The 57,671-nt window shown below is 40.5% G+C and carries 49 protein-coding genes and 2 pseudogenes; 13 read left to right on the forward strand and 38 right to left on the reverse strand.

Going from position 1 to position 57,671, the window contains the following annotated elements; translation table 11 throughout:
* Positions 1 to 77: 77 nt before the first annotated feature.
* Positions 78 to 1,433, reverse strand: a complete 1,356-nt coding sequence (locus F0342_RS00005) for an IS1182 family transposase (RefSeq protein WP_149154029.1) — start codon at positions 1,431 to 1,433, stop codon at positions 78 to 80.
* Positions 1,434 to 1,527: 94 nt separating this feature from the next.
* Positions 1,528 to 1,710 (reverse strand): annotated as a pseudogene (locus F0342_RS00010) (transposase); the annotation flags it as partial.
* A 191-nt stretch (positions 1,711 to 1,901) separates the two neighbouring features.
* Here F0342_RS00010 and F0342_RS00015 point away from each other — a divergent pair.
* Entirely contained in the window at positions 1,902 to 2,417 is a 516-nt protein-coding gene (locus F0342_RS00015) for a DUF3231 family protein (RefSeq protein ID WP_149154030.1), read from the forward strand.
* 62 nt (positions 2,418 to 2,479) lie between these two features.
* On the opposite strand, the gene F0342_RS00020 is transcribed toward F0342_RS00015, so the two are convergent.
* The 3 genes from F0342_RS00020 to F0342_RS00030 all read right to left on the reverse strand — a co-directional run bounded on the left by F0342_RS00020 (position 2,480) and on the right by F0342_RS00030 (position 5,221).
* On the reverse strand, positions 2,480 to 3,319 hold the full coding sequence (locus F0342_RS00020) for a manganese catalase (RefSeq protein ID WP_148967770.1): 840 nt from the start codon (positions 3,317 to 3,319) through the stop codon (positions 2,480 to 2,482).
* A 112-nt stretch (positions 3,320 to 3,431) separates the two neighbouring features.
* On the reverse strand, positions 3,432 to 4,565 hold the full coding sequence (locus F0342_RS00025; protein ID WP_149154031.1) for a zinc-dependent alcohol dehydrogenase: 1,134 nt from the start codon (positions 4,563 to 4,565) through the stop codon (positions 3,432 to 3,434).
* A gap of 32 nt (positions 4,566 to 4,597) precedes the next feature.
* Entirely contained in the window at positions 4,598 to 5,221 is a 624-nt protein-coding gene (locus tag F0342_RS00030) for a DUF421 domain-containing protein (protein ID WP_149154032.1), read from the reverse strand.
* A gap of 328 nt (positions 5,222 to 5,549) precedes the next feature.
* Here F0342_RS00030 and F0342_RS00035 point away from each other — a divergent pair, with 328 nt between their 5' ends.
* The gene (locus F0342_RS00035; protein WP_149154033.1) at positions 5,550 to 6,203 is read left to right on the forward strand and encodes a lysozyme inhibitor LprI family protein; all 654 of its coding nucleotides are present in this window, start codon (positions 5,550 to 5,552) and stop codon (positions 6,201 to 6,203) included.
* A 188-nt stretch (positions 6,204 to 6,391) separates the two neighbouring features.
* Here F0342_RS00035 and F0342_RS00040 read toward each other — a convergent pair whose 3' ends face one another.
* From F0342_RS00040 to F0342_RS00055, 4 genes and pseudogenes are all read right to left on the reverse strand, one after another.
* Entirely contained in the window at positions 6,392 to 7,168 is a 777-nt protein-coding gene (locus F0342_RS00040) for an AraC family transcriptional regulator (RefSeq protein ID WP_149154034.1), read from the reverse strand.
* Between the two features lie 21 nt (positions 7,169 to 7,189).
* On the reverse strand, positions 7,190 to 7,765 hold the full coding sequence (locus F0342_RS00045; RefSeq protein ID WP_149154035.1) for a LysE family translocator: 576 nt from the start codon (positions 7,763 to 7,765) through the stop codon (positions 7,190 to 7,192).
* 155 nt (positions 7,766 to 7,920) lie between these two features.
* Positions 7,921 to 8,448: a P-loop nucleotide/nucleoside kinase family protein gene (locus F0342_RS00050; RefSeq protein ID WP_149154036.1), complete on the reverse strand. Its 528-nt coding sequence runs from the start codon at positions 8,446 to 8,448 to the stop codon at positions 7,921 to 7,923.
* A 42-nt stretch (positions 8,449 to 8,490) separates the two neighbouring features.
* Positions 8,491 to 9,194 (reverse strand): annotated as a pseudogene (locus F0342_RS00055) (lysostaphin resistance A-like protein).
* Between the two features lie 105 nt (positions 9,195 to 9,299).
* Between F0342_RS00055 and F0342_RS00060 the strand changes: the two are divergent.
* Complete coding sequence (locus F0342_RS00060; protein WP_149154037.1) at positions 9,300 to 9,629, forward strand: hypothetical protein; 330 nt, start codon at positions 9,300 to 9,302, stop codon at positions 9,627 to 9,629.
* Positions 9,630 to 10,228: 599 nt separating this feature from the next.
* Here the strand turns inward: F0342_RS00060 and F0342_RS25655 are convergent.
* A complete protein-coding gene (locus F0342_RS25655; RefSeq protein ID WP_188048336.1) occupies positions 10,229 to 10,588 on the reverse strand; it encodes a DUF4306 domain-containing protein in 360 nt (119 codons plus the stop codon).
* A gap of 173 nt (positions 10,589 to 10,761) precedes the next feature.
* Positions 10,762 to 11,187: a DUF5412 family protein gene (locus F0342_RS00080; protein ID WP_149154040.1), complete on the reverse strand. Its 426-nt coding sequence runs from the start codon at positions 11,185 to 11,187 to the stop codon at positions 10,762 to 10,764.
* Positions 11,188 to 11,465: 278 nt separating this feature from the next.
* On the opposite strand from F0342_RS00080, the gene F0342_RS00085 reads away from it, so the two are divergent.
* Complete coding sequence (locus tag F0342_RS00085) at positions 11,466 to 12,575, forward strand: hypothetical protein (protein WP_262481574.1); 1,110 nt, start codon at positions 11,466 to 11,468, stop codon at positions 12,573 to 12,575.
* A 322-nt stretch (positions 12,576 to 12,897) separates the two neighbouring features.
* Here F0342_RS00085 and F0342_RS00090 read toward each other — a convergent pair whose 3' ends face one another.
* The 13 genes from F0342_RS00090 to F0342_RS00150 all read right to left on the reverse strand — a co-directional run bounded on the left by F0342_RS00090 (position 12,898) and on the right by F0342_RS00150 (position 29,754).
* Entirely contained in the window at positions 12,898 to 14,244 is a 1,347-nt protein-coding gene (locus F0342_RS00090) for a collagen-like domain-containing protein (RefSeq protein WP_149154041.1), read from the reverse strand.
* A 526-nt stretch (positions 14,245 to 14,770) separates the two neighbouring features.
* A complete protein-coding gene (locus F0342_RS00095) occupies positions 14,771 to 15,619 on the reverse strand; it encodes an SDR family oxidoreductase (RefSeq protein WP_149154042.1) in 849 nt (282 codons plus the stop codon).
* Positions 15,619 to 16,689 (reverse strand): mannonate dehydratase, encoded by a 1,071-nt coding sequence (uxuA, locus tag F0342_RS00100; protein ID WP_149154043.1) that lies wholly within the window; start codon positions 16,687 to 16,689, stop codon positions 15,619 to 15,621. Before uxuA ends, F0342_RS00095 begins: the two co-directional genes overlap by 1 nt.
* An 18-nt stretch (positions 16,690 to 16,707) precedes the next feature.
* Complete coding sequence (locus tag F0342_RS00105) at positions 16,708 to 17,367, reverse strand: bifunctional 4-hydroxy-2-oxoglutarate aldolase/2-dehydro-3-deoxy-phosphogluconate aldolase (RefSeq protein WP_149154044.1); 660 nt, start codon at positions 17,365 to 17,367, stop codon at positions 16,708 to 16,710.
* Between the two features lie 35 nt (positions 17,368 to 17,402).
* A complete protein-coding gene (locus F0342_RS00110) occupies positions 17,403 to 18,422 on the reverse strand; it encodes a zinc-binding alcohol dehydrogenase family protein (RefSeq protein WP_149154045.1) in 1,020 nt (339 codons plus the stop codon).
* A 30-nt stretch (positions 18,423 to 18,452) separates the two neighbouring features.
* Positions 18,453 to 19,727 carry a TRAP transporter large permease gene (locus F0342_RS00115; protein ID WP_149154046.1) on the reverse strand — a complete coding sequence of 425 codons (1,275 nt, stop codon included), beginning with the start codon at positions 19,725 to 19,727 and terminating at the stop codon, positions 18,453 to 18,455.
* A complete protein-coding gene (locus tag F0342_RS00120; protein WP_149154047.1) occupies positions 19,727 to 20,203 on the reverse strand; it encodes a TRAP transporter small permease in 477 nt (158 codons plus the stop codon). Before F0342_RS00120 ends, F0342_RS00115 begins: the two co-directional genes overlap by 1 nt.
* A gap of 56 nt (positions 20,204 to 20,259) precedes the next feature.
* Positions 20,260 to 21,252 carry a TRAP transporter substrate-binding protein gene (locus tag F0342_RS00125; protein WP_149154048.1) on the reverse strand — a complete coding sequence of 331 codons (993 nt, stop codon included), beginning with the start codon at positions 21,250 to 21,252 and terminating at the stop codon, positions 20,260 to 20,262.
* 110 nt (positions 21,253 to 21,362) lie between these two features.
* The gene (gene allD / locus F0342_RS00130) at positions 21,363 to 22,379 is read right to left on the reverse strand and encodes an ureidoglycolate dehydrogenase (protein ID WP_149154049.1); all 1,017 of its coding nucleotides are present in this window, start codon (positions 22,377 to 22,379) and stop codon (positions 21,363 to 21,365) included.
* A 29-nt stretch (positions 22,380 to 22,408) separates the two neighbouring features.
* A complete protein-coding gene (gene hxlB / locus F0342_RS00135; RefSeq protein WP_262481575.1) occupies positions 22,409 to 22,942 on the reverse strand; it encodes a 6-phospho-3-hexuloisomerase in 534 nt (177 codons plus the stop codon).
* A 57-nt stretch (positions 22,943 to 22,999) separates the two neighbouring features.
* Entirely contained in the window at positions 23,000 to 23,950 is a 951-nt protein-coding gene (locus F0342_RS00140) for a sugar kinase (RefSeq protein WP_149154575.1), read from the reverse strand.
* A 35-nt stretch (positions 23,951 to 23,985) separates the two neighbouring features.
* A complete protein-coding gene (locus F0342_RS00145) occupies positions 23,986 to 24,990 on the reverse strand; it encodes a LacI family DNA-binding transcriptional regulator (protein ID WP_149154050.1) in 1,005 nt (334 codons plus the stop codon).
* 408 nt (positions 24,991 to 25,398) lie between these two features.
* Positions 25,399 to 29,754 (reverse strand): S8 family peptidase, encoded by a 4,356-nt coding sequence (locus tag F0342_RS00150; RefSeq protein WP_149154051.1) that lies wholly within the window; start codon positions 29,752 to 29,754, stop codon positions 25,399 to 25,401.
* A 672-nt stretch (positions 29,755 to 30,426) separates the two neighbouring features.
* On the opposite strand from F0342_RS00150, the gene F0342_RS00155 reads away from it, so the two are divergent.
* From F0342_RS00155 to F0342_RS00165, 3 genes are read left to right on the forward strand one after another with little or no spacing between them, the layout of a single operon-like run.
* Complete coding sequence (locus F0342_RS00155; RefSeq protein ID WP_149154052.1) at positions 30,427 to 31,743, forward strand: spore germination protein; 1,317 nt, start codon at positions 30,427 to 30,429, stop codon at positions 31,741 to 31,743.
* Positions 31,740 to 32,819, forward strand: coding sequence for a GerAB/ArcD/ProY family transporter (locus tag F0342_RS00160; protein ID WP_149154053.1), 1,080 nt, complete (start codon positions 31,740 to 31,742; stop codon positions 32,817 to 32,819). Before F0342_RS00155 ends, F0342_RS00160 begins: the two co-directional genes overlap by 4 nt.
* Positions 32,809 to 33,861 carry a Ger(x)C family spore germination protein gene (locus F0342_RS00165; protein WP_149154054.1) on the forward strand — a complete coding sequence of 351 codons (1,053 nt, stop codon included), beginning with the start codon at positions 32,809 to 32,811 and terminating at the stop codon, positions 33,859 to 33,861. Before F0342_RS00160 ends, F0342_RS00165 begins: the two co-directional genes overlap by 11 nt.
* Positions 33,862 to 33,936: 75 nt before the next feature.
* Here the strand turns inward: F0342_RS00165 and F0342_RS00170 are convergent, their stop codons facing one another.
* The 7 genes from F0342_RS00170 to F0342_RS00200 form a co-directional block, all read right to left on the reverse strand.
* Positions 33,937 to 34,986 carry a hypothetical protein gene (locus F0342_RS00170; protein WP_149154055.1) on the reverse strand — a complete coding sequence of 350 codons (1,050 nt, stop codon included), beginning with the start codon at positions 34,984 to 34,986 and terminating at the stop codon, positions 33,937 to 33,939.
* A 428-nt stretch (positions 34,987 to 35,414) separates the two neighbouring features.
* Positions 35,415 to 35,879, reverse strand: a complete 465-nt coding sequence (locus F0342_RS00175) for a hypothetical protein (RefSeq protein ID WP_149154056.1) — start codon at positions 35,877 to 35,879, stop codon at positions 35,415 to 35,417.
* A gap of 24 nt (positions 35,880 to 35,903) precedes the next feature.
* On the reverse strand, positions 35,904 to 36,305 hold the full coding sequence (locus F0342_RS00180; RefSeq protein WP_316252563.1) for a CBO0543 family protein: 402 nt from the start codon (positions 36,303 to 36,305) through the stop codon (positions 35,904 to 35,906).
* Positions 36,306 to 36,628: 323 nt separating this feature from the next.
* Positions 36,629 to 36,823, reverse strand: coding sequence for a hypothetical protein (locus tag F0342_RS00185; RefSeq protein WP_149154058.1), 195 nt, complete (start codon positions 36,821 to 36,823; stop codon positions 36,629 to 36,631).
* A 908-nt stretch (positions 36,824 to 37,731) separates the two neighbouring features.
* Entirely contained in the window at positions 37,732 to 38,088 is a 357-nt protein-coding gene (locus F0342_RS00190; protein ID WP_316252564.1) for a CBO0543 family protein, read from the reverse strand.
* Between the two features lie 22 nt (positions 38,089 to 38,110).
* The gene (locus F0342_RS00195) at positions 38,111 to 39,244 is read right to left on the reverse strand and encodes a DUF2515 family protein (RefSeq protein ID WP_149154059.1); all 1,134 of its coding nucleotides are present in this window, start codon (positions 39,242 to 39,244) and stop codon (positions 38,111 to 38,113) included.
* A gap of 351 nt (positions 39,245 to 39,595) precedes the next feature.
* Positions 39,596 to 41,140: a fatty acid--CoA ligase family protein gene (locus F0342_RS00200; RefSeq protein ID WP_149154060.1), complete on the reverse strand. Its 1,545-nt coding sequence runs from the start codon at positions 41,138 to 41,140 to the stop codon at positions 39,596 to 39,598.
* Positions 41,141 to 41,399: 259 nt separating this feature from the next.
* Between F0342_RS00200 and F0342_RS00205 the strand changes: the two genes are divergently transcribed.
* The 5 genes from F0342_RS00205 (at position 41,400) to F0342_RS00225 (ending at position 49,883) form a co-directional block, all read left to right on the forward strand.
* Positions 41,400 to 43,517: an arylsulfatase gene (locus tag F0342_RS00205; RefSeq protein ID WP_188048337.1), complete on the forward strand. Its 2,118-nt coding sequence runs from the start codon at positions 41,400 to 41,402 to the stop codon at positions 43,515 to 43,517.
* 144 nt (positions 43,518 to 43,661) lie between these two features.
* Complete coding sequence (locus F0342_RS00210) at positions 43,662 to 44,924, forward strand: MFS transporter (RefSeq protein WP_149154062.1); 1,263 nt, start codon at positions 43,662 to 43,664, stop codon at positions 44,922 to 44,924.
* A 335-nt stretch (positions 44,925 to 45,259) separates the two neighbouring features.
* Entirely contained in the window at positions 45,260 to 48,118 is a 2,859-nt protein-coding gene (locus tag F0342_RS00215) for an AfsR/SARP family transcriptional regulator (RefSeq protein ID WP_149154063.1), read from the forward strand.
* Positions 48,119 to 48,605: 487 nt separating this feature from the next.
* Entirely contained in the window at positions 48,606 to 49,082 is a 477-nt protein-coding gene (locus tag F0342_RS00220; RefSeq protein ID WP_149154064.1) for a 2,4'-dihydroxyacetophenone dioxygenase family protein, read from the forward strand.
* Between the two features lie 36 nt (positions 49,083 to 49,118).
* Positions 49,119 to 49,883, forward strand: a complete 765-nt coding sequence (locus F0342_RS00225) for an SDR family NAD(P)-dependent oxidoreductase (RefSeq protein WP_149154065.1) — start codon at positions 49,119 to 49,121, stop codon at positions 49,881 to 49,883.
* A gap of 493 nt (positions 49,884 to 50,376) precedes the next feature.
* Here F0342_RS00225 and F0342_RS00230 read toward each other — a convergent pair whose 3' ends face one another.
* The 4 genes from F0342_RS00230 to F0342_RS00250 form a co-directional block, all read right to left on the reverse strand.
* Positions 50,377 to 50,595, reverse strand: coding sequence for a nucleoside/nucleotide kinase family protein (locus F0342_RS00230; RefSeq protein WP_188048338.1), 219 nt, complete (start codon positions 50,593 to 50,595; stop codon positions 50,377 to 50,379).
* Positions 50,596 to 50,622: 27 nt separating this feature from the next.
* Positions 50,623 to 51,228 (reverse strand): GNAT family N-acetyltransferase, encoded by a 606-nt coding sequence (locus F0342_RS00235; RefSeq protein ID WP_149154066.1) that lies wholly within the window; start codon positions 51,226 to 51,228, stop codon positions 50,623 to 50,625.
* A gap of 284 nt (positions 51,229 to 51,512) precedes the next feature.
* Positions 51,513 to 52,430 carry a VOC family protein gene (locus F0342_RS00240; protein ID WP_149154067.1) on the reverse strand — a complete coding sequence of 306 codons (918 nt, stop codon included), beginning with the start codon at positions 52,428 to 52,430 and terminating at the stop codon, positions 51,513 to 51,515.
* A 271-nt stretch (positions 52,431 to 52,701) separates the two neighbouring features.
* On the reverse strand, positions 52,702 to 53,694 hold the full coding sequence (locus F0342_RS00250) for a zinc-dependent alcohol dehydrogenase family protein (protein ID WP_149154068.1): 993 nt from the start codon (positions 53,692 to 53,694) through the stop codon (positions 52,702 to 52,704).
* 614 nt (positions 53,695 to 54,308) lie between these two features.
* Here F0342_RS00250 and mleCBF point away from each other — a divergent pair.
* A complete protein-coding gene (gene mleCBF, locus F0342_RS00255; protein ID WP_149154069.1) occupies positions 54,309 to 55,151 on the forward strand; it encodes a CBF family alpha/beta fold macrolide esterase in 843 nt (280 codons plus the stop codon).
* A gap of 206 nt (positions 55,152 to 55,357) precedes the next feature.
* On the opposite strand, the gene F0342_RS00260 is transcribed toward mleCBF, so the two are convergent.
* The 3 genes from F0342_RS00260 to F0342_RS00270 all read right to left on the reverse strand — a co-directional run bounded on the left by F0342_RS00260 (position 55,358) and on the right by F0342_RS00270 (position 56,651).
* Positions 55,358 to 55,966 carry a DUF2269 family protein gene (locus tag F0342_RS00260; protein WP_223145687.1) on the reverse strand — a complete coding sequence of 203 codons (609 nt, stop codon included), beginning with the start codon at positions 55,964 to 55,966 and terminating at the stop codon, positions 55,358 to 55,360.
* A gap of 71 nt (positions 55,967 to 56,037) precedes the next feature.
* The gene (locus tag F0342_RS00265) at positions 56,038 to 56,295 is read right to left on the reverse strand and encodes a hypothetical protein (protein ID WP_149154070.1); all 258 of its coding nucleotides are present in this window, start codon (positions 56,293 to 56,295) and stop codon (positions 56,038 to 56,040) included.
* Positions 56,292 to 56,651 carry an ArsR/SmtB family transcription factor gene (locus F0342_RS00270; RefSeq protein ID WP_149154071.1) on the reverse strand — a complete coding sequence of 120 codons (360 nt, stop codon included), beginning with the start codon at positions 56,649 to 56,651 and terminating at the stop codon, positions 56,292 to 56,294. Before F0342_RS00270 ends, F0342_RS00265 begins: the two co-directional genes overlap by 4 nt.
* Positions 56,652 to 57,671: the final 1,020 nt, after the last annotated feature.

Below are 57,671 nucleotides of genomic sequence, written 5' to 3' on the forward strand. Positions count from 1 at the left end.
CAGACCGTAGACAAACCCCACCTTTGCATTTAAGCGAAGATGGGGTTTTCTGTTATTTTAAAAGATTTTTCTTTTTTTTAGGCTGGACATGGTCCTCGCCATGTCCAGTTTGCCAATTTCTTAAGATTCATGGCAGCAAACGTAAGCATCGCCTGCATTGAAACTTTTTTAAGACCCCTTAAGGTCGTCCAACGCATGCCATGCTTTTCTTTTGCGTCCGCAAAGACTCGTTCGATCGTTTCTTTGCGTTTCGCATATAGAGTTTTATTAAGTTCTGTATGTCTCAAATGATCTACTTCATCTATGTAATCCTGCCATACATGTCTATGAATCATTTTGGTGTGATTCTTACTTTGCGTACAACGTTCTAACAGAGGACAGTCTTTACATTCCAAAGGATTTGAAGCGTATTGTTTGTACCCGTCTCTTGTCGTCGTGCGGTAAGGTAGAATTTGTCCTTCGGGACATAGATAGGAGTCAAAATATTCATCATAAACATATTCGTATTTTCTAAGATATCCGTCTTTCGTTCTCGGGCGTGTATAAGGCATAACAGGTCTGATGTCTTGGTCCATGAGGAATTTAGCGATGTGTGGTGTTTTATATCCCGCATCAACAGCGATAGAACTGGGCTTAACGACTTTATCTGTGACTTGAGTGACGAGCTTGTCCAACATCCGACTATCGTGAACATTTCCTCCCGTGACGAGGGAACCTAAGATAAAACCCCGGGAGTCGCTTGCCGTATGAAAAGAATACGCAAACAGCTTTTCGCGCTCATCTTTTACGTAATAACCACTTTCAGGATCTGTCGTGCTGACTTTTATTTCTTTTAACTCTTCTTTATTCTGTGGGGGGAAGGGCTTTTTTCCGTGTTCCTCACGGTCGATATTGATCTCTTCATCTAACTGAGCCTGATACGTTCTGGTTTCGACTCGCGCTATTTTCTTTTCAAATTTCTTCTTATTAGCATTCGCTTTTACATGAGTAGAATCAATAAACGCAACGGATGGATCCACCAATCCCTTGGTCATCGCTTCTTTCAGAATGCGATAGAAAATTTGTTCAAATAGATCTGTATCGTGGAAGCGTCGAGCGTAGTTTTTACCGAAGGTTGAAAAATGAGGAATCTTCTCGGTGAACGCATAACCAATAAACCATCGATAAGCCACGTTGGTTTCGATTTCCTTTATGGTTTGACGCATTGAGCGTATGCCGAAAAGGTATTGTATGAAGACCATTTTAATAAGAACGACGGGATCAATACTCGGTCGACCATTATCTAAACAATACTTATCTTTTACCAGGTCATAAATAAATTCAAAGTCAATCGCTTGTTCAACCTTCCTAACCAGATGATCCTCTGGAACAAGTTGGTCCAACGCAACCATTTCAATTTGATTTCTTCCATCCTCAACGTGTTTTGATAACATTTTATATCCCCCACAAAAATATCGATTCCATTCCATTATACAAAAAAAGCTTGTAGACTTGGTCTAATTTTTAGACTTTGTCTACAAGCTGNAGAACGACGGGATCAATACTCGGTCGACCATTATCTAAACAATACTTATCTTTTACCAGGTCATAAATAAATTCAAAGTCAATCGCTTGTTCAACCTTCCTAACCAGATGATCCTCTGGAACAAGTTGGTCCAACGCAACCATTTCAATTTGATTTCTTCCATCCTCAACGTGTTTTGATAACATTTTATATCCCCCACAAAAATATCGATTCCATTCCATTATACAAAAAAAGCTTGTAGACTTGGTCTAATTTTTAGACTTTGTCTACAAGCTGAAATCACATACATACTTGTATGTGATTAGTGAGAAAATACTCTTTGTGCTCAAACATTCACTTTGAAAGGCGGCACAATATGACAATCAGGAGGATGATTATGGGTATTTTAAGCGGGAATCCACAGGAAGAACCATTGCATTATGGTGAAGTATTTGGATCGTGGAACTATTTGTTGACGGCTAAAGCCACTGTTGCAGGATATCAGATGCAGCTTAACCATGCCGGAGATGATGATCTGAAAAAGTTACTGAAGGACAGCATCGAGGGTGGACAGGAAGAAATCAAGCAAGTAGAAAAACTTCTGAAGGAAAATGGGATTGGATTGCCTCCAACACCTCCGGAGCCTCCACATGCCTGCCTTGATGATATTCCGACAGGTGCCCGCATGCCGGATCCTGCCGTTGCAGCAGGGTTATCCGCTAATATCGCTTCAGGCTTAGTTGCATGCAGCACAATCATGGGACAAAGCATCCGTGAAGATGTGGCGATGATGTTCGGCCAATTTCATATGCAAAAAGCCCAGATGGGTGCTAAAGTACTTAAGTTAAACAAAGAAAAGGGATGGTTGATCCCTCCACCCATTCACAAAAACAAAAATGAACATTGTGAGTAATCACTGAATTGGAAAGATTCTCATGCTGCTGTGACATTCCAGTATCTTGAGAATCTTTTTAGTTATTTCATCATTGGGGGCATCGGAACGGTATCATGTACATATTTAGGAGCCGGGGCTAGTTTAGGTTTCGATCCGAATGGACCAGGCTCACTGATATATTGGAAATTCGCTTTCCCGTCCATGCTCGGGCCGCTCGCCCATCGTCCTTCGGCACTCGCTTCCCCTCTAGATAGATTATAAAGATCGTAAGAAACCGCTTGCTTCTCAAGCTCCCTCGGGAACGTCGTCGGTACGACAATATCCCCTTCACGCTCCTCAAGTTCCGCGATGGCTGCAGCCCATTGATTCTGATGAGCCGTGTCACGGGCGATCAAGAAGGACAGCGTATCACGGACACCCGGGTCATCACTCAGTTCATACAGTCTCACTGCCTGCAACCTGCCCATTGATTCTGCCGTTAAGTTGGCACGGAAATCGGCCAGGAGGTTCCCGCTTGCACCGATATATGACGCTGTCCAGCGATTTCCCACACTATCCACCGGCATCGCACCCAACCCGCTCACAATCACATGCTGTGGATTCATTCCCCCCATCGCTGCCGCGAGAACCGGATTACTCTTATACATCGCTTCCTGTTCAGATACGGGGGCACCATCCAGCAGGCGGGCAATGAGGGTGGCCAGTAATTCCACATGGGCGATTTCCTCCGTCCCGATGTCCAGGCACAAATCACGGAATTTTTTGTCCGCACGTCCGTTGAATCCCTGGAATAAATATTGCATCATAACTGAAATTTCCCCGTATTGTCCACCAAGAATTTCTTGCAGCTGGTTCGCATAAGCCGGGTTTGGCTTGCATGGTTTTGCCTCATACTGAAGCTCTTTAATATGGTAAAACACAGTCTCATCCCCTCTGTCAATCTCTCTTTCACAACACTCTTCCACTTTATGTAAGCTCATAGTGTCCCGTGAACAAAAAAAAGGAGGGACACTAAATCCCTCCTTCTTACCGTTAAGGCTTCAATATGACTTTGATGCAGTCGTCTTCTTTCTGGTTAAATAGTTGATACCCTTTTGCCCCTTCCTCAAGCTTAAGTATATGTGTGATGATAGAAGTGGAGTCTATTTCCCCTTTGACGATTTGTTTATATAGAGGGGCCATATAGGCTCTCGCAGGTGCCTGTCCCATTTTCAACGTAACATTACGGGCAAAGAATGCACCAAGAGGGAACATGTTATAAAGCCCGCCATATACTCCGGTCAGTTGAACCGTTCCGCACTTCCTGACTGCTTTGGTGGCGATCTGGATCGGTCCGATCGTTCCTCCCTGCAACTTCAATTTCTGCTCCACGTATTCAAGAGGAGACTTCTTCCCATCCATCCCGACACAATCGATCACAACATCTGCTCCGCCCCTGGTCAACTCCTTCAATGTTTCTCCCATGTCATCGTATTGGGTGAAATCAAAGGTCTCCGTATGGTTCATCTTCTTCGAGTGACGTAAGCGATAATCGAAATAATCGACGGCTATGACTCTCTCAGCACCTTTTTTCCAGGCAAACTGCTGGGCCATCAATCCGACTGGTCCGCATCCGAGAACAATGACCGTGTCCCCTTTTTTCACACCGGCATTCTCTACACTCCAGTAAGCTGTCGGCAAAACATCGGATAATAAGAGAAGCTGCTCATCCTCCAGTTCACAATCCTCCGGTACTAAAAAAGGGGTGTAGTTCCCGTATGGAACCCGGAGATATTCCGCTTGTCCCCCGGGATAATTACCGAACTTCTCAGAGTATCCGAACAGTCCTCCAGAGTCATAATGGGGGTTCGAATGATCACATTGACTTTCCAAGTGATGCTCACAATAGTGACATGTCCCGCACGCCACAGTGAAAGGGACGATGACACGGTCTCCCTTTTTCACTTTGGTCACATCTTTTCCGACTTCCTCCACGATCCCCATCGGCTCATGTCCAATGACGTACCCGATCGGAAGTGGGAAATTCCCTTGGTAAAGATGCAAATCGGATCCACAGATGGCAGTGGATGTAATGTTGACAATGACGTCTTGTGAATCTTGTATCCGCGGGTCGTCTACTTTCTTTACTGCTACAGAATTCTTTCCTTGATACGTGACTGCTTTCATGAGCTTCCTCCATTCGAAGATTCTTACTTTTACTACTCAAGATGTTTTGGTGGAGGATTAACGGAAGACTTCTGCTTGATCTCTTTAAATATATCTTCCCCTCCCACCTCCTGACTGACTGGCCTCTTTGTTGTGGGTGGGACATCGAGCATATTGATCAGTCTCTGCACTTCGGCCTGGAGTTGTTCGAAATCTTTCTTCGTCACCGGCTTCGCCTGGGGCATCAATTCCACCCCGACTTGTCCATTCGGCTCTAGCGTCGCCCATTTCACATCCGAAAGTTTACTGACTCCCTGCTGCCTTAATTTCATTTCAAGTTGATCAACCGTCATTCGTAACTTCTTAAAGTTCTTTTCAATCAATATGCCATTTTCCATGAGAAGCTTTGATTTTCCTGTGATCATTTGTTCTACACGATCTGATTTCACCTGCAAATATTCCATGACCATCAGCGTTAAGACAAGAACAAGCCCGACACCTATCGTGGTCCAGATATTCTTTCCAGCTACCGGTTGAATTAATAATGACCCGATTCCGATCATAATGACCGTCTGTGCAAGCGTCATCTGGGAAATCGACTTCCTCCCGGCGACTCGTAACAATAAAGTTCCCGCCACAACAATAAGAATCGCTTTCCAAATCCAATCCAAATCCATTACACATTCCATCCTTTCGACCTTTTCATCGCCAAAAACCCTCTTCTCAGGCTGAAGAGGGAAAAGGTGTGTTCTGGATTAGCTTTTCCTACAAGGATGGAGTTATTCGAAGAACCACAGGGACAGGTACCATGGTCCATTCCACATCTATTGATTTTTATTGTTATAAACCATTTCATAAATAAACTTTCATATTTATGGAGAAAACATCATAAGAACCGTCCCCGCGGAGCAGAACAATCGAATCCAAACAGGTTAGAAGGATTTTTCCGGATATGTTAAAATAAACCAAATAGTACATTTTAAACATGGAATTGGAGCTGTAAAAATGAAGAAATCGAAAATGTTTATTGTGGTATCCTTTTTAACTATGTTATTCGTCTTCATGTCTGCATGTAGCCATTCACCTGAAGAGGATGCATCTAATCAATCTGAGTCTGATACGATTCCAGCAAGTAAAGATGATTCTTCTCAATCCAATGATGCATCTACAGAAAGCACAGTAGAATCCAATAACAACGAGGAGAATCAATCGAAAGAATCATCAATGGAAGATAGCAACGTCCAGGTAGACAGTAGTCAGGAGGAATATCCGACTCCCATATCAAAAGTAGAAGGAAGAAAAGACTATCTGAACAAACTGGACAACATCCAAAAAGAAATGGATGCCATGCCGTATAAGAAGGATTCAGATAAAGGTGTCACAAACGCGATGAAAAACTATTATGGAGTATCTTACGACAAATATGACAATGCATTAAATGAGATTTATACACTCTTGAAAAAAGAACTCTCTCCAGAGGTCATGAAGGAGTTAAAAGCGGAACAATTAAAATGGATCGAACAGAAAGAAGAAAAAGCCGAGAAAGAAAGGCTGAAGTATGAAGGTGGTACGTTTGAAAATGTGGCTTTACTCATCTCTTTATATGAGTCGACGAAGAATCGGTGTTATGAGTTGGTGAATGAGTATATGACGGATTAGATGATGGAGAAAAGAGAGGAAGTTATCAGGACTTCCTCTCCTTTCGCCTTTGAACCACAGGGACAGGTACCTTGGTCCACCGGTTTCTGCGGTTTTTTCACAAAGAAAACCCAGTCATCTCAACTGAGTCATTGCGTAATCCTTTAGCAAGGCAAGGTGCCAAAAGGAATTTCTCTTGAGTTCCTCCCTCAATTTAGATAGGAACTATATTCAAATGCCGTTGTACCATATACATTTTTAAAGTGTTTGTTTAAATGCGTTAAATCTACAAATCCGCATTCAGCTACTGCTGAATAAATATCTCCACTTTTCTCTATCATTTGCTTAGCATGTTCTATTTTGACGTTAAGATAGTACTGATACGGGGAAATTCCTGTATGAGCCTTGAATAGTCTGATGAACTGATATTTCGATAAGCCGAGCTCTTTAGATATATCATCCAGTTTAAGCCCACTTGCCAAATGGGCATGAAGGATATCTTTCGCTTTTTTTATTAAGGTGTTATCTTTCTTCATTTCTGTAGAAAGATCGGTTCGAATGAGACTATCGGTTAGAGATAAAAATAGTTCACTACAAAACGCATCGTCATTATCGGCTAATATCCCATGAGCCAGATTTAAAATGCTCTGCTTCAGTCTATCATCATATACAATCGGAGAAGGAAAACGTACCATGTCCTTCTTCTCAAGGGCTTCTAAAAGCAATTGCGGCTTAATATATAACATAACGTAATCAAGTCCCGACTCATCATGGGCCATTCCGTCATGTGCCTGTTCCGGGTTAAAAAGCATCACCCCGTTCTGATAGGACAGTTGCAAACTGCCATCCAAGTTGTAACGCTGGATGCCGCGAATTGTTACACCTATGGCATACTCTTCATGCGCGTGCTTTTTATATGAAAATTCATTAATACTTGCTGACAATGCGGTAATGTCTGCCCTTTTTTTATAAATGAATTTCTCCAATTCTTTCACCTCTTTACTCGCCTATATCCATAGCATGAAGGCAGAATAGGCTAACAATAACGCCATGATTACATTAGCAGACTTATTGTACCTCAGTAAAATTTTTTTGAAAATGGTACCGAAGAGCACCCAAGTCGTAAAGGCCATAAATCCAATAACCGTTATCACGATAACCCCTGCTGTCACCGCAGGTTTTGAGATATAGAATGGCAAAATGAAACTCGGAATGACCGTCATGGTAAACAGTACTACCTTTGGATTTAAAAATTGCATAAGGAAGCCGGACATAAAAGTACCCGATTGATGTACAGCAGGTTTTGATGTGTCCATCTTGTATATTCGGTAAGCCAAATAGAACATATAACAACTTCCAAGTATCTTCATCACAATGAGGATTTTAGGGAGAATCGTCAGAAGGACAGTATTCAATATAGCTGAAATAATCAGCAGCAGCCCGAACGCAATCGTAGCTCCATACGTAAATTGCATGGCCTTTTTCGTCCCTAAATTATGTACGGTGGATAATATAACAATATTTGTAGGGCCGGGAGTAAAAGTAATAATAAAGCAGTAAATTAAAAAAGATGTAAAATTCATAGAGAAACCCCTTTCCAAGTGTTCTCATGTAATCATACATCTGTCTTTGATTTTTCTTATAGTATATTATTGCAGGAGCCTCTTCCCTTATTTTCCTTGGTCATTGAATAACGATATTCCAACATATTGAACACTGTCTGTTTAATTAGAAAAGTCTAATTCTCAACAACCATTTCTCCTTCACCTTTAGGAATTTCAAAACCATTAAGATAGGAGGCTAACAATTCTTCTGTAATCGGGAACGCATTGGCATCAAAGCGCTTGTTCCTTGTTTTAAGGCGTTCACGCAATTCATCAGGAGAAACTTTTATATAAATCAGTTTCCATTTGCCACCGGACTTTTCGATGAGTTGTTTATACCGATCTCTTCTTGCACGGTCCCAAAAACTGAAGTCGATGACCACCTGTTGTTTATCGTGAATGAGCTTCAATAAGTCATTTCGCAATTTACTTTCTGCCTCTTCCTTGTATTTCTCCATCCTTTCCATAGGGAAATCAATCCCGTAACGACCATGAGTCGCCCATATTTCTTCATCAATGGAAAGACGCACAAAGCCGTTTTTTTCTAATTGTTGTGAGAATGTCGTTTTCCCGGAACCGGCCACACCACACATCATGACGACTAGTGGTGTGGAAACATTCCGTTCACGATAAATCGTTTCAAAATTAAAATCGTTGAACATGTGGTCACTCTCCTCTTTATATAAGTTGGCGTTTCTTTGTAGTTACCCCAAACTTGCCAGCAAAACCATTATCCCATTCGTCAAACCGTGGATCAAAACCGATGGCCAGATGGAATTGGTACGTTCATACGCTAGAGCAAAAAGGATCCAGCTAAAGAAATTTACCGGCATAACGTTGTATGTCGGGATGTGAATGATGGTAAAGATGAGCGAGCTAAGTAAGAGAGCTCCAGTAAATCCAATACGTGTGCGTAACCAGCGATATAAGAAACCCCGATAAAAAATCTCTTCGTATAACGGTGAGATAATCGCAGCAGAGATAAAGGCGATCAGTATCGTAAAGAACGTTGCATTTTGCTGCATGGCCTCTGTTTTACTATTCTCCCACGAATTGCCTATAAAACTGGTCAAAACGACGATGATGACGGCACCAACAAATAAGATTACAGAATAGATGATTATGATTTTCCAATCTTTCACAGTGAATGGTTTGCCCCCTACTTCCCTCCAGGAAAGCTGTTTTGGACGGAGTGCAATCAGATAAACACCTGAAAGGAGAATAATGGCTATGGTTAACCCCATTAACGTTCCGGCATACAGTTCATGGTCAAGCCACCCAGAATATAGGGGCTTAACAACGAACTTAATACATACGACACCAGTCCAAATTCAAGTAACATTAATAATATGAATTCTTTCCATCCCCACGGGTCCTGTTCTTTCCACTTCATTTGACTCTTTGCCATTCATCTCCACTCTTCCTATATATGGTATAATTCAACTTTAGGAGATTACCCTGGGAACGCGTCTCCAAACTGGTCCGCCGTTCACAACACAGCTCAAAGAAGTGGATGGATTATTTCCAGGAAGATGAACAGGTCCTCTTACAAAAGTCCGTTCCAAACCTCAGTAACCATGACGAGACAACCCAGCAATATATTTCATTAATCCGGCGAATGGAATCGTGTATCAAACACAATGTGAAGGCGGATTCAGAAGAAGGCTTTCAAATCGGGACCAGGTTACTGGAACTGTCAAATGATATGTTCCAAGGAGATAAAGAATTGATGGATAAATTCTGGAAGGTACGAAAACAGCCTGTAGAGGATACAGGCCTATACCCGATTTCGGATGATGTATTGGAGTTTGCGGAACGTTGTATGGAGTATGTAATGAGTTAAGGTCATTGAGATCAGTCCCCGATAAAATAACTTCTACTATACTATTGTTTTGCAATTGTGCAAGCAGTTCTTTGCTTATGCTGTTGGATAAATAATTCAAGAAAAAAGGAGAATCGAGACTGGACCTATTTCTTTGGATGAGTGTTAGTTTCTTCATAATCGGATTTGCAGTACTCGCTTTTAATAAAAGAAAGCTAGAAGGTAAGAATAAATCAACTATCCAATCGGTCATTTGGTTGGTCGCGGGAACGACAGCTTGGGGAGTAACTAGTATCATTCTGATAGTTTGGTCGTTTAATAGGATTTGGTAAAGTTCTTAAACAAAGATTATCGACAAGGTGGGAATACAGTGAAATATATAATCAGCATGTATGTTGTGATGGCGCTAATGGTATTTGTAAATTTGATAAGTGAGTATCTTTTGAACGGGAAATATTCAGCTATTGCAAGTTGGATGGTCACTGCTCTATTTTTCTTTGGCACTTTGTTTTTCATTAATGCAAGATACGTATTATCTAATACTAAGGATGGGCGGTAATCACCTTCTTAGTATTAGATAATACCTCCCCCTTTCTTCCATCATTAGCAAGGCCACCATCTTATTTCCTGTTCTTTAAGTTTGTAAAAATGATATATGCCAAAAAACTGACGATGTAAATCCCAGATAATATACATATATATGAAATCGGGTTTGTCTGTAAGGCTATTAAAAAGACATCAATTGCATAAATATCACTGCAATATTGAACATCTTGTGGTGTGAAAATGAATTCAGGCTTACATTCTGATTGCGGTAAATAAGCGATTTTACTTGAGATAAAAAAAGAATAAACATATGAGATAAAAAATATCGGTAAACTAATAATGAATAAAATCCAACGCTTTTTAATTTGACTCCCCCCTCTGTTGCAGCTACAAAACCAGCAACCCTTTCCATTAAAAGATGAAAGAAATACCAAGAAATAGATTTCCAGATCAAATCGGTTTATTAATAGCTTATTAGTTTTGTTTGAATTCTATCTCCTCAATTTTTATATGACTTCCCTTTATTCAGTACCAATTATTTCAAATTAAAAAGTCTTACTCAAGATAAATTTTCAAAAAATAGCTTACCTGTGGTGGATAAGCTTCTTTACAAAAGGTGCCATGGGACCTGTCCCCGAAGCTCCTTAAGGATGACGATAATCATACTTTCCATCAGGAACGTTAATTTTTGACCATTTATTTTAACGGTGTCTTCATTTATCCAGTTAATCATTCCAGTTGGCTCTTCATATTGCCAATAAATATTTTTGGGGTCGTTATTTTTATTGGAGTATAATACACCAAGAATAGCATAATCCACAGTAGCTCCACCGTTATTCAAGTAAGTTTTTACAGTGTAAGCACCGTTTGGTGATGTCTTTTCAGAGATTAGTTCCCCTGGTTCAATTCTTTCTATGTTGTAAAATGCCCAATGAAATATGTAACCAAATACACAAAAAACAATAATGAATACACAAGACAAAGATATTATTACAGGATGTCTCATAAACAATGATGAAAAACGCCTAAACAAAAAGAACCCTCCTTAAATAGCAATCTTACAGAAATTGTATCACAAATGTATGGGATCCATGGGGACAGGTCCCTAGGCCGCTTTAAGAACCATCCCCCCTCGTGTACTCCGTAATCAACATCCCATTTCCTCCCCTTTAAACGTAATTGCTGGGACAAGCGACCTTCCCCACTGTCCCAGCATTAACGTTTAGATTAAGAATTTCTATCAATTTCTTTACATAGGTTTCATCTACAGGAAAATGTGTTAAAGTCCTCCATATTCTTCTATATAAAAAGGTGTGTGAGGCAATGAAAAAGTTATCTTTGCTGCTTGCAGCTGGATTACTTATTTTGGGAGGTTGTGCTGATCCTTCGACCACAGAGGAGAGCAAGGAGAAAGCACCGTCTTCCAATCAGAACGAATCCAAAAAGAAAAAAACGGAAAACGAAGAATCAGAAAAAGACGAACAACCCTTCAAGCCGCTGGAACCGTCTGAAGATGCTGTTTCCTTGGATAAAACCCTAACAGAAAAGGAACAGCAGAACATCCCTGAAATACAGGCCGCGCTGGTCGGAAATCCCGAGCGTACGGTTCCTGCGGGTGAGACGCTTGCCGACGGAATGAAAGACCTATCCGACGGACCATTGAAGGATCATCGGTTAGTCGCCTATTACGGAACGCCAGATTCTGAAAATATGGGGATTCTGGGTGAGTTGGAGCCTGAGGAGTACATGAAGAAGCTGAAGGAACAGACGCAGGCTTACTCCGACGCTGATCCCGACCGGCCGGCGGTCCCGACGATCGAGTTGATCACGACAATGGCCCAGAGTGAGCCAGGTCCTGATGGCGACTATGTGCGCATGACGTCAGAGGAAAATATTGAAAAGTATGTGGAGCTTGCGGAGAAGCATGATGCATTGGTACTGCTTGATATTCAGCTCGGAACGGACACAGTCATGGAGCAGGTGGAAATGGTCAAGAAGTGGCTTAAGCATCCTCATGTTCACCTGGCTATCGATACGGAATTCCACGTAGCCGAGGGGGAGAAACCCGGAGAGGATCTCGGACAAGTGGATGGTAAGGAAATCCAGAAGGCTGTCGAGTATGTCTCAGAGCTCACAGAAAAGAATGACCTTCCGGATAAATTCGTCCTCGTACACCAGTTCACCGGTGCCGTACTGACGAATAAAGATTCGATCCAACCGACAGACAACGTCGAAGTCGCCATAAACTTTGACGGCTGGGGAACATCCGCGGACAAGCAGGCCCTGTACGGGAAGTACATACGTGATGAACCGAATCAGTACGGCGCATTCAAGATCTTTTATGATAAAGATGAGCCAGTGATGAATCCCGAGGATGTGTTGAAAATGGATCCGAGCCCTGCCATTATCAACTATCAATAATGGAGGAAAAAGTGCACGGGGGCGGTTCTCTTGCTTTGGAAGCATGAGATCCGCCGTGTACTCCCATACAATGATACTTCCATACAGAAATTTATGATAAAGATAATCAAATAAAAGTTGGTGATGTACATGGAACCACCGGGACAGGTCCACTGGCTCCGAAATCTGGATATGATCCCAGCACGTTAAAGTATTACTGGGCGGGGAGCAGGTCCCAAAATTCGCTCTCCATATTTATGTATAAAGTAACGTGAGAACTATCCCGCGCTACCCTGATAAATGCCTGGAAGACTAAAAGATTATAAGCTTTATTTCATGAATTTTATGACTCAGCAATTTTATGAACCGACCAGACCATTCCTCCTGTTCCTCCCCCTATGTTCAAAGAAATGTTCAATCCATTCGCCTCATAAAACAAACCTATTTCGTCACCTGCATTTAATTCCACATCTCCTGCCAATGTAACCGTTCCACTTCCCAGTACTGCCCGTAATGTCAAAACAAGAACGACATTGACATTTAGGATCGGGAATAATCCTGAGACCAGATCTGTATTATCATTGATCCTCCGGATGATAAAAGCAGGATTAACGTTCGAGCCCAGGCTGATTGAGAGTGCTGCGGTTGTTTGATAATTGAGCGTGGCATATATTGCATACCTTCCAGATGAAGGGACCGTATAAATCCCCTGTGGTGCGTCGAAGTTAACATTGCTGTAGTAGGGAGAGTTGACTGACCATTGTGAAATTTGTTGGGTGGAAGATACCCCCAGAGCACTGGACGTTGCAGAAAACCCTTCTTGGGCAAATGCAGGGCCTGGTTCTCCCTGGATCCCCTGTTCCCCTTGTGGGCCTGCAGGACCGGGATCTCCCTGGGGGCCGGTCGGACCTGGTTCTCCCTGGATCCCCTGTTCTCCTTGTGGGCCTGCAGGACCGGGATCTCCCTGAGGACCAGCTGGACCGATTTCACCTTGTGGACCTTGGAGACCCTGCTCTCCCTGGGGGCCGGTCGGACCTGGTTCTCCCTGGATCCCCTGTTCTCCTTGTGGGCCTGCAGGACCGGGATCTCCCTGAGGACCAGCTGGACCGATTTCACCCTGCGGACCTTGGAGACCCTGCTCTCCCTGCGGACCGGTCGGACCTGGTTCTCCCTGGAGACCCTGTTCCCCTTGTGGACCCGCAGGACCGGGATCTCCCTGAGGACCAGCTGGACCGATTTCACCTTGCGGACCTTGGAGACCCTGCTCTCCCTGCGGACCGGTCGGACCTGGTTCTCCCTGGATCCCCTGTTCCCCTTGTGGGCCCGCAGGACCGGGATCTCCCTGGGGGCCAGCTGGACCGATTTCACCTTGCGGACCTTGGAGACCCTGCTCTCCCTGGGGGCCGGTCGGACCTGGTTCTCCCTGGATCCCCTGTTCTCCTTGCTGGCCCACTGGACCGGGATCTCCCTGAGGACCGGCTGGACCGATTTCACCCTGCGGGCCGGCTGGGCCACGAAATCCGCGTGGACCTCTTGGCCCTGGTGGTCCCTCACAATTGAATTTTTTTAATGGATATAAATTTTGACAAGAAGCAGGAGCAAACAAATGATCCACTTCAATGGGGACAGGATTAAAATATGATTTCTTTCTTCTTAGTTTTAAATATCGATTATTCGAAAACTCTCTCATGCGCTTCACATCCTTTTCAATACGACATCTATATTATTATATTTACAAAAATTCCAATTCGATTGGACAATCAAAGAAACACAATTGGCAAGCCAGAAGGCAGTCAGGTATGTATCGGAGCTTACAGAAAAGAACAACCTCCCGGATAGTCCTCGCCCTCCAATTCCCCGGTGCCGTTCTTACAAATAAAATAAACTTTGACGGATGTGGAGCATCTGTGACCAAGCAGGGCCAGTACCGGAAGTACTTACGCAATGAATCGAAACGATACAGAATGGGGCATACAAATCTTTTATGATAAAGATGAGCAGGTCATAAAGCCCGAGGATGTGTTGAAAATGGACCGGATCCCTGCCATCATCAACTACCACTAATGCGAACAAAGTATAAGAGGCGGTTCTCTTGCTTTGGAAGCATAGAACCGCCCTTGCCAATGTTCAAACAATAAGGAAAGCCGGTAATCGCTATGATTACCGGCTTTCCTTATTGAAACATCAGTACACATTACCTTTGGTATCCAACCCCACTAAACCCCCGAATAAGACATAAATCCACCATCAACAGGTACCGTAATACCTGTTATAAACCCTGCCGTATCCTCATCTACAAGCCATAGTAACGTACCCAGTAAGTCCTCGGGAGTACCGAATCTGCGCATAGGGGTTTGAGAAAGGATCTTGGTTGATCTCTCTGTTAAACTGCCGTCTTCATGGGTTAATAATGCCTTGTTTTGCTCGGTCAAAAAGAAGCCGGGAGCGATGGCGTTGATGCGAATTCCAGAGTCCGCCATGTGAACCGCGAGCCATTTGGTAAAGTTATCGATCGCTGCTTTCGCTGCACTATAGGCAGGTACTTTCGTCATGGGAGACGGTGAGCTCATGGAGGACATGTTGATAATGACGGCACCTTTCCGATTCACCATATTTTTCGCGAAAACCTGGGTCGGAATCAGTGTACCGAGGATGTTAAGGTCAAATACAAATCCAAATCCTTCTGGAGAAAGGTCAAAGAACGTTTTGATCCCTTCTGTGTCCAAGTCTTCCACGTTTAATGTCTCGTTAGAAGTGGTACCACGAGGGTCATTACCGCCTGCTCCATTGATTAAGATATCACAAATGCCCAATTCTTCGATGATAACCTTTTCCGCTTCCTTCACATTTTCAGCATCAAGTACATTACATGAGATGGCTATGGCTTCACCGCCTGACTCTCTGATTTCCTTGGCCACTGCTTCTCCTTTCTCTGCTGTCCGATTAAGGATCGCGACCTTCACTCCCTGCCTGGCGAGTTCAAGAGCCATCGAGCGGCAGAGTACCCCGCTGCCTCCCGTAACTGCTGCCACTTTTCCTTTCAAGCTTTCATGTTGAGGTAGCATTATGCTTTCCTCCCCGCACGTTCTAGTGAATCCCATATTCCCCATAAGTACATGATGCCAAGCCCTCGATCATAAAGGCCATATCCAGGTCTGCACTCTTCTCCCCAAATATGTCTGCCATGGTCGGGTCTTGCATATCCTGTAAAGCCTTTTTCATGGTAGGCTGTCATGATTTCAAGGATATCGACAGTCCCATCCTTCGATCTGTGGGAAGTCTCTATGAAATCTCCATTTTCATATACCTTTACATTACGGATATGAGCAAATGGAATTCGATCGGAGAACTCTCTTACCATTTCCGCTACATCATTATCAGGGTTCGCACCGAGGGATCCGCTGCATAGGGTCACTCCATTGGAAGGACTGTCCACAAGGGAAAGGACTCTCTTGATATTTTGCTTATTTGTTATAATCCTTGGCAATCCAAATATGGAGAAAGGTGGATCATCTGGGTGGATTCCCATTTTGATATTGTTTTCCTCGGCAACCGGTATGATTTCTTTTAGAAAATATTCGAGGTGATTAAATAAGTCTTCTTCTGTGACCTGTTTATAGGCTTCAAATAATTCCTTCAGTTTCGACAATCTTTCTGGCTCCCATCCAGGCATGGTGAAGGCTGAGTTACTGGAGATCTTATCGACCAATTCGAATGGATCCATATCTTCCACTTTTGCTTTTTCGAAGAATAGGGCCGTTGAACCATCTTCCATTTCCTTAAATAATTCGGTTCTTGTCCAGTCAAAGACCGGCATGAAATTATAGCAGATTACCTTTACACCGGCAGCGGCCAATTTCTCGATCGTTCGTTTATAGTTTTCAATGTATTGGTCGCGGGAAGGCAAGCCAAGCTTTATATCTTCATGAACGTTTACACTTTCCACAACATCAATGTTCAAACCGAATTGTTCAGCCTGTTTCTTGACTTCCTCTATTTTGTCTAAGGGCCACTCTTCCCCGGCAGGGACATCATGGAGCGCCCAGACGATCCCTTCCACACCAGGAATCTGTTTGATTTGCTGGAGGGAAATACTATCATTTCCTTCTCCATACCATCTGAATGTCATCTTCATCGATAGAACCTCCTCTTCTTATGTATACATTTTTGCCGCTCTTGCTTCTCTCACAATCTCACAATATTGTGTTGCCAGTTGTGTCACTTCATCATAGTTTCCAAGGGACGCAGGCTTGGTCAAGTCACTTCCTATTCCTATGGCAACCGCCCCGCTTTTGATCCACTCTGCCGCATTTTGGAGGTTGACCCCTCCTGTAGGCATCACAGAGATTTGAGGAATCGGCCCCCTAATGGATGAAATGATGGAAGGAGCGAACGTATTCCCCGGGAACAACTTCACGACATCGGCACCATATTCCATAGCGGTCTTCATTTCTGTAATCGTCATGCAGCCCGGCATGTACGGAATCCCATACCGATTGCACAGCTTTGCCGTTTCTTTATCAAAGCAGGGACTGACAATATATTCTGCTCCCGCCAATAGGGCAATTCTTGCTGTCTCACTATCGAGGACACTTCCAGCCCCCAGGATGAGTTCTTCTGTTCTGAACGTGCTTTTCAGAGAGCGGATCACCTCTTCAGCCCCCGGGACTGTGAAGGTGACTTCGATGGCCTTGATCCCGCCCTGAATGCAGGCATCCGATATCCGTTCAGCGTCTCTCTTATTTTCTGCACGCACCACTGCCACTACTCCGGACTCCATCATTCGATTCAGTATGTCGATTTTTTTGATCATAGCGCATCTTTCCTTCCTTCTTTAGAGTCTTTGCATCACCCGAATGAAATGACCACCTTCCGTACGTCTTCTGGTGATGTCTCGATTAGGCGGATCGCTTCTTCAATTCGGTCTACCGGGAATTCCTGCGTCACCATTCCCCTCGTATCGATTGTCCTTTCATTGAACATCTCGATGACTACCGGAAATTGATTCGTCTGCAGTCTTGACCCGATGATCGTCACTTCTTTTTTCGTGATCGGCAACTGCGTGATTTGGGATGGCCTTTCATCGAACCCGAGGATCACGACCCGTCCTGCTGCTGATACTGCTTCGATGGCTTGTTCAAAGGTTTGCGGGATACAGACGGCATCGATGACCACGTTTGCTCCCTCCTGTTTCGTCAGCTCCATGACTTCTTCTATGACATTGACTTGGGAAGCATCAATCGTATGATCCGCCCCCCACTCTTTGGCAAAAGCGAGGCGACTTTCATTTAAATCACTGATGATCACTGTGGCGCCTTTTGTTTTCGCGACTTTAAGACAGCATAGCCCGATCGGTCCGGCGCCCATGATGAAGACTGTGTCCCCATCCCTGACATCACCACGCCAATTCGCCTGTGCCCCGATCGTAAACGGTTCGACCAGGACCGATTCTTTATAGTCCAGTTCTTCTTTCACTTTATGAACCAGCTTTTGCGGAATGACCATGTATTCCTGCATGCCTCCGTCACGGTGGACCCCGAAAACTTCCAGGTTACTGCACACATTTCTCCTACCTGAGCGGCACGCATAACATTGACCGCAGGACTCGATCGGTTCAAGGACTACCTTATCCCCGACAGAAAGCGTGTCTACTTCATCCCCGACAGCCTCCACGACCCCTGTGACTTCATGTCCGATGACTCTCGGTAAGGTGGCAAGGGGGTTGGTACCGTGATAAATATGAATGTCCGATCCGCAGATGCCGACCATTTTCACTTTGATCAAAACGTCCTGTTCATGGGTGATGACAGGCTTCTCTCTTTCCACAATGCTCAACTGATGTGGTCCGGTGACTTGAACGGCTTTCATGGATAAGCAACTCCTTTTCTTTCTAGTAATCTATTTGAATAAACCAGGCAGGAATAGAGTGATTTCAGGAATGAAGGCGACCAGTAAGAGCACGACGAGACTCGCTCCCAAGAAGGGCAGCAATGCCTTTGACGTTTTCCCTATGGATACCTTCCCGATACTCGAGGCAACGAATAAGCACACACCGACTGGCGGGGTGGATAATCCGATGACCAGATTCAGCACCATCATCACGCCGAAATGAACCGGATCCATTCCGACACTCGATGCCACCGGTAACAAGACCGGGAATAATATGACCAACGCCGCGATGGTTTCCATGAATGTTCCGACAAACAGCAGCAACAAGTTGATTAAGAGAATCACCACAATCGGATTGTCCGATATACCGAGGATTCCATCTGCAACGAGAACCGGAATCTGCTCACTCACCAAGATCCATCCGAACAGATTGGCAAAGCCGACCAGGAACATGATGGAGGCCGTGCTGACCATGGAATCCAGTAGAATCTTAGGAAGATCTTTCAATTTCAATTCCTTATAGACGAACATCCCGACCACTAACGCATACACGACGGCTACAATGGATGCCTCTGTTGGCGTAAAATAGCCTCCCAGAATCCCAAATAAAATAACAAAGGTCATTAATAATGCCCAGAAAGCACCTGTAAACGATTTAGCGATCACACCGATCGGCTGTCGTTCACCCTTCGGATATTTCCGTTTCACCGAAATGACATACGTGACGAGCATTAAACTTAATCCCAGCAGGACGCCAGGAACGGCACCGGCCAAGAACAGATCCCCGATCGATACGCTTGCGAGAGTTCCAACAATGATCATCGGCAATGACGGCGGAATGATCGGCCCCACAGTCGATGATGAAGAGGTAACGGCTGCCGAGAAGTCCGCATCGTACCCTTCTTTTTTCATCGCCGGAATCATCACGGCCCCTATACTCGCCGTATCTGCGACGGCGGTACCCGAAATCCCGGCAAACCCCATGGAAGAACCTACATTCGCAAGGCCAAGTCCCCCTCTGATATGACCGACGAAATTATTCGTAAAGCCGATGATGCGCTCTGTAATCCCTCCTGCATTCATCAAGTTTCCTGCCAAAATGAATCCAGGTATGCACAGCAGTACGAAGGAATTCAGCCCGGCAAACATTTTTTGAGGGACGATGGAAAGAGGGATATCGGCGATAAGCAGATAAATGATGGAAGAGATCCCTAAGCTGAATGCGATGGGCACACTGATAAAGATAAGGATTAAAAATGAAATAAATAAAATGGCTGCTAACATCAGCTTTCACTCCTTTCTTTCGGACTTAAGAATGCATTCATGACATGCATGATTGCATAGATGGCGATGAACACAAAGGATATCGTAATGCTTGCATGTATGACGGACATATCCACGGCCATTGTCGCTGATGTCTGCCCTTTTCCGACAGAAATGAACGTATATCCATGATAGGCAATGACAAAGGAAAGAACGACAACGACTAAATAAATGAACGCTTCGTATATTTCTTGAATTTTTTTAGGCAATAACCCCGTTAAGATATCCACGCTGATGAATTCTTTATTCTTCAGTGCAAGCGGCGCCCCGAAGGAAATTGCATAGATAAACAGAAATCTCGTGAGTTCTTCTGTCCAAACGGCTGTGTATGGCAAATACCGGGAAAGGATTTGTATCAGCACTACTACGATGACACCGAGAAACGATAAGATCGTCGCCGCTTCCAATGTCCGTGTAAGTATGTTTGTCCCCTTCATTCTCCCCCACTCCTTTCTATAAAGAAGGCATATGCTTCACATATGCCTTACATGGTTTATTCCACTTCCAGGATGTCTTCATATAATTTGTACTGTTCGTCGGTCAAGCTCTCTTTGATCGCCGGCTTCATCGCCTCACGGAAAGCATCCTGATCGACTTCATTGAATTTCATGCCTTCATCTTTCAGCTTCTTCTCATATTCTGTGATTTCTTTATCAAAAAGGTCTTTCCCGAATGCTTGAGCTTCCTTGGCCGCTTCTTGAACCGCTTTCTTGTTTTCATCGCTCAATTTTTCAAATTGCTTGTTTCCTACAAGGATATAAATCCATGAATACACATGCTCTGTTTCATTCACATAGTCTTGCACTTCATATAATCCGCCGCTGTGGATAAGGTCAACAGGATTTTCCTGACCATCGATCACATTTTGCTGTAAGCCGGTGAATACTTCATTGAAGTCCATGACCTGCGGTTTCGCTCCTGCCGCTTTCCATGCATCAAGGAATAATGGGACGTTCGGAACGCGCATGCTGAATCCTTTCAAATCGTCAGGCGTGCTGATCGGTTCTTTGGACGTTAAATTACGAGGTGCACGTGTATGGTAATAAAGAGGTGTCAGACCGACTTTATCTTTGATCTCTTCTTCAATCTCCTTACCGATGTCTCCCTCTACCACTTTCTGAAGGTGGTCTGCATCTCTGAATGCGTATGGTACCGCCATCAAGGCAGCTTTCGGTGACCAGTTCGCCATCGTTTCACCTGAAATGACCAGGTCCGCCGTTCCCGCTTTGATGCTATTGATCGTATCGGTTTCCCCGCCCAACTGATTACTAGGATAGATCGTTATTTCAATTTGGCCATCCGTCTTTTCTTTGACTAAATCAGCGAACTCCAAAGCTGTTTTATGCCAGATATGATTCTCATCCGCCAGATGTCCGAATTTCCATTTTATTTTTTCTCCTCCGCTGCCTGAAGATGATTCCGATCCACAAGCTGAAAGAAGCAGCATGATCGCTGTGATCATCGCAACCCATTTGAATTTTTTCATTTTTCATTTCCCCCTTGTTTTTTTCATTTTCGCCTTGAACATGCGTTAAAGAGTTTGATCTTCCTGAAGAAAATACCCCTCTCCTAAATCACCCCTTTCAAGGTAAAGCGTCACTCTCCTGATTGCAGATACTGATAAACGGTTTCGGTTATCAGTACCCCTTCTCTCAGATGTTTCTTTTCCTTAATCTGTTCCGGCTCCCCTGGTACGAATACCTGCTCGAAACCTTCAGCGGGCTTGATCCCATGAAGTTCATCGATCATCCTGTCCATCGAGCCGAGGAATTCATCTTTATTGGTAAAAAAGGTAGGATTGATCGCGCAGACATAGTGCCCCAGTTTCCGATGCTGGTTGTAGTCGCCATACATTTTTGAAATATGGGGACCAAAGGCTGCACCGGCTAATAATCCTGAGAAGATATCCACCACCATGCCGAGTCCATATCCTTTTGGACCTGCAAATGGGGTTAATGCGCTTACATTATTGGGGTCCGTCGTGGCACTTCCATGTTCATCCACACCCCAGCCTTCAGGGATTTCCCTCCCTGCTTCCTTTGCGTAAAGGATTTTTCCAAGAGCGACATTGCTCGTCGCCATATCCAAAATGATAGGCTTATGGTTCTTTGCCGGGAATCCATACGCGATCGGATTCGTTCCCAGAAAGGGCTCCGCTCCTCCAAACGGGACAACGATCTTATCGGTATGCGTCATCGCGACACCGATCAGCCCTTCTTCGGCTGCCTGCTGGACAAAATAGGATAATGCCCCGCAATGGCTGCTGTTTGTGACGGTGATCATTCCGATCCCACTTTGCTTCGCGAGTTTGATTGCCTCTTCCATCGCGCTTTTTGCCACGACATGACCTAGACCGTCATCCCCATTGAAAATCCCTGAACAAGGTCCGGTCTGTTCAAACGAGAACGAAGGGTTCTTATTCAGTCCCCCTTCATGCAGCCTTCTTACATAGTGTTCGGTTCTCAGTACCCCGTGGGAACTGACGCCTCGGAGGTCGGCATGAACCAGGACATCGGCAACAACCCCAGCATGTTGTGAATCCAGTCCTGCCCCGACAAGTTTAGCGGCAGCCAATTCCCGCAGCTCTTCATGTGATAGGTTCACTTCCCCCATGTTCTCACCACCATCCTAAATTTGGATTACTACTCTACATTCGCATGTCTTTGCAACAGTTCGTCGTTATGATCCCTTCCTTCAAGAAGGACAAGAATGATGGCATCCAGCAGCAGGTGTGCGCTTTGGTCGAATTGGCTTCCAAGCGGCTGAATCGTTTCAGGTTCTTCCTTGCGCCGGCGTTTCGTCGCTGCCGGAATCACAACTGTTCCATCCGAAAGCAGTCCATGTTCGGTAGAAGCGGTTACTACAAAGGTAGCCGCACCAACTTCTTCCGCTTTCGAAAAATGATGTATGAGCGAAGGCGAAGTGCCCGATGCACTGATTCCCATCAAGAGATCATCTTTGTCGATGCTCGGCGTGATCGTCTCGCCAATGACATATACGTTGTATCCACAGTGCATCAACCTCATCGCGAATGCCTTGCCAATCAACCCGGAACGACCTTCACCATACAGAAAGATGCGCGTTGCTTCCTTGATCTTCTTGAGCAGCTCATCGGTTTCTTTCTTATCAACTGCGGCCAACACAAGTGCATTTTCATGCAGAATCGTTTCGATCATTCTCTTCATCATCGAGTGTGTTCCCCTTTCTTCTCTCCGGCATGGGAATCCAGTGAATCAGCGTTCGATAAATTCCTTCTCCCCCAGCTGGACCAGTACATCTTCCAGATAAGGAAGTCCCTCATTATCACCGGATACACTGACTACCATGGAACCGATTGTGTTTGCAAACATCAGTATCTTCTTTAATGGCCATTGCTGCAGGACCCCATATAGAAAGCCAGCATCGAAGCCGTCTCCCGCACCCACTGTGTCGACCACTTTCCTGGCTGTGACAGGAGCTGATCGAATGATTTCACCATTGTGGTAGCCCACTGAACCTTCCTCACCTTTTTTCAAGGCGACATAGGAGACTCCGAGCAGTTTCGACTTTTCGATGATTTCCTTCTCATCCTTTGTATCAAACAGGAGCTCGGCTTCATCCGTTCCCGTCAGCAGGATATCCACGAATGGAAGGATGTCTGATATCACTTCCTTCGCTCTCTCTCTACTCCACAATTTCAATCGGATATTTGGATCGAAGGAAACGAGGACGCCATTCCTTTTCGCGAGCGTGACCGCATGCTTGATGATCGCCACATTTTTTTCATCGATCGCTGGAAATACTCCCGTAATATGTAAGATTCTCGCATTGGCAATATAGGATTCTTCCAAACTATCAGGCGTAAGGGTCAGCGTAGGAGAATTCAACCGGTAGTAAAACGTCCGGCCCGACCCATCCTCCAGCACTTCTTTGAAATTGACGGAAGTCGGATACCCGTCTACCAGCTTCAGCTGGGAAGTATCGATTCCTTCTCCCCTCACAAAATGCTGGATATAACGGCCGAATTCATCATTCCCCAATCGGCTGATCCAGCCGGCATCCAACCCCAGCCGCGCACATCCGATGGCGACATTCAATTCCGCCCCTCCTACATTCCGTTCAAATGAATGAACGAATCTCATAGGTCCTTTTGATGTCGGATTCATCGTAATCATGGCATCTCCAATGGTGATTACATCTTTCATGGTCATGGTGCCATCCCCCTCTTTCTTCCACATTTTCAGCAAGATTGCCGAATCATCAGCTCCGGTCGGAATCGATATATATGCTTTTCCTCAATAAAGTCCGGGTCTTTTATTTTGTTCAATAATAATTCTGCAGCCTGTTTCCCCATCTCGAACGTCGGTTGAGCGATCGTTGTCAGTTCCGGCGTAAACAAACTTGCAAATGATACATCGTCTATCCCGATCAGTGCCAACTCCTCCGGCACCCGGATATGATTTGTCTTTATATACCTTAAGATCTCGATCAACGTCAGGTCGTTCCCGGCAATCAATGCCCGAGGCGGTTCATCGGCTAAAAGCATGTCATGGAGACCATCCTGTATGAATTCAACTTCCATGGACTTGATATATTCTTCACGAACAGGAATTCCCTTCTCTCGCAGCGCTTTTCTGAATCCATTGATCCGTTCCACACGGGGAGTCACATGTCGATGCAAGGAAGTGGTCATAATGCCGATCCGTTCATATCCCTTTTCAGAAAAATGATTGACGGCCATTTTAATAGCGCTTTCATTATCAAGCATGATCGATGACGTTTCGAGACCTTCTACGATCCGGTCGACAAATACGAGAGGATACTTTTCCTTGACCATCCTTTGATACAACTCGATGTTCCCGCCCGTCGGAAAGATGATGAGCCCGTCTACCTGCTTCGCTCTCAACATCTCGATATATTCACGTTCCTTTTCAGGATTGTCATCTGCATTACAGACAATGATATGGAACCCCTGCTCATTGCAAATGTCCTCCACTGCCCTGATCGTCTGTGTTGAAAAGGTGTGTAAAATATTCGCCACGATCACGCCAATGGTGGACGTCGACTTCTGCTTCAAACTTCTGGCCACGATATTCGGCTGATAGCCCAATTCCTCGATCGCCATCCGGATGCGCTCCTTCGTTTTCGGCGCCATGTAGTCGAATCGTTTATTCATATATTGAGAGACGGTGCTTTTTGATACTTCGGCATGCTGTGCCACATCTGAAATCGTTATTCTTTTCATAAATCCTTCTCCATACCCTTTGTTACTAAATCGGTTTAGTAATAAAGGAAAAAATTTTGGTTGTATTCTTTTTCTTTTTGTTGTCGCAATCTTTAAATGAATAAATCGGTTTACTAAATCGGTTTAGTTGTTGATTGTTTTCAATTATAAGAAAATTGAAAGCGTTTTACAATGGTTTTTAGAAAGTTTTTAAAATATTTTTATTATTAGATTTTTACTTCGGTAAAGTTCGCACAGTTGAGACACAGGATAGTTGGATTATTTTATTACCAAGTGTGTGGTGTATACAGAAAATAGGGTCCGACCGTTACAGGATCTAACCCCAACAACCCGCTTAAGGATCAGCTGAGATGCAAGCACGCCATAAAGAAGAAGAGTTGACGAATCAACTCTTCTCCCTATCACCGGCTATTTCTTGGAGTTAATATATAATTTTCCTTCTGCGCGCTTTGTGGTTACATTTCCATAATCATCGGACACCTTCACTTCAATGACTGCTCCAGGTGCTTTTACATTTGAAGTGGCGGTATAGTATCCGACATAATGTCCTTCTGAGATTTCCATCATCGGCAGCTCATTTGCGTTTGACACTTGTGCTCTTGCATTTGTCAGAGGCATTTGAATGACGAATGTTGCATCCAGCCCTGGTTCACTGTCAAATTCAATTTTAACCGATTCACCTTTTTTCAATTCTTTATCTTTTGAAGGCTTGAGGTTGTCAATCGTAATGTCACCAAATTTGGCATAGACTGTTACTCGCTGTTTTTTCTTGTTACCTGCTTTGTCTTTTGCGACAACTTGGATGACATTTTCGCCTTCGTTCAGTAATAGTCTGTGGGTGAATTGGCCGTCATTTACACTGGCTTTTTGGCCGTTTACTTTCACCCAAGAAAGATTCTCTTCAGAAATCGTTCCTTCTACAGTAATGGCCTCACGATTTGTCTTTACCCCCTCATCAGGTGAGGTAATTGCCAATTCAGGTTTTACTTGGTCAAGGGTTATGGTAACGGGCTCTGATGGACCGGTTATGCCTGCTTCTGTGGATGCCTTGGCTGTGATCGTATTTTCACCCGTTTGTAAGGAAAGATCTGCAGAGAAAGTACCATCTTCTGTGGTTTCAGCCGTTGCCACTTCATCATTACCATTGAACAAATGAACGGTTATGTTCGGAGCTGATTTACCTTCTACTGTAACGGTTTCATGCTTCGTGAATGAGTTGTCTTTTGGTGAAGTAATGACCGGAGCATTCACTTCATAATTGACGATGGCACGGATCATGAAGTTACCGAGCTCTTCACGTGCCGGAGTCCAGGCTCCATCTACCATTTGCCAGCCGCGGGCAGCATACTGTCCATTATTATCCGTAGCCAATCCAGGCGAGTCTGGATAAGGGTCAGCTTGGATATATACCAAATAGAAGTCTTTCTCAACAACTATTCCGTACTTAGAAAGATCGACATTCGTCCATTCACCATTTCTTAATGCGGTAGCGTCGAATGGCCCTGCTATTTTTTGACCAGGAGCCCCGTCCGCACCAGAAGCATCATAGACAGCTACCTTGAAATCAGTACCACCAGGTCTTGGCCAATCCGTTTCCCAGAATCGGAACAAACCTCCAGTGACTAGTGCTTTTTCTTTTCCTTCAGGCAAGGACATTTTTACAGCCCAGCCATCGCCGGCCTCATAGAATGCGCGTGCATCTTCAGCTGTTCCATCATCATAACCGATTTCCCCAGGATAGCCGATGAATGGACGCAGCTCCAGATTGAACTCCGTATCTGTACTGCCTTCGATATTAACCTCCACATTTTCACTATAGAAGGAAGCTGCCATCGCTCTTAGTGTATAATCTCCTTCATATGCAGTAATCGAGAAGTTACCATTTCCATCTGTTGTAACAGGTGCCACGGAAGCGTCTTCCATAAGGAGTAAAGTAGCATTTGCTACAGGTTCTCCATTAGAACTGTTGGTTACTGTACCAGAAAGAGTACCATAATCCTTTTCTTCGAGGGTGAAGTTTGCTACCACTTCTCCATCCTCTGGAATTTCGACTCTCTGTTCAGTTGAATGATAGCCATAGCTTTCCGCTTTGACTGTATAGGTTCCGGCAGCGTGCGTTAATTCGTATTTTCCGTTAAGAAGTGTGTTGACGGTTCTGCCAGTTTCTACAACTGTTACTTGTGCGTTAAGAGGAAGTGCATTGGGATTGGTACCCGCTTCCTTTGTTTCTTCTTTTACAGGAGTGCTGACAGGTTGAATCTTGTCAGGATCTACTTTTTTATCTTTTACTGCCGCTTTTTCCGGTTTATCAGGTTGAACTCCTAGTTGGGCTTTGTTAGATCCTTCCCCTTCTATAGACTCTGCAGATAATGCAACATCATCTAAATACCATCCGTTTCGTTGGAGAGCATCATTCGTAGTGACATTGAAGCCGATGTAAATTCGCTCACCAGCGTATTCGGATAAATCGATTTCTTCTGCTTCCCATGTTAAATTGCTATTGCTGAAACGCAGCAACTGTGTCCAGTTTTCCTCGTCTGTGGACACAAACACAGTACCAAAATCTTGGTTCGTGTATAACCAGTGCCAGCTCATAAACTGTAAGTAAGCCGGACTATCTTCAGGTAAATCAATAGGAGGCATAGCTAATGTCATGTTTGCGTCATTATCATAAGTTCCCCAAAGATTTGTTCCATACACTTTCTCACCTGAGAAAGCGTGTAGTCCCACGGATGGTTTACCCCATTGCCATGAATCGTTTACACCGTATGAATACCAGTCGACAGGCTCAGACTCAAAGTCCTGGAAATAGCCCAAGGTAATCCCAGGCTTAACACTTACTTCATACGTTTCTGTCGTCACCTCGTTGTCACCGAAGTCTACGATTTGCCAGCGATAAGATACCGATGGTTCTGCAATCTCCTCACCAGGAATGGAGGCTGTATACGTACCGTCATTCAATGAGCCGGAAGTACGTTCTGCCTCTGCATCTGCCCAGTCCCCGGACTGATTGACATATTGCAGAGTTACGGAAGAGATACTTATATTATCTTGAACATCAATGGTTAAAGGCAGTTTCCTATTTGTATAGGTATCTGCTGGAGCAGTATGATCGAACGTAGGAGCTTCTTCGTCCTCCCCGCCCTTTAAAACCTGTCCTTTGATTTTGCCTAATCCTGAAGTGATCGAGGAAACAGCATCAAAGGCATTTACCAATCCATGTCCATAGCCGTTGTTTGGCGATTCAGGGAAAGTATCATCTGTTAACGGGACAGCAGTGGAGATTAAAATATCTTCGATTTCATCCACTGTCAAGCTCGCATTCGCTTGCTTCATTAATGCGACCACTGCGGATACGTGCGGCCCTGCCATGGAGGTGCCATTCCACCCGCCTTCATAATTGCTTCCAGGTACTGAAGAACGGATATTCACTCCTGGCGCAGAGATTTCAGGCTTTACTTCTTCGTATGGAGAAGGACCTTGAAGAGAGAAGCTGCCTAGCTTGTCATTAATATCGGTTGCCCCTGTTGCAAATGACTCTGGATAGTTTGCAGGCGTTGCTATGGAACCGGGACCACCCGGGTTGTATTGAGTCGTGTTTCCAGCAGAAAATTCCGGGAATATTTCAGCGGCTCTCCAGGCTGCAACCATTTCACGATACCATTCATCCATGCCAGCCCCGCCGCCCCATGAGTTGTTGACAACATCGGGAGCCATTTCAGGGTGCGGATTTCCTTCAGCGTCTTTTGGAGCGAGAATCCATTCTCCTGCCTCCAGTAGATCAACATCGGTTCCTCCGTCGGCAGTAAAGGCTTTTACCGCAATCCACTTGGCTCCCGGAGCTACGCCGATTTGATTACTGCCATCAGGTTCAGACCCAACCATTGTCCCGGTTACATGTGTACCGTGACCTTGATCATCGTAAGGAGCACCTTGTCCTGCAGTCGCATCAAACCAGCTGAATTCATGGTTTGGGGATTCAGGATTTTGCGGATCAAACCCTCGATATTTTTCTTTCAATGCTGGATGATTCCATTGAACACCGGTATCGATGGAGGCGATAACAGTACCTGCTCCGTCGATTCCCATTCCCCAGACAGCAGGAGCACCGATATGGTCGATGTTCCATCCAATGCTGGACGTATTATTTCCAGCTTCTTTTTCCTTTGGCATAACGCCTACAGAAGAAGTTTCCGCTTTAGCCGGCTGAATAAGCTGACGTGTTTCATTTGGAAGTATTTTTTCGACTTCAGGGAAATTAACAATCTTTTCCATTACTTCTTTTGTACTCGTAACCGCCATACCGTTGACCACATAGAAATCATTGAATTCTTTGACATCACCGGATTTTTTCTGTTTATTTAAGTATTTTTTCACTTCTGCCTGGGTTTCAAGTGCGGTAGAACGCAGCTCAGAAACGACCATATTTCGTTTTAATAGTTTTTTACTGTTTGTGGATAACTTTTGCTTTTGAGCTTTCTCAGTCGCTTTCTTTGCAACGGACTTAGTGTCTACCTGCTCCTTGAACTTCACTAAGTATGTGACGTGCTTTTCCTTCTTGAATTGATCTTGCAGTTTAGATGTTATCTTGGATTGCGGGCTGATTTTGGCGCTGTCTTTTACTGAAGTATACGGCTTATCATTTGATAATGCCGGTTGAGTGGAATTTGCTGCTCCTGCTGTGGGTGGAAATATTAATGGAACACACATGACCAGGGTAAGAACAATTGACAACCATTTTGCTTTGCTTTTTCTTCCTCTCATAATACCCCTCCATTAATTCTAGAATTGTAAGTCCTGTTCCTCCATTCAGGAAATGGCATCTAGATGATATTTAATGGTTAACCAAAGCTGTCCCATTTCAATAGAATTCACCTCCTTTCAAAATCCACATAAATAGCCAAAAGCACGTCATGGCGATGAATCAGAGCAATAAAAAAAGATAAATTGAGGCAAGTGATAATTATTTTCTACTAATCTCTGAAACTGCATTTCTTTTACTTCCGATCTTTCTATTGAATGTTACAATTCAGAGTTTCATTTGTAATTTCCTTTATTTTTCTAATTTTCCCAACATTTACCCCAAAAGGAGCTTGGATTTACAAGGGTTATTAAGATAGCAGGATAAATAGCCCCCATGATTCCCCCAAATCTATAATTATTGATTAATTTGAATACGATACAAATAGAAAAAGCTGTCAAGCAGACAGCTTTTTCTATTAACTATATTGGAACTAGTCAACATTCGTTCTAAATTCCAGGTTGTATAAATATGATATCTCCATTAGAAAATGATCAAGACTTTATAACCATTCCAGCTTCTTTCTAAACTTACTACGACACTTCCCTTTCGTTAACTATTCTTCATTTATTGTATAAAAACGCCCCTTATTGCAAACAATTTTTTTAGATTACAATTTTCTAAGGGGCAAATGAATGAGGCATATAGTAAAGGAAATAAAAACCAAGTTTTCCAATCACGATGATTTTTTTGTAGAAGAAGAATTAGTTCAGGAATCCGCAATCTATCTTATTGGATTTAATACGCTAGTGGATTTAACTAAGTCGAAATTATATATTCAACAAATGGCTGCTTCGTCTACTTCTTTAAAAGCCCTTTTAACAAACCTCAGTGACCAGATTAACGTTGATACAGAACAATTAATTAAAGCCGTATTAGAAGGCAAACTAATCATCGTTTCAAAAGATGGGGAAGAGAATGCTGTTATAGATCCGATTGCCCCAAATCTTAGTAGTAGCATTGAAGAGCCTAAGAATGAAAGTCCTATTCAAGCCTCCATGGATGCATTTGGAGAGGATATTAGTATTAACGTTGGAATGATACGAAAAAGGCTGTGCACTGAACGTCTTTGTCATGTTTCCTATCAAGTGGGAGAACTCGAAAAGCGAAAGCTATCCATGCTCTATATTGAAGGAAGAGTCCCAAATTCTATTATTGAAAAAGTCAACCAGCAGTTACATCAAATAAAATCAGACATTGAAACCATTGATGATCTTAATAAACAATTTGGACGGCGTAGGTTTAGTCCTGTCAGTCATCTGTTCACCTCTGAACTCCCGATTCAAGCTATACACTCCTTAAAAAAGAACAGAGTCGTGATTTTTTTAGATGCTTGTCCCTTCGCGCTTATTTTTCCCAATCTACTTAGCGATATGATAATCAGTATAAACGATCGCAATTTCCCTTTTATACTGTCCTTTATGATTAGAATCTTTAGAGTCATAGGAGTTGTGGCTACGCTCTTACTTCCCGCTTTATATGTTTCTTTGGTCTCAGTTAACCCTGAAGTATTTAGAACCGATCTAGCTCTGTTTGTTGCCAAGAGCAGGGAAGGTATTCCATTGTCGGCATTTCTTGAAACGATCGCAATGGTGGTTATTGTGGATTTAATACTAGAAGCAATAGTGAGACTTCCTAAAAGCGTAGGTCCCACTATTACAATGGTAGGAGGAATTATTCTCGGGCAGGCGATGGTTGAGGCCAAATTAGTCAGTAATCTATTGGTTATCGTGATCACAGCTGTGGTCATTGCAAGTTCGGCAGTGATTGGAGTGCAAAACTCCTTGTACATACGTTTGCTAAAATACCCCATTCTAATTTTGGCATCACTTTTCGGTATTTTAGGTGTATGTACAGGGTTCACTTTCACAATCATATATTTGGCAAGTTTAACATCCAACGACATTCCTTATACAACCTTTCGTATTGAACAAAAAGGAGAAACAAAGTGACACAGCGGATACAAATTGGAGCGGTTTTCGTAATCATACATTTAAGTTTTGGCTATTTAATCTATCCCGACCTTGTTTACACATTAACGAAAACGGCTCATTGGGAAGTGGTTATATGCTTAGGTTGCCTGCAATTGATACTACTTTGGATTTACATTAAAGGATTAAATTATTTTCCCGAGAGTGATGTCATTGATATTTATTTAACAAAAGGGAGATGGGTGGCCATCATTTTTCTTACCCCTTTTGTACTAAATCTACTTTCGATAGTTGCGTTTAACATGAGAATGCACACGGAAGTTATTATTTCGATATTTTTACCTAGGACCCCTTATTGGTCGATATTATTACTGTTATTTTTCATTTCGGTTTATGCAGCTATAAAAGGTTTAGGGACCATTTTGCGTTCTTCGGCTTTTATTTTCTTGTTTGTTATTCCGATAGTAGTATTTAACATTTTTTCATCTGTTGTAAATTTTGATTTACATAACGTTACGCCTGGTTGGAATTCCCCTGCCAAGTTCATGTTAGATAAAAAGTTTTTCTATCTACTGGGATTTTCATCATTTTTATTTTTAGGATTTACCTCTTCCTATTCAAAAGTAACATTCCGCCAAATATTTTTAGCAAGCGTTAGTACAACGCTGATTTTTCTATCGGTAGTGTATATACCGCTTTTTATATTTGGACAAGAAACGGCTGTTACGCTGAGCGACCCTTTTGTGGAAGCAATGGATTCAGTAGACATTAGCTGGTTTTCATTCAACCGACAAACGATGTTCTTCGGTATATCGTTAGTTGGTTTAGTGATATTGGCAAATTCCGTAATGCTCTGGATGATTGGACAAGTCATGGGAAAAACATTTAAATATCTTAGAGTGAAGTCCACTTATTGGATTATTACTTTTTCTGTTATCTCATTTATTTTGGCTTTATTGGTTCCAAACCGATCTTTGGTTGAAAAATACTTTCTATGGAGCTTAGGTGCCCAATCCTATTCTATGATTATTATTCCACTTACCATTTTTATCATTGGTATCTTATCGAAAAGAGGCGTGTTAGAAAATGAAAAATAATAAACTCTATAAATTATTGATCGTTTTCATGTCATCCATCTTTATATGTGGGTGTTGGGATATTAAAGATATAAATAAACGCTTCCTTCCTTTAGTAATGGGCATTTCCAAGGAAGATAATGAAGATTATAAATTAACTTTGCAGATCCCCATATTAAAAGATGATAACCAAATATCAAGAACGGTTACAAGTAAAGGCGAAAACATGGCAAGTGTACTTGAACAAATTCGCACAAATTCAGAAGATGCCGTTGATTACTCACAAATAAGATTAATTGTCATTCAAAACAATTTGGCAGATAACCAACAGAGATTTAAGGAACTTTTAAAGTTCTTAATGAAATCAGAAGAGATTCCGTCAAGAGCGCTGATAGCCATTACACAGGACAATGTCGAGAATGTGTTATCTAGCATTAACGATAAATTAGGTGCCCATTCTACCTCCATCTATGACTATTTTAATAAAGGAGCCGGCTGGGCACCAGCAATCTTTAGTACCCCTGTTTGGGAAGTATATCGAAGCTTGTTTTCATATACGAAAGATATAGCCGTCCCAGTTGTTCATTCCGGGAAAGATACAGTATTAACTTACGAAGGTGCAGCGATTATGAAGAAAGGAAAAATCATAGACTCGATCAGCCCTGATGAAAGTCAACTAATAAATTTGTTTCGGAACATTAATGAAAAAGGCAGTCTAGAGAGTATAAAAGATGCTGATATTATCGTCACAAACAGCTCAATCAAAAATAATAAATCAATGGAAAATCAGAAACCAATGATGTCAAGTGATTTACACTTGAAAATAGACATTTTAGAAAGAAAAGAAGGCATGACGAATAAACAGATAATTACGGAACTTGAAGAGGTAATCGAAAAGCGATTTTACGATATTCTTGAAAAAACGCAAAGAAACAACACAGACGTTTTTGGATTTGGCCAGCATTTTCGTCATCAGGTTCCTTATCGTGAATTAAAAAACTGGAGAGAGGAATATTATCCTGAATTAAAAGTGAATTTTCAGGTCCATGCTAAATTAGAGTAATACAAGAATCGAATAGAAGGGTAAAGAATTCAAACTTCTCCACTCATGTTATTTAACAACCATTAAAATGAGGAGTTAAAGTTTACCACAATGCTTGCATCTTCCTCGTCTTTTTAGATAATAAGCTAGAGTTGCCAGCCCTAAGGATATTCCCCATGGTAGCCAGGATAAAAAAGGAACAAAATGTCCCCAATTCTCACTTGTAATTGAACCATTAATCATCATAGATATGATTTGTGGACTGAGCTTTATAGCCGTGATTGTGATCATAGCAGACATCAATATAGCAGGTACCAAACATAACCAAATTGGAATTTGTTTACCTGCTAGAAATAAACACCACCGTGGAAAAATCACTCCCCATTTCTGAATTAGGCCAAGGGTCAGAATTCCACCGACAATACATAAACCTCCCAGTATAGCTTCAGTTATGATAATGTCTATATTCCCAACCATTGATGAATTGTTCGTTCCCAAAGGAATGCCTATTGCCCACGCCCACCGGACAATACCGTATGGCAATGCCATAACAACAGCTAAATAGGTAAACCACTTTCCCCATTCTGCAGCTCTTGCTGATGATACTTCGTTATCGTCATTCCTACCACAATTACCGCAGGCATCCCGTGTATGACGAAAGTATGCTATTGCAGCAGCTATCCAAATGAACCCACCTAATATACAAAGAACTTGGTTAACAACTCTCCAGTCCAGCAGATCAAAGTGAAGCAAAAACAAATAAGCAAAATTCTGTACAATTCGCGAATCTGGAACTACGAATATAAGCGTCCCACTCATTATCCACGCATAGGAGAGTACTATAATACGAGGAAAACGACGTCCCCATGTTTTTACCATCGCTAGAGCTACTGCTGTTCCTACCAATCCAGCTAGGGCGATGACTGAACCCCCGACATCCACATTAAGATTTAATAAAAAGGATCCCATCATTTCTGCTCGTGGATCGTTTTTACCGAAAGGAAATCCGTTTCCACCTAATAACCAGTACAGCCCGAGTAACCCGTATAGTAGGGACCATAGAGCCGCTGCATACCCTGCCCACTGTGGCCAGCGTGACAACCAGGAAAAATGTGTTGAACTTTTGACATTTATTTTCGGTTCCATTTAACCCTCCCCAAATCAAGTTCATAATAATATAACTTGAATAATTAAAAATTCTGTCCAGCCGTTTTTGATAAAGAATCCTTCCTTTTAACTTAATACTATTATCTCGATTTCCATTTTCCACAATAACTTATTAAAGAAGATGCCCCTCTAATTGAGCAACATAATCATCCTTATGCGAAATTATACAAAGATTATGACCAGGACCAGTCCAAATAAAAAAATCCTCCTAAAGACAGGAGGGCCAAGTGAGCATTTCAATATAACAATTCAAAAGAATGGAACAACAACCAGATAACTTTACAAAAGGATAACTCCCCATCAATAAATCGTCCCAACCCAACTCCCTCCTGTTTCTCTCTCCCTCCCAATCAATCCCCCAGCACGCTAAAGCTTTACCGTGTTGGGGGACAGGCACCAATATCCGGTTATGAAAATGAGGTAAACCTCAGCAAAATTGCCCGAATGATAAACCCTGCCGCCAATCCCGGAATTAGCGCAAGCATAGGCAGCCAAATCGGACCAAAGTGAACGGAGAGGATTGGATGGGGGGAATACATGATTCCAACCGTGACAAAGTAGGCAGCGAAGGCAAATGGAATAAACGATAACGGAGGATTCTCTCCATCTGAAAATTTGTAGGCATCATACATCGCATACATGTAAACACATGGATAAAACATGATCCACTGATAATGGATCACTTCTCCAGCTTCCTCAATTCTGCCAAGAAAGCTATACATGATAGACAGATTAAATGTACTCATGCTATTAATGATAAATTCTAATAAAACAAATAAGAACCCTTTCATGACATGACCATTCAACAACTGCCCAAAGCCTGGAAATGCTATGCTCCATAACACCACTTCTAGTTTTTGAGTCTTTTTCATATGACCAAACCTTTAGTTAACGATTTAATATTGAGTACTCTTAGCTTGATCCAATCTTTTAACGACGGATACAAGCCCCCTGATGATAAATAATGTGAAACTTACAGAACCAAAGGTATGAAATGGCGACCACTTTTTCCATTGAATTAACCTTGTGTATTTCACCAGAAACCATTGAGTTATGCTCATGGGAACACTCCAGGTCAAACTTTTCAAAAGGATCGTCCATAAACCGTCATTATACGTTTGTTTAACCCAGATCACACTCAACAATGGAAAAAACAGCATATCAAAAATAATGTTTGTCCTAAACACTCCTGGAAAGGGGCGAATTGGATAGGCAACACGTTTCTCCGACACAACATATGTATCAACTAGAGTGGACACAACGCCTTTTGAAAAGAAAACGATTAAGTTCTGCTTCATCATAGAACCCCTGAATAAGAATGGGAAGCAGATCAGGCATATGGAAATGAGTACGCTTAACATTTTTTTCTCCACAACATGATCCTCCGTTGAAAGGTTTTGTTTATAGTATGATGTTAAGCATCATGCGTTATGCTAACTCTTTTCTTCGAGATTATTGGAACCAAATATACTAACCGCTCGCGCCATTGGGTCCTTTATCCCGTCCTTTATACTTTGACCGATAAATTTAAGCTTATTTTAAATGTAAAGAGGGGCATCAAAAAGCAGTAGCTACTGACTTTTTGGACAGCCCCTTTCTTATCCAAAGCTCCAATTACTTTTCAATACAATTTTTTATTTTCTTTATTTAACCAAGGGGATTTTAACTTGCCTCTATTCTCAAAGTCCGTATAATGGATGATCTCAGAAAGGATCTTGCATCCATCTGCTTTGTCAAACTCTATTCTGGCTTCATCCTTATTCTCATACTCAAACATTTTGATCCTGTCCTGTAGAAAAAGTGTTAAAACCCACACATCAATTCCCTCCCTGGAATGTAAGATAACTGGGTATATCACCCCGATTTTAAGTAAACGAAACAACGCTAATTGGAATAGTTATTTAGATGCCATGTTCTTTCAAAGGGAGACATAGATTTGCAGAAAATAAATGTTAACGACCGTTTTTGGAGGATTGAATTTATTTTATAAACAGATTAAACGCGATTGTAATTAGCCAGCAAAGAGCAAGAGTAACAGTTAGATATGTACCAACATAAAGTAATATCTCCGCCATGTTTCCTCCTCCTATCATTTTAACTTGAATATTTTTGAAGATGGATGTTATTCTTGCTGCTAAGTACAGATCCAACAATCAGTACTTTCTTTTGCTTCCAAATCGTTTTTCATCTGAATAAATTTAGAATATTTCATCCCCCTTCCTCTTAAATCAATGCCATTATAACAAGTGAGTTTTAAAAATTTGTCGAACGCTTGGAGCTTCACCAATTTGTAAAAAGAGTGTTAACTCCCCTTAATAAAAACGAATTTTTGACTTATAAATGAAAGACAAGTTACCCACCTTTTCTCTCCTATTTTTCTGGTTTATTAATTTGATTAATGAAAAGAGACTGGGACAAAACTAAAAATCACCAAATAAAGACGAACAATAGAAGTGTAGGTACTTCATACCGCTAATGATTTCCGTGCAAGACTTCGCTTTCCGCGGGTAGCCCGTGAGCCTCCTCGGCAAGCCTGCGGGGTCTCACATAAGCTACTCTTCCCGCAGGAGTCTTCGTCTTGCACTCCAATCAACCGCTGGAGACTGCTAAAATCAAATGGACCCAAAATAAATAATAAACCCGAACCAATCTGCCTACTAGGAAGCGGGTTGGTTCGGGTTTTATAGACTAAAACTCTTTTGTCCCAGCCTCTTTTCATTTCAATTATTTGGTCCTAAATTTCATCCATTCATGAAAAGTAGCTATCAATCCAATAAATAGGCAATATCCAACAAATGTATACAGGTGATTCCAGTGATCGGCATGAACAAACATCCCCATAGTCTCTGCCATTTTCTCCATAGCCGCCATAGCTACACTGATGCATAAAACGAACAATCCTTTTAGCCAGCCTTTTAATCTTTGTAAGATTATTAGCAGAATCATCATGGTGATGGGAAGAACAGCCAATGTGAATAAAATATTAATGGAAAAAATAGATGGTAGCGGACGTAACGGAAAGGAATAAAAATGATTTCCAATGAAATAAAGATCTAAATAGGTTCCTAATAACGAGGCCAATAGCATCGCTGGTATATACCCTCTAATTCCAATTTGCAACTGCCTTTTTTGCGAGGGCTGCGAGCTCGAGTCTTTCAAGTGTTTTACAGTATGCATGTTGAATCTCCCCATTAATGACATCTTGTAAGTCTATGAAATAATCGAATACGTGTAAGTCTTCATACCAGTCCCCTATCTCAGCATCTTCATGACTGACATTTTCCCAGGAGTTTTCAAGGGTAGGGGTATAGATTCGTCTTCCTCCTGGCCGCAGTTTGCACGATTTTAATTGAAATTGATATTTCTCGCCCGGCAGCCCTTCGTGGATATCGTTAAAAATATCCGGCCAATAATCCTTCCGTGATCCAGTATGCGGATGGCGATTCGCCCACAGTTCCGTGTAGGCAAGCACATCCTTGTTCATGAACAGGACATCATATAGCCTCTTCCCTAATAAAATTCGTTCACGTAAAGATTCGAATTGGTTTAAAGTCTGGCCCTTCAAGTGGATCATTCCGTCCTTTTTGTATGGGAAAAGGATTTGATTGAAGGACAGCAGCTCCTGTAGCTTGAATTCGAGCTTATCAAAAACCTCTTGTTTATAACGCGGATTCTGAATCACCCTTTTTTCTAAATAGCTTTGTTCATTAATAATAAGGGCTGTTGTGAGAATGGATGGATGCGGCTCTCTCCAAAAGCAGCTCCAGACCGTTTCCACAAAGACAGAAATATTAAGGAAAGGAAATAGGAAAAATAACGGTTTGTTCCTTCTCAGGCTTTCGCGGTAAATCAAAAATTGAGGGTAGGCATCTTGAAAAATAAGCCAATTCCCTCTTTCCAAAAAGTCAAAAAAAGATTGTTTTTCTCTGTCCGACAGTAACCTGGATAAAAGCTCCCCTTTTAAATCGGTCATATTCCAGCCGCCATTTCTGGAAACCATATGCCCTAAAAACGCCCAATGAATTTCTGGATACTGCCGGTAAAAATCCAAATAGGCTTTTGTTCTTGTCACATTATTTATATTCCATTTCTTTGTCTCAAGCCTAATTTGTTCGAGGATCTTCTTCTCTTCCTCTGATAAGTTGGCAGTTTTTTGGATTCTCATCCTATTCTTTAATTCTTTTTTTATCCAGCCAATTGGGGATTTCTCTTGTTTCTTTTGGAAAAAGATTGTCATCCTCTCCTCCATCAATTCTCTCTCCATATCTGTTTATTGTATAACTATTAAATTCCTCAATAACTTAGAAGTCCTTCACTAAATTAAATCTGCCTCTTTTCTGTCGTCGATTATAAATTTAAGTTGGATACCAACTAATTTCATTTCTTTCTCCAGAATATTGAACAAATCATAAAAAAAGGCACTCTTCTTGTTAAAGAAAAGTGCCCAATTGCCGTAGGACTTGATAATATTTAGACTGTTGACCCTGCTCACGTTTATTGAACTTTAAATCCTAGTAACTAAATATAAAAGCTATCGATTAAAGATAAATATAAACTACAAAAACCGCCTTACACTAAGTTACTAATTTCAATTGTTTCTCGATATAATCGGTTTTCTTAAAACTCGTCTTACTATTTTACCAGTAGAATTCTTCGGTAGTTCTTCTAAAAATTCTATGTTTTTTGGTATTTTATATTTTACTAAATGTTCTTTACAATACATCAGGAGCTCTTCTTGTGAGAGATTGGATTTTTTTGCAACTACAAAAGCTTTTACCACTTCGCCAAATGTTTCGTCATGCTCCCCAATTACTACTGCTTCTACAATATCTGAATGTTTGTATAGGACTTCCTCAACCTCTCGTGGATACACGTTGTAACCACCGACAATTATCAGGTCTTTAATCCGGTCTACTATGTAGAAATAGCCTTCATTATCCATTCTTGCTAAATCACCAGTATATAACCAGCCTCCACGTATAGCGATTTTCGTTTCATCCGGCATTTTATAATACCCTTTCATAACATTAGGTCCTTTAATGATAAGCTCGCCTATTTCTCCTACTGGAACCTCTTCTCCAAATTTGTTTACTACCTTACTTTCAACATTCATTATAGTAGTGCCAATAGAGCCTGCTTTTCTAGGTCGATGAAGTGGATTAAAACAAGTTACTGGTGATGCTTCTGATAGACCATATCCCTCAGATATTTTCACATTGAACTTTCCCTCAAATTTTTCCAATAATGAAAGTGGCATTGAAGCTCCTCCTGATACACAAAGGCGCATATTCTTAAAGTCCAATGGATTCCCTTTTTCAAAATGAAGTAAAAAATTGTACATAGTTGGAACTCCTGCAAAGACTGTAGCTCCATACTGATTTGATATTTGGAATACTTCTTGTGGATTAAATTTGGTTGATATAAGGATGGTTGATCCGCATACTAACGAGGCATTAATGACAACGGTCAAACAGAAAACATGAAACATCGGGAGACACCCTATCACCTTATCATTCTTTGAATATTGCAAGAATGAAACTACATCACGTGCATTACTATATAAATTGTAATGAGTAAGCATGGCCCCCTTTGGCTTCCCGGTGGTACCAGAAGTGTAAAGAATAACAGCTGTATCGTCGTCATTAATTGAAATATCTGGGGACTCATTCAATCCAGCATCCAATACATCAAGAAACGTTTTCATTTTCAGTTCAAATGAGCTGACAGATAATCGTTCTTCGGATGTTGGGCACACAATGATGTTATTTACATAAGACAAGTTTTGTTCTATTTTCTTCAATAATGGAACGAGAGAATCGAGACAAATGATCGCTTTAACATCCCCATTTTGAATGATATAAGTAATCTCATCTGGAGTGAAATTTGGGTTTATGGGTATGACAGTTGCTCCTGCTTTTAATGCTCCGTACAATCCGATCATGAATTCTGGAGAATTCCCTAAAACTAAAGCTACATGGTCTCCTTTTTTCACACCCATTTGATTTAATCCACTAGCAAACTCTGTAACTAACTCAAAATATTCCTTATATGACGTTTTTTCTCCCTGAAAAACGTAAGCAGAATGATCTCCACATAATCTTACTGTTTCTTTCAAAGCACTAAGTAAATTCATATATAATCCCCCTATAAATGATTTTCTCCTCACCCATATTACAAAAGATGAGCTTGACTAATTTTTATTGTATTAGGGGATTATTACTGATTTCTTACTAAAAACCTTCCTTATTAAAATTCACTGATAAAGTTAGACATGCATTACAACAATATAATCAATTGAATTTTTAGAATAATAAAAAATCAGTAAGAATCTAGTAAGATATGATTTCTAAAATGAAATTACAAAATATTTCTTATTTTTAGGAGTGATCATGATGAAACCTAATATTGTTTATATTGTACTTGACGACATGGGCTATTCAGATTTAGGATGCTATGGATCTGAAATAAGCACTCCAAATCTTGATAGTTTGGCTCAAAATGGATTGAGCTATACCAATTTCCATGTGACCCCTCTTTGTTCACCAACTAGAGCCAGTTTATTAACGGGGAGGAATAATCACTCGGTTGGTATGGGCCTGCTTTCTAATTTCGATCTTGGCCCGGAGGTACCAAGTTCCCGTGGAAAGATTAGTCCAGCAGCAGGAACAATAGCTGAGATTCTTAAAGAAAATGATTATAGTACATATGCAATCGGAAAATGGCACTTAACCCCAATGTACGAAGAAACACCTGCTGGACCATTTGACAATTGGCCATTAGGTAAAGGTTTTGACCGGTATTATGGATTCTTAGAAGGCATGACTGATCAATACACGCCAAGCTTGGTCTATGATAATCATTTTATTGAAGCATCAAAAACAGATGACTATCATCTTTCAGAAGACTTAGTCGATCATGGAATGAATTTTATCTCTGATCACGCATCCATTTTTCCTGATAAACCTTTCTTTCTTTATTTTGCATTTGGTGCCCAGCATTCCCCACACCAGGTTCCGCAAAAATATATTGATCAATATAAAGGAACATATTCAGCCGGATGGGACCAAATTAGGAAAGACAGACTTGCGAAACAAATACAATTAGGGATCTGTCCACCAGACACAACCCTTTCGGAACGCAATCCAGGAGTGAAAGATTGGGAAACTCTTACTTCGGATGAAAAACGGCTTTTCGAAAGATTTCAAGAGACATACGCTGGTTTTCTCACTCACACAGATGAACAGATTGGAAGATTGATTACCTTCCTAAAAACGATTGGAAAATTAGATAATACGATGATTGTATTTCTTTCAGATAACGGTGCTAGTCAAGAGGGCGAGTTTAATGGAATTATTGAACAGACCTCATACTTTAACGGCATCCCAACCTCTTCTGAAAGTCTATTTGATCGTATTGATGATATTGGCGGACCTGATTCACAGCCAAACTACCCGCGTGGTTGGGCACAAGTTAGTAATACCCCATTTAAGATGTATAAACAGACAACCTTTGATGGCGGTATCCATGTCCCCTTAATATTTCATTACCCACAAATCATTCAAGATTCTGGATCAATCCGTGAGCAATTTCACCATGTCATTGATGTAACTCCAACGGTTCTTGATATAGCAGGGATTCAAGTTCCTGAAGAAATTAAAGGTGTTAAGCAAATCCCGTTACATGGAACTAGTATGCAATATACCTTTGAAAATCCGAAAGTAAAAACGAAACGGGAAACTCAATATTTTTTAATGGGAGCCCAGCGTGCTATATGGCATGACGGATGGAAAGCTATCTCATTCCATACAAAAGGAACCCCATTTGAAGAAGATACATGGTGCTTATTTCATACAGAAGAAGATTTTTCTCAGAACCATGATCTTTCCACAGAGTTCCCTCAAAAGTTACTTGAGTTACAACAAATATGGGAACGTGAGGCCGAAAAATATCATGCCCTTCCACTAATTGATAAAACGATTGAGCTGTTTGCATATGTTTCACCAGATGATAAAGTGCGATCGCGAAATGAATTTACCTACTATCCTGGAATGGGCCATAATCTTGCTACTCCACCAATTTATAATCGATCCTATACCATAAAAGTGCCCATTGAGAGACTTGAAACAGGAGAAGGCGTATTACTTGCACATGGAAATCAATACAGTGGTTATACTCTTTATATTCAAAATAACTATCTATTCTATGAATATAATTATGTTGGAAATGTTTACAAAATCCAATCATCTATTAAAGTACCTTCTGGGAAGTCCACAGTACAATTTAATTTTTTGAAAACTGGACTTCTACAAGGTATAGGCGAGCTATTCATTAATGATGAATCGGTCGGTGTAATAAAAATGGATAAGACATTACCTTTTATGATTGCTTTAGAAGGATTGGACGTAGGTAGGGATGCCTATTTACCTGTTAGTGAAAGCTATGCAGATAAAGGAGACTTCGCTTTTTCAGGAAACATAGAAAAGATTCAATTTAGTATACAAAATGATTAACGTCTTAATGACTTAACTGAGGTAATCTTTTGCTAGAACTTCTAAGGGCCACTATCGTTATTAATCAGCAGTTAATTCTTTGAGTATTTGTTGCAGGAAGCTTTAAGTAATCGGAAAAACACAAATAATGAGGAAGTGTTTTCTATGAATCGCTGGATTATAATCGTTTTATTACTCTTTGCTACTATTATTAACTTTGCAGATAAAAACGGGACAAGTGTTGCCTCGCTTCACATTATTGAGGATTTTAACCTTTCATACGTTCAATATGGTCTTTTAGGCAGTATTTTCTTTTGGTTCTTTGCTTTCTCAGGAATAATTGGTGGGGCATGGTCGGATAAAATTGGGACAAAAAAAATGATTGGAATTCTCCTTTTTGCTTGGACGATATTACAGTTCGGTACTTATTTCATCATGAGTTTTCCTTTTCTCTTACTCTATCGATTATTATTAGGAGTTTTTGAAGGACCATTCGGCCCAGTAGCCATTAGTCATATTAGTAGATACTTCCCTCCATCATCACGTGCAATGGCCATATCGATTTGTAATGCTGGTGGGATAATTGGTGCCTTGATCATGACACCTGTATTAGTTCAATTAAACCAATCGTTTGGGTGGAGAATAACTTTTGTTCTACTTGGTGTAGTAAGCTTAATTTTGTTCCTATTTTGGTTGATTATGAAAGAAAAAGCTACTGAAAAAATCGAATCGACTGAAAGCGAAGAAGAACTTGGTCCATTTGAATGGAAAGAATTTAAACAAATTTTATTATCTCCAACATTGATTTTTACGTTATTCGCACTATTTTCAAGTTTTTGGTTAGTAGTTTGGATCATGGTATGGTTACCAGCATACATGGTTAAAGTCGTCCACTTATCCGAGACAGAAATGGGTGTAGCGATTCTTATAATAGGGATCATTAACATGATTGTGACGGTTAGCGCTTCTTCATGGTCTGATTTTTTATTTAAAAAATCGAACAATATTCGAAAATCACGTGTACTGTTTTCGGCTTCCCTTCAAATTATCAGTGCATTTCTACTATTTTCTTTAATTTTCACTCAGAACCCTGTACTGGTGATAGGTATTATAGGTTTGTCAATGGGATTGACTACTACCCTTCTTAATGTTGGCCCAGTCATTATGATAAGCTTACTTCCTAAACGACGCGGACTGATGGTAAGCATAGGAACCAGCTTCCAGAATCTATCAGGAATCATTGGTCCTCTCATTTGTGGTTTTCTTATACAGTCTGCCGGAAATAATGACTTACTTGGTTTCAATTATACCATTCTATGCACTGCATTCCTTTTAATGATTAGTGCATCTCTATTTTCAATTTTTGCAAGACCAGACACATCATTCTCACCAACGATAAAGATGGATATGCTTTCAGATGCAAAATAAAAAAATCAACATTTCTTTATCGATTAGGATGAAGGAATTTGAATAGTTCTTCATGAAAAAATCACCCATTTCTAATGGAGTGATTTTTTCTAATTAATAGTTACACTCTAAAATCGAATAATAAATACCCCTCTCTTCACCCTAACTAGGTTCCAACAATCCAATTTCATCAAAATCGAATGAGACCTTGCTGAATAATCAGAAAAAAATTATAATTTAATATAATGCGTGTTTTTTCATCCTAAAGTCTCTCGCCTGATAAATGGATTACTTTAATTTATATAATCCTTTTAATCAGGTCAATTAGACTTGAATAGAAAGGAACTGCAAAATAAATGACAAGAATATTTGAACATAAATTGTCAGTACCCATTAACTCTTCTTTTTATTCGCGCAAGCGTTTACACACTTTTCTTGATATGCATATTCATTATTCATTTTTTTCTATTGCTGCAGGTGCTGGTTATGGAAAAACTACTCTGATTTCAGAGTTTGTTAAAGAGAAAAACACCCCTACAGTTTGGTACACTCTAGATGAAACTGATCAATCCCCTCTTAATTTTCTTAGTTATTTACACAGAGGTTTATTGAAAATCACCGACAACCAAGTGCATTCTTCTCAATCAGATGTTAAAGAATTTGAAGAAGAATTCCACTCTTTTTTATCTACTATTTCAAATAGAGTAGATCCATTATTTATTGTATTGGACAATTACCATATTCTAGAACAAAATATGGAGGTTCAAACTCTTCTAACAGAACTGTTACAATATTCTTCCCCTTCAGTTACGTTCTTTTTCATTGGACACACTCAACCAAATGCAATTCCGGTTAAGTTAAAAGTACGTCGAAAGCATATTGAAATTTCTAAAGACCAGTTAGCTTTCACTATCAAAGAAACAGATGAATTCATTAGAACTCAACACGGTATTCAATTAACGGATTTTGAGCTTAACATGATTCAACACCATACAAAAGGTTGGATTACTGGCATTCAACTAATCCTTCAATCCATAGTGAATTTGTCAGAAGAAGAAAGGAAGAATTTGATAGCAAACTTTTCCTTAACAGAAGAAATAAGAAACTATTTTCATTCCGAACTAATGAAAACCCTTACACCAGAATTGAAAAATTTCATGTACCAAACTTCTCTTCTTAATGATTTAGACGAATCAACAATAAATTTGTACCTTGATATTAATAATGCAAAAGAGTATGTTGCATATCTGATGAATTGGAATTTATTTGTATATGTGGATGAACAAAGGTCAATTCGTTATCATCCATTATTTCGAACTTTTTTGTATGAGGAATTAATAAATTCACTTAATGAGTCTCATTTACCTATCGAAGAGTATCATCTTAAGTTAGCCGAAGTGTATAAAAATAAGTCCCAATTTTTTTCATCCTTTGCACACTTTGTTTCTGGGAAAAACTACTACAAAGCCACACGATTAATTAGAATGCTTGAGAAAAGATATAATCCGGACCAATTTTTTGTTCTTATCTCTAATTGGTTAGAAAGTGCTTATACCTATTCACATTACTCTATACCTTTTGACACTGTGTTTCTCTTTCGTTCAATCCCATTATCCATTTTGGACCAACTTGTAGCACCAATTGAAAAATATATAACTGTTTTAGAAAATACAAACAATCATCATCAATTATGTCACCTTTATTATTTTTTAGCTTCTATTTATCGGCAAAAAGGAGAATTTGATCAAGCGAAAAGCCTTTTTCAATCATCATTGGAATACAGTGAGGGCAGGAGTATCAACGTTATTACCATTTTGAATCTATTAGGTCTTTCCGAAATATCATTATGCTTAGGAAATCAATTAGAAGCTGAAAAGTATGCAAAAGACGGATTATTTTCATCTGAAAAGTTTCAAATTATTCACTGTCAAATATATGCTTTATGGAAGGTTGCTGAAATCTCAATCTTTCAAAATCAAATGGAGAATGCGGACCAATTATTAAAACAAATGAAAGTCTTGCTGGACAGCACTAAAGAGGATGATGCCAGAAGCGTTTATTACTACTATTCTTTGAGTAGATTATTACTCTTAAAGAAGGATTATTCCAGAGCAATATCTACAGCAAATATAGGTGTTGAAAAAGCTGAGAAATTTGGCAATGACCTTGATCTAGGTGGATCCTACCTCCAATTAGGTCAAAGTCTATTAACTACAAATAACTTAAAAAAAGCAGAATATTATTTAAATAAAGCATACACTTCCTTTGAATATTTTTCATATTACCGCTGTTTAACGATTGATAATCAAATTCATCTTTTTGAACTACAAGGTGATTTGAAGAAAGCTAGTGAAAAAAGAAAAGAATTGATTTCCATTAGTAATGAAAAAAATTACTCCAATTTCAAAAATCAAAGAAAGGAATTCACACGGAAAATCATAATAAATGATCCTGTATCCAAATGTAAATCATCTTTATCCATAAATGTATTTGGCAAATTCAACATTATTTATGATGGAAAACCAGTGCATATTAAACGAAAAGCAAGTTTGCAACTTCTTAAATTATTGATTGTAAACAGGGGAAAAAAAATACAAAAAGATATTTTATTAGATAATATATTTCCTGAAAGTTCAATTGACACTATAAATAATCATTTTTATGTTGCCTTATCCATATTAAGAAAATCATTAGAACCGAAATTGCAATCTGGTAAAGATTCAAAATATATTAGTCAAATAGATAACCACTATATTTTTAATCATAAAAACCTTTATTTAGATGTCGATCATTTTCAAGAGCTGCTAGTTAGTGATAACCTCTCTAATCAATCCATACAAATGAGAACCCTCCTCTCTGCCGAAAAGTTGTATAAGGGACATTTTTTCGAAGAGTATCCATATGAGCCCTTTTTGGAGCAAGAACGAGAAAAACTCAGAACAGAATATATTCACTTATTGAGAAAAATTGCTGATTTTCATTGGGAATCTTCAGATAATGAAAAAGGGATTGAATACTACGAGAAAATATTACTTGAGGATCCTTATCAAGAACAATTATATATTGAATATATAAAAAAATTGCTTAATAACCATTTATTCCTACAAGCAAAAAATGTGGCAGCTAGAAACATAAAATTTGTTGAAAATGAGCTCGGGATAGATGTCCGCTCGAAATTGAATAACCTCTTCTCTCACTATTCTTTTTCTGTATAAAACAATTATGGAATCATTGTTTTATTTGACGAGAGGCTGGGACAAAACTAAAAAACTACGATAAAAAGACGAACAATAGAAGTGTAGGTTATTCATACCGCTAATGATTTCCGTGCAAGACTACGCTTTCCGCGGGTAGCCCGTGAGCCTCCTCGGCAAGCCTGCGGGGTCTCACATAAGCTACTCTTCCCGCAGGAGTCTTCGTCTTGCACTCCAATCAACCGCTGGAAACAGCTAAAATCAAATTTCGAAAATAAATAATAAACCCGAACAAATCTGCACACTTAGAAGCAGGTTTGTTTGGGTTTGACTTAGGCTAAAAAACTTTTGTCCCAGCCTCTCGCTTTTTTATTTGTAAGCTCCTTAATATACAACGTTGATTATTTTGAAAATAAACAATTTTCTGTAAGAAGTCAGTAAGATTCAATGTTTACTATAACTGTAATGCCATGTAAAGTGGTCAAAATCATTCAAAGGAGAGAAGAAAATGACAAAGGTTACTAAGAACAATGTACTTGACGCAAATTATGTAAATTCAGATTCACTGCCATGGATTCCAACAGGCATGGGTTCTATGGAGATGAAGGTTTGTAAAGTTAATCCCATTACTGGACAATTTGTCGTTCTAGTTAGATATCCTGCTGATGGCTCACCAGTTCCTTCACATAGACATCATGGTACGGTAATTGTATATACAGTAAGTGGAAAATGGGGATATAAAGAAGACAATTGGATTTCCGGACCTGGAGACGTAGTATATGAACCAGCCTGTTCAACTCATACTCCCATAAATTATCCAGAATTCGGTGAAGTTGTTACGTTTGTAATCATTGACGGTGCTTTAGAAATCCTAGATGAACAAGGTCAAACACTTTATATTTTAAATGCCGAAGCAGCAATTAATATGTACCAACAATATTGCCAGACAACCGGGACTGTACCTGTAGATGTAACCCAATTTTAACCTAATAGTTCGTATTATTTTTTAGGAGGGAACAGTATGTTTTCTTTACAAGGAAAAGTCGCCATTATAACAGGTGGTGGATCAGGTATTGGTCTAGCTACTGCAAAAAGATTTGTAGAAGCTGGAGCAACTGTTGTCATTGGAGATATCAACGATAGTTCAGATATTGCTGAACAAATAGGTGCAACTTTTATTCCAACGGATGTATCTATCGAAAAGCAGGTTCAAGAACTAATCGAAACTACGTATCGAAAGTTCGGGAAAATAGACATATTATTTAATAATGCAGGTATCGGGTCAGGTGGAAAAGTAATGGCAGAGGAAGATTCATCTGTTTTTGAAAAAGCATTTTCCATTAACACATTAGGGGTAATGTTTGGAATAAAGCATTCCGCAAAATATTTGCAACATGGTGGAGTTATTATCAACTCAGCCTCTGTTGCTGGATTACAAGGTGTTCTAACATATGGACCTTATGTTGCATCTAAATATGCAGTGATTGGATTGACAAAGACCGCGGCATTAGAAATGGCACCTCTAAATGTACGAGTGAACTGTATTTGTCCTGGTACCATTGAAACTCCGATGATTCAACAAGAAAATGCTTCTTCTCAGCGCGCTGTTAATAACGTTATTACACCTCTTGGTAGGTTTGGGAAAGCTGAAGAGGTTGCAGCACTTGTACATTTCTTATGCTCTGATGAAGCATCTTTTATCACTGGACAATCCTATGTCATCGATGGAGGCTTAACCTCCGGAATAAGTCATGGGATTTGGACAAGCTGTAGTCAACAAGTATAAAACGTTTTACATAACCCCATTTGTACTATTTCTAAATGGGGTTACTTATATTATTTTAGGAAACTTTATAACTCTGTATCAATTTCTATAGTACTGTAGTTAGTATTAATCTTATATTAAGGCTTTATTGTATTTCTTGTTTTATTATAAACAGTTACAAAAGATGATTTGATACAAATATCATTCTTCTAATTCACCATTGTTACAAGTGAAATTTCATATAAGAACTAAAGATACAACATTTTAGTTCTTAAATTTGCAGTTGTTACGTAGTATCGGTCTATATCCGCAAACACACAAGCAAACAATTAGAGAAAGCATAAGATGGTGTTAGGAAATATCCTAAGTGTTTCTTTCTTTCCAAGTGAATCTCATTTTAGGGCTCGGTTCAGACGACCGACCCCTTTTTTTGTAAAAATTTTCATATTACCAACCTACATGAACCTCTTCTTCAGCTAACACCTCCTGTAGCGATAGAAGAAAAGGTTTTTTTCTAAACAAAATCTGGATTATTTATATTATTATTGTTAATGACTACATCCGCCTTCAATTGAGGTGAATGTTGATCAAAATAGAGTTTCGAAGCTGCATGATATCTTTTAATGAACATTTTTTCGGCTTCTTCATAGCTTCCAAAAGCCCGTTCTTCCCGTTTAGCACCTCTTTTTCTTGCCAGCAAATATACAACATCAAGATTTTTTGGCTCGTCCATTTGGCTATCACATCAGAGGATAGACTTTTAGACCTCAACTTCCTTCACCTTCACATGCTTCATATAGACAAGATCATTGACACCACTTTTTTCACTGTGCTTTTGAGGTATACGCATGAACTCAGCAAAACCCAGTTTTTCATAAAGCTTGATAGCACTTAAGTTGGTATCTGCTACCTCTAAGACATATTCGTGGTATGAAGTTGAACTAATTATCGATTTTAGCAGTTCAGTTGCCATACCCTGTCCTCTATGATTTACCGACGTTGCCACAAACTCTATTGCACCCATATTTTCAGAAATTTGAAAGGGATATTGCTTTTTCTCAAATTCATTTTTGAGAATAACATAAGCAATACTACCCATGAATAAGCCAAGATGCTTTCTAAATTCACTATATTTCAATCTTACAGAAGGTATATTGTTTGTAGTGCAGGCCGCTATAGCCGCAATATGATCGTCAACTAAAGCCGTATAGAAGACCTCTTCATTAAACATATGGGCAAATGTCTTGTAAAGTTTAGCCTTATCTTTTGAAAAATAATTCAGCCATTGATAGAAGCCGTCTACAAAGATTGTACTCATCTCATTTCTTATATTTCTTTCTGCTTCACTTGCACGAATAATATTCATAGGTTATCCCTCTATTCTTTGTGATTGTTTCAGGTCGGTTTTTAAGAACTCAAATCTTTGAAGCATATAGAGCATTGATTGGTTCTCTCATTGACATAACGATCTATTTGATTATCCTTTATTTTAATTAAACTACTATTATTTTCTATTTTATTAGTACAAACCCTTCTTAATACCATTAAAAAGGCGCTTCCTTGTGCTGGATAAGCGCCTGATAGTCAATAATATTCTGATGTAAAATTATCATTAATCCAGGGAAATTAGTTTCATTTGTGCATTTCGCCTCATTTTCCCTCGTATGCTCTCTGTAATTCCCCTAGATCAAATTTTTTCATAGTAAGAAATGCCTTCGTTACTCTCTCAAGTTGCTCCGGTGTGCCCTTGCTAAGCAGCTCATCCATCTCACTCGGCACAACCTGCCAAGATACGCCATACTTATCTTTCAGCCAGCCGCATTGCTCGGCTTCAGGAACCGCAGAAAGCTTTTCCCAGTAGTAATCAATCTCTTCTTGTGTGTCGCAGTACACCATAAATGAGAGTGCCTCGTTAAAACCGAATTTGTGCTCATGCGCGCTATCCATTGCGGTAAACCACTGATTTTCAAGCATAAAATCAGAAAACATGATTGTTCCTTCTTTGTCTGGTTCCATGCCTTCAGGGTAACGGGCGATAAGTCCCTGCTTTGCGTTCTCAAATACTGATAAATAAAAATTAATCGCCTCTTCCGCGTTGCCGCATTTATTCCCGACAAACATTAATGATGGCATTATTGTAGGTCGCTCTTCCCCTTCTGGATTGGTAAGGATCAACTGCCAGGACAAACCATACTTATCTTGAATCCATCCATACTTCTCACTGAAAGGATACTTATCAAATGGCATTAACGCTGTGCCGCCTTCGGACAATTTGTTCCAGACCTCATTTATTTTCTCTTCCGCGTCCTTTTCTCGCGATGGGTCAAAATTCACAATGAAAGACGCCGATGGATTGAACTTGTACAAAGGTCCTGCACTGATTGCCATGAACTTCTGCCCCCAAAGCTCAAAGGAGACAATATCGGAGTCGCCTGAAGGTGTGTCGTGGATCGTTGTCACATCCGTAATTTTTGAGTCCGGGAATATCGAAGCGTAGAACTCAGCTGCTTGTTTTGCTTCCTTTTCATACCATAAATGCGGAACGATTTTTTGATTGGTTTTTAACACTGTTATTCCTCCTCGTAATTTCCAGATAATTATGATGCGGCAATAATGCGACTAATATTCCTCAACTGGGATTATTCGAAAACTGTTCTTCTGAAATTACTAGTAATCCATTTCTTTTGAGTAAAGCAGTCGTGACTCCATTTCCAACAATCTTCTTACTAAGAACTTCGATTCACTTTCTAATATTTCCTTCTCTTATACAAGAATATGGCCCGGTAAATGAAAAGACGCGTATTCGATAAACGCTCCCGTTAATTAAGGAAGAATTAATTCAATAGCTTGTTAATAATACTTTCCCTTTGGTCTCTTTAGAAAATTCAACAACATCGATAGCATTTTTAACATTCTGCAAGTCATCCGTTAAATCTACCCTCATTAAACGTAACTCTTTTCTTTCAATTAGGCTTATTAGACGACTGAATGATTCTTTCCATTTATTTACTGAGACATTTTTATTCCAATTCCGTAAATGAAACATATTTGCATTAACTTTTGCTTTATTTACAATATCTGCCCAATTCACTTGTATCCCAGATAATAGGCCGATGGTTAAAAAATGACCATTAGAGTGTACACAAAAAGCCAATTCGTTCCCTGATGAACCTCCAACAGAATCAATAGCAGAATCAGCACCCATTCCATTAGTTAACTCCATAACCGTTTCAAATAGTGGTTTTTTAGATGTATCGATGACATCAGATGCACCAAGATGAAGCAATTCCTCAGTATATTTATTATTTCTAGTGACTGCTATTAATCGAAAACCTAATATCTTGGATAATTGAGCATAAATACGCCCGATAGAAGAACCGCACGCATTAACCAACAAAACATCATTCGGTCTTAATTCTAAAATTTCTGTACAAGTCACCCACGCTGTAAGTCGATTGATATACATTTGTGATGCCGTAAAATCATCAATCGAATCAGGTATAGCAACGGTAAAATCTGCTGGGGATATAACAAATTCTTGCCAAGTACCTTCACCACGTAAAGGTAAAACACGTTTCCCAAGAAGATGTTTTGAAACTAAAGGACCAACTTCTTCTACAATCCCCACTCCTTCATAACCAGGAATATTCGGTAAAGATATTCGATGTGAATATGCTCCTCTAATCGGTATTAAGTCAGAATGGTTAATAGGTCGTGCTAACATTCGAACAAGGACTTCTCTATCTTTAGGTGGATTTATGCTTTTATTTTCAACTTTTAACACATTTTTCGGGCTACCGAACTCGTAGTATTTAATACATTTTGCATCCAAAACTATATGTCCCCTTAATCTATATCAGATATATTTTTACTATAACACTTAAAATAACTACCGCGTAATCCAAAAGCTTATTCAATTTAATAGCATGTTAATGGGACAACTGATGAGCTTAAATTAGCCCCCTTGAAAGGAACCTTAAAGCATCTCAATTATACAGTTATAAAGATTCTGATTTACTTACCAACTTAAAGACATCAAAGTAAATCATTAAATTAGTTAATCCTAAATAAATGATGAGTGAAATAATTGTTGTTAAAGTACTTATGCGCCCATGATGTTACAATATCTTAGTTCTATAGGTACTCGCGGTTAAACATTTCTTTTCAATCACCTAAAAATGAAAAGAAATAGTTGTATAGCAGGATATGAGATTTAAAAAAACGCAAGAAAATTTTGGTATAAGAGGTGAATCCCCTATGATATATTAATAAATATAGGGATGAATCCCTTGTTAAATTACATTTAAAAGGAGGCCTCGTCATGATTATCAAGTGGGTTCGACTGCGATAATTAAAGGTGCAGGCCAATCATGCTCCGGAAAGAGTTTATTGTTTCTGCGCCTAAGAACGGCGATTTAGATAATAAATAATACGGAGGTAAAAAACATGAGTGAACAGATACTGAAAATAAATAATGTAGAGATATGTACTGAAAGTTTTGGAAATCCTAAGGACCCTGCTGTGCTATTAATCATGGGTGCGATGTCTTCATTAGACTGGTGGGATGAGGACTTCTGTCTCCACATCGCTGATCAAGGAAGGTTTGTTATTCGGTACGATCATCGGGATCTGGGACGATCGACGATTTATGAGCCTGGTACTTCCAACTATACAATAACGGACATGGCTGACGATGCGGTTGGAGTCCTGGATGCATATTCCATAGCGCAGGCTCATATCGTCGGTATGTCTTTGGGTGGTATGATTGGCCAGATTCTTGCCCTAAGATATCCGGAACGCATATTTACGCTTACGCTTATAGCATCAAGTGTGTTTGGGACTGAGATGGAAAAATTGCCTCCAATGGATCAGAGCATACTGGATCACCATGCGAAAAGTGCTTCCATAGATTGGTCGAACCGGGAGGCCGTCATTCCCTATCTTGCGGATGGATGGAAAACTTTAGCTGGTTCCAAACCTTTTGAGCAGGAAAGAATATATAGACTTGCGGAAAGAGAAGCAGATCGTGCCAAACAGCTATCGAGCAGATTTAATCATGCTATGCTGCAAGGCGGAGGCGAGTACTACGATAGGATGGGGGAAATCAGAGTACCAGTGCTCATTATTCATGGCACAGAAGATCCAGCTCTACCATACGAGCATGGTCTCGCTCTTATGAAATCCATTCCCCATGCTGAACTAGTGACTCTTGATGGATCAGGGCATGAGATTCATAGTGAAGACTGGAATCAAATTATCGATTCAGTAATAAATCATAGTTCGCGATAAATGGTTACCCCTATATTAATTAAAAGCCCAATTTCTCAGTGTATAACGAGATATTGGGCTTTCTTCACTTTACTATCTCGCCCTATTTAAGAAAGACACTTTTCTTTGTTACAGATAAGCGCCTGGAAATTGAATAACTTAGTAACTGGTCTTGTTGAATTATGCCATGTCATGTGCACAATCCTTTATTAGGAAGCAAAAGGTTGTTAACTTTGTAATTTTGTCTTGTTCTGATCTTTCCTTCTTCCCCATGGTTTTAAATATGAAATGACAGCCAAGAAAAGCAAGATTGAAAAACTGATCGCTGTTCCTATAAATAACATTTCTCGATTTTCAAGATATAGAGGGTTTTGTAAAGGATGAAGTGAACTCGAGAATATTGGTTTAAAATTATCATGTATCCACATTCTCATAAAATTGCCACCAAACGTTATCGCTACAATATTTCCGATCCATTTCGCCATCACCCAATAATGCTTCGTCATTCCCCAATGGGTTCGTACAGCTAACCAAACTCCTGTAATAAGAGAAGTAAACGCACCAGGAATAATTAAAAACCAATCAAAAAATTGGATAAATAAGTGTGCAGCATAGATAAGATCTTGGTCTGTTATAAAGGTTGTAGAAAGTGCTAATAGGAGCGTGCCGAACATGCCGCTGAAATATATAATTACCGAGATGATATGAGCGATGAGCCACCCATTTTTCCTCTTCATACTTAACTTTTTCGATTTTCTCTTCCCAAACCATGTTAGTACTCCAACGATGGATAATAGAATGACAAGAATCACTAATAAATCAAAAAACAATCTCAATTATGTTCCTCCTGTAATTAAAAAAGATCATGTAACCAGCTACATTAAATAGATGATTTAGATTCTTCGATTCATTCTACTTCTCGAATCATTTTTTCCATAGAAGCTACACGTTCACGGAGGTCAGTTAAATCTTCGGACATTTTCTTTTGTACCAAGATAGATTCTTCAGCAAGCTTGCGATATTCCTCATCTCTGGCGATTTCACGACTATTCATTGACTTTGCCCGTGAATTCTTGAAAAATTGTGTTACGATAACGACTCCTACCACAGTAAATAATAAAATCATTCCAAAGGCAAATAGCATTCCTGCATAATCCATGGTCATTTTCTTTTCCCCTCACTTTTAGATTTTTTAATGGTTAATGTTTTTGTAACTTCGGCTATGTTTTCTGGAGTTATCTGCAAATAAAATGGTGTGATTTCGTAATAATTCATTGCCTTTCCATCCTCTGATAACTCTAAATTGCTTGCGACTAACCCAGCATTCTCCAGGCGTTTGAGGTGCATATAAAGCAATGGACGACTCATTTCCATCTCACGTGCAAGCTGGCTGACATAGATCCGTCTGCCCTGCAATAGAGCGATGATCTGTAACCGATGTGGGTTAGACAAAGCCTCCAGCATTTTAATAAAATCATCTCCAGAAGGTAATAATGATGACAATTCTTTATTTTCATCCATAAGTATAAGGCATGAATATCCCATTCCCTCCTTCATCAAAAGTTCCAGTCCTGAACAAAGATTATTAAGGTACAGACACGTGTAATATATTTCTTACACGTGTACCTGTAATAAATATATTACACATGTATATTTATTGTCAATATAGAATTGATTGTTTATCCCAACTATTTACTCCTTTAAAACATCGGACAGATAATTTTAAAAGCCGACTCCCTGGACCATAAGGAATCGACTTTTTTAATTTGTCTTTTTTTTTGGCTCTTTTCGCAAAGATTGTTGTTTTCTAGCATAGAATCTGCCAGGGCTCTGTCAACCAGTTTATGCTGGATGGTGAGGGGAACTGCTCCGCTTTCCGCGGACGTTCGGCCGAGCCTCCTCAGCTTCGCTTCCGGGGTCTCGGCACGCCCGTACTTCCGCAGGAGTCTGCGCAGTTCCCCTCACCATCTTTAACAGAATTTTCTTGACAGAGCTTCAAGGTGTGCAAGAAAACAATGTAACTAGAAAAAATATTTCTTCTTCCTTAAAAGGAAAATCAATCTCTACTTACCTTAAATGAGATTGTTTGCAAAATTCTTGTTATTATTGATATCCATTAAGGATACATGCTCAGAAAGTTGATTCTCGCTGCAGGATGCTCGACTCCTGCGGGAAATAGCTGGACAGGTGAGACCCCGGAGGCGAAGCCGAGGAGGCTCACCGCCAGCCCCGCGGAAAGCGAGCATCCTGGAGCGGAAATCAACTATTACATTCTCCTCTACAATAGCAACAAACTATACAAAAAGAGCCTTTTTTTTTAGGTTTTCGCAAAGATTGTTGTTTTATAAGTGTTGGACGACGCGTACGGCGTGAAATTCTAGATCATCACGGAATACAATCGTTTAATTACTTGTCAGGATCAGAAACGAAATTAAGAAAATTGTCCGCATTTCTCACTCATCTACTAATCAAGTCTTACTTCATACGACTTTTCATCTATTTTAAGAAAATTCCGTCTAATCTTCCAAAATTGAAAAATTT

It is taken from the genome of Bacillus sp. CH30_1T, from assembly GCF_008364765.1.
Classification (GTDB): domain Bacteria; phylum Bacillota; class Bacilli; order Bacillales; family Bacillaceae_B; genus Rossellomorea.

What these genes read in the sequence shown, in the direction of transcription:
- F0342_RS00005 (WP_149154029.1), bottom strand. Translation starts at nt 1,433, where the DNA reads ATGTTATCAAAACACGTTGAGGATGGAAGAAATCAAATTGAAATGGTT.
- F0342_RS00015 (WP_149154030.1), top strand. Translation starts at nt 1,902, where the DNA reads ATGGGTATTTTAAGCGGGAATCCACAGGAAGAACCATTGCATTATGGT.
- F0342_RS00025 (WP_149154031.1), bottom strand. Translation starts at nt 4,565, where the DNA reads ATGAAAGCAGTCACGTATCAAGGAAAGAATTCTGTAGCAGTAAAGAAA.
- F0342_RS00030 (WP_149154032.1), bottom strand. Translation starts at nt 5,221, where the DNA reads ATGGATTTGGATTGGATTTGGAAAGCGATTCTTATTGTTGTGGCGGGA.
- F0342_RS00035 (WP_149154033.1), top strand. Translation starts at nt 5,550, where the DNA reads ATGAAGAAATCGAAAATGTTTATTGTGGTATCCTTTTTAACTATGTTA.
- F0342_RS00045 (WP_149154035.1), bottom strand. Translation starts at nt 7,765, where the DNA reads ATGAATTTTACATCTTTTTTAATTTACTGCTTTATTATTACTTTTACT.
- F0342_RS00050 (WP_149154036.1), bottom strand. Translation starts at nt 8,448, where the DNA reads ATGTTCAACGATTTTAATTTTGAAACGATTTATCGTGAACGGAATGTT.
- F0342_RS00060 (WP_149154037.1), top strand. Translation starts at nt 9,300, where the DNA reads ATGGATTATTTCCAGGAAGATGAACAGGTCCTCTTACAAAAGTCCGTT.
- F0342_RS00090 (WP_149154041.1), bottom strand. Translation starts at nt 14,244, where the DNA reads ATGAGAGAGTTTTCGAATAATCGATATTTAAAACTAAGAAGAAAGAAA.
- F0342_RS00095 (WP_149154042.1), bottom strand. Translation starts at nt 15,619, where the DNA reads ATGCTACCTCAACATGAAAGCTTGAAAGGAAAAGTGGCAGCAGTTACG.
- uxuA (WP_149154043.1), bottom strand. Translation starts at nt 16,689, where the DNA reads ATGAAGATGACATTCAGATGGTATGGAGAAGGAAATGATAGTATTTCC.
- F0342_RS00105 (WP_149154044.1), bottom strand. Translation starts at nt 17,367, where the DNA reads ATGATCAAAAAAATCGACATACTGAATCGAATGATGGAGTCCGGAGTA.
- F0342_RS00110 (WP_149154045.1), bottom strand. Translation starts at nt 18,422, where the DNA reads ATGAAAGCCGTTCAAGTCACCGGACCACATCAGTTGAGCATTGTGGAA.
- F0342_RS00115 (WP_149154046.1), bottom strand. Translation starts at nt 19,727, where the DNA reads ATGTTAGCAGCCATTTTATTTATTTCATTTTTAATCCTTATCTTTATC.
- F0342_RS00120 (WP_149154047.1), bottom strand. Translation starts at nt 20,203, where the DNA reads ATGAAGGGGACAAACATACTTACACGGACATTGGAAGCGGCGACGATC.
- F0342_RS00125 (WP_149154048.1), bottom strand. Translation starts at nt 21,252, where the DNA reads ATGAAAAAATTCAAATGGGTTGCGATGATCACAGCGATCATGCTGCTT.
- allD (WP_149154049.1), bottom strand. Translation starts at nt 22,379, where the DNA reads ATGGGGGAAGTGAACCTATCACATGAAGAGCTGCGGGAATTGGCTGCC.
- hxlB (WP_262481575.1), bottom strand. Translation starts at nt 22,942, where the DNA reads ATGATCGAAACGATTCTGCATGAAAATGCACTTGTGTTGGCCGCAGTT.
- F0342_RS00140 (WP_149154575.1), bottom strand. Translation starts at nt 23,950, where the DNA reads ATGAAAGATGTAATCACCATTGGAGATGCCATGATTACGATGAATCCG.
- F0342_RS00145 (WP_149154050.1), bottom strand. Translation starts at nt 24,990, where the DNA reads ATGAAAAGAATAACGATTTCAGATGTGGCACAGCATGCCGAAGTATCA.
- F0342_RS00150 (WP_149154051.1), bottom strand. Translation starts at nt 29,754, where the DNA reads ATGAGAGGAAGAAAAAGCAAAGCAAAATGGTTGTCAATTGTTCTTACC.
- F0342_RS00155 (WP_149154052.1), top strand. Translation starts at nt 30,427, where the DNA reads ATGAGGCATATAGTAAAGGAAATAAAAACCAAGTTTTCCAATCACGAT.
- F0342_RS00165 (WP_149154054.1), top strand. Translation starts at nt 32,809, where the DNA reads ATGAAAAATAATAAACTCTATAAATTATTGATCGTTTTCATGTCATCC.
- F0342_RS00170 (WP_149154055.1), bottom strand. Translation starts at nt 34,986, where the DNA reads ATGGAACCGAAAATAAATGTCAAAAGTTCAACACATTTTTCCTGGTTG.
- F0342_RS00175 (WP_149154056.1), bottom strand. Translation starts at nt 35,879, where the DNA reads ATGAAAAAGACTCAAAAACTAGAAGTGGTGTTATGGAGCATAGCATTT.
- F0342_RS00180 (WP_316252563.1), bottom strand. Translation starts at nt 36,305, where the DNA reads ATGAAGCAGAACTTAATCGTTTTCTTTTCAAAAGGCGTTGTGTCCACT.
- F0342_RS00195 (WP_149154059.1), bottom strand. Translation starts at nt 39,244, where the DNA reads ATGACAATCTTTTTCCAAAAGAAACAAGAGAAATCCCCAATTGGCTGG.
- F0342_RS00200 (WP_149154060.1), bottom strand. Translation starts at nt 41,140, where the DNA reads ATGAATTTACTTAGTGCTTTGAAAGAAACAGTAAGATTATGTGGAGAT.
- F0342_RS00205 (WP_188048337.1), top strand. Translation starts at nt 41,400, where the DNA reads ATGAAACCTAATATTGTTTATATTGTACTTGACGACATGGGCTATTCA.
- F0342_RS00210 (WP_149154062.1), top strand. Translation starts at nt 43,662, where the DNA reads ATGAATCGCTGGATTATAATCGTTTTATTACTCTTTGCTACTATTATT.
- F0342_RS00215 (WP_149154063.1), top strand. Translation starts at nt 45,260, where the DNA reads ATGACAAGAATATTTGAACATAAATTGTCAGTACCCATTAACTCTTCT.
- F0342_RS00220 (WP_149154064.1), top strand. Translation starts at nt 48,606, where the DNA reads ATGACAAAGGTTACTAAGAACAATGTACTTGACGCAAATTATGTAAAT.
- F0342_RS00225 (WP_149154065.1), top strand. Translation starts at nt 49,119, where the DNA reads ATGTTTTCTTTACAAGGAAAAGTCGCCATTATAACAGGTGGTGGATCA.
- F0342_RS00230 (WP_188048338.1), bottom strand. Translation starts at nt 50,595, where the DNA reads ATGGACGAGCCAAAAAATCTTGATGTTGTATATTTGCTGGCAAGAAAA.
- F0342_RS00235 (WP_149154066.1), bottom strand. Translation starts at nt 51,228, where the DNA reads ATGAATATTATTCGTGCAAGTGAAGCAGAAAGAAATATAAGAAATGAG.
- mleCBF (WP_149154069.1), top strand. Translation starts at nt 54,309, where the DNA reads ATGAGTGAACAGATACTGAAAATAAATAATGTAGAGATATGTACTGAA.
- F0342_RS00265 (WP_149154070.1), bottom strand. Translation starts at nt 56,295, where the DNA reads ATGACCATGGATTATGCAGGAATGCTATTTGCCTTTGGAATGATTTTA.
- F0342_RS00270 (WP_149154071.1), bottom strand. Translation starts at nt 56,651, where the DNA reads ATGGATGAAAATAAAGAATTGTCATCATTATTACCTTCTGGAGATGAT.